This is a genomic window from Synergistota bacterium (genome assembly GCA_021159885.1).
Classification (GTDB): Bacteria; Synergistota; GBS-1; order GBS-1; family GBS-1; genus AUK310.
On record JAGHDO010000074.1, the window covers coordinates 1 to 42158 of the forward strand.

44 protein-coding genes and 2 tRNA genes are annotated in these 42158 nt (G+C 42.8%); 21 read left to right on the forward strand and 25 right to left on the reverse strand.

The window, feature by feature from the left end:
* The 9 genes from J7M13_07495 to J7M13_07535 all read right to left on the reverse strand — a co-directional run.
* The coding region (locus J7M13_07495; GenBank protein ID MCD6363820.1) for a bL21 family ribosomal protein at positions 1 to 141 on the reverse strand (141 nt) is incomplete at its 3' end.
* Complete coding sequence (locus J7M13_07500; GenBank protein ID MCD6363821.1) at positions 98 to 709, reverse strand: DUF501 domain-containing protein; 612 nt, start codon at positions 707 to 709, stop codon at positions 98 to 100. The genes J7M13_07495 and J7M13_07500, both read right to left, overlap by 44 nt.
* Positions 672 to 1205 (reverse strand): phospholipase D family protein, encoded by a 534-nt coding sequence (locus tag J7M13_07505; GenBank protein MCD6363822.1) that lies wholly within the window; start codon positions 1203 to 1205, stop codon positions 672 to 674. The genes J7M13_07500 and J7M13_07505 overlap by 38 nt, the downstream gene beginning before the upstream one ends.
* 4 nt (positions 1206 to 1209) lie before the next feature.
* A complete protein-coding gene (gene ispE / locus J7M13_07510) occupies positions 1210 to 2079 on the reverse strand; it encodes a 4-(cytidine 5'-diphospho)-2-C-methyl-D-erythritol kinase (protein MCD6363823.1) in 870 nt (289 codons plus the stop codon).
* Positions 2052 to 2297, reverse strand: a complete 246-nt coding sequence (locus J7M13_07515) for a Veg family protein (protein ID MCD6363824.1) — start codon at positions 2295 to 2297, stop codon at positions 2052 to 2054. The genes ispE and J7M13_07515 overlap by 28 nt, the downstream gene beginning before the upstream one ends.
* A gap of 23 nt (positions 2298 to 2320) precedes the next feature.
* On the reverse strand, positions 2321 to 2788 hold the full coding sequence (locus tag J7M13_07520; protein ID MCD6363825.1) for a DUF1850 domain-containing protein: 468 nt from the start codon (positions 2786 to 2788) through the stop codon (positions 2321 to 2323).
* Positions 2742 to 3677 (reverse strand): TAXI family TRAP transporter solute-binding subunit, encoded by a 936-nt coding sequence (locus tag J7M13_07525; protein ID MCD6363826.1) that lies wholly within the window; start codon positions 3675 to 3677, stop codon positions 2742 to 2744. The genes J7M13_07520 and J7M13_07525 overlap by 47 nt, the downstream gene beginning before the upstream one ends.
* 33 nt (positions 3678 to 3710) lie before the next feature.
* A complete protein-coding gene (locus J7M13_07530; protein ID MCD6363827.1) occupies positions 3711 to 4523 on the reverse strand; it encodes an MBL fold metallo-hydrolase in 813 nt (270 codons plus the stop codon).
* Entirely contained in the window at positions 4520 to 5023 is a 504-nt protein-coding gene (locus J7M13_07535) for an HDIG domain-containing protein (protein MCD6363828.1), read from the reverse strand. Before J7M13_07535 ends, J7M13_07530 begins: the two co-directional genes overlap by 4 nt.
* A gap of 199 nt (positions 5024 to 5222) precedes the next feature.
* Here J7M13_07535 and J7M13_07540 point away from each other — a divergent pair, with 199 nt between their 5' ends.
* The 4 genes from J7M13_07540 to J7M13_07555 are packed head-to-tail and all read left to right on the forward strand — an operon-like array spanning position 5223 to position 8892.
* Positions 5223 to 6389, forward strand: coding sequence for an aminotransferase class I/II-fold pyridoxal phosphate-dependent enzyme (locus J7M13_07540; GenBank protein MCD6363829.1), 1167 nt, complete (start codon positions 5223 to 5225; stop codon positions 6387 to 6389).
* Positions 6382 to 7263 (forward strand): DMT family transporter, encoded by an 882-nt coding sequence (locus tag J7M13_07545; GenBank protein MCD6363830.1) that lies wholly within the window; start codon positions 6382 to 6384, stop codon positions 7261 to 7263. The genes J7M13_07540 and J7M13_07545 overlap by 8 nt, the downstream gene beginning before the upstream one ends.
* Before the next feature lie 18 nt (positions 7264 to 7281).
* Complete coding sequence (locus J7M13_07550; protein MCD6363831.1) at positions 7282 to 8490, forward strand: threonine ammonia-lyase; 1209 nt, start codon at positions 7282 to 7284, stop codon at positions 8488 to 8490.
* Positions 8491 to 8505: 15 nt separating this feature from the next.
* Positions 8506 to 8892 carry a RidA family protein gene (locus tag J7M13_07555; GenBank protein MCD6363832.1) on the forward strand — a complete coding sequence of 129 codons (387 nt, stop codon included), beginning with the start codon at positions 8506 to 8508 and terminating at the stop codon, positions 8890 to 8892.
* Positions 8893 to 8905: 13 nt separating this feature from the next.
* Here J7M13_07555 and J7M13_07560 read toward each other — a convergent pair whose 3' ends face one another.
* Both J7M13_07560 and J7M13_07565 read right to left on the reverse strand, forming a co-directional pair.
* Complete coding sequence (locus tag J7M13_07560) at positions 8906 to 10237, reverse strand: glutamine synthetase (GenBank protein MCD6363833.1); 1332 nt, start codon at positions 10235 to 10237, stop codon at positions 8906 to 8908.
* A gap of 24 nt (positions 10238 to 10261) precedes the next feature.
* Positions 10262 to 11014 carry a hypothetical protein gene (locus J7M13_07565; protein MCD6363834.1) on the reverse strand — a complete coding sequence of 251 codons (753 nt, stop codon included), beginning with the start codon at positions 11012 to 11014 and terminating at the stop codon, positions 10262 to 10264.
* Between the two features lie 95 nt (positions 11015 to 11109).
* On the opposite strand from J7M13_07565, the gene J7M13_07570 reads away from it, so the two are divergent.
* From J7M13_07570 to polX, 3 genes are read left to right on the forward strand one after another with little or no spacing between them, the layout of a single operon-like run.
* Positions 11110 to 13233: a PBP1A family penicillin-binding protein gene (locus J7M13_07570; GenBank protein ID MCD6363835.1), complete on the forward strand. Its 2124-nt coding sequence runs from the start codon at positions 11110 to 11112 to the stop codon at positions 13231 to 13233.
* A gap of 19 nt (positions 13234 to 13252) precedes the next feature.
* Positions 13253 to 14047 carry an Mrp/NBP35 family ATP-binding protein gene (locus tag J7M13_07575; GenBank protein ID MCD6363836.1) on the forward strand — a complete coding sequence of 265 codons (795 nt, stop codon included), beginning with the start codon at positions 13253 to 13255 and terminating at the stop codon, positions 14045 to 14047.
* A gap of 7 nt (positions 14048 to 14054) precedes the next feature.
* The gene (gene polX, locus J7M13_07580) at positions 14055 to 15770 is read left to right on the forward strand and encodes a DNA polymerase/3'-5' exonuclease PolX (GenBank protein ID MCD6363837.1); all 1716 of its coding nucleotides are present in this window, start codon (positions 14055 to 14057) and stop codon (positions 15768 to 15770) included.
* Here polX and rlmB read toward each other — a convergent pair.
* The 12 genes from rlmB to J7M13_07640 all read right to left on the reverse strand — a co-directional run bounded on the left by rlmB (position 15750) and on the right by J7M13_07640 (position 27595).
* Positions 15750 to 16472 carry a 23S rRNA (guanosine(2251)-2'-O)-methyltransferase RlmB gene (rlmB, locus tag J7M13_07585; GenBank protein MCD6363838.1) on the reverse strand — a complete coding sequence of 241 codons (723 nt, stop codon included), beginning with the start codon at positions 16470 to 16472 and terminating at the stop codon, positions 15750 to 15752. The genes polX and rlmB overlap by 21 nt on opposite strands.
* A complete protein-coding gene (locus tag J7M13_07590) occupies positions 16451 to 17491 on the reverse strand; it encodes an HD domain-containing protein (GenBank protein MCD6363839.1) in 1041 nt (346 codons plus the stop codon). Before J7M13_07590 ends, rlmB begins: the two co-directional genes overlap by 22 nt.
* A complete protein-coding gene (uvrA, locus tag J7M13_07595; GenBank protein ID MCD6363840.1) occupies positions 17473 to 20313 on the reverse strand; it encodes an excinuclease ABC subunit UvrA in 2841 nt (946 codons plus the stop codon). The genes J7M13_07590 and uvrA overlap by 19 nt, the downstream gene beginning before the upstream one ends.
* Positions 20314 to 20324: 11 nt before the next feature.
* The gene (locus tag J7M13_07600) at positions 20325 to 20780 is read right to left on the reverse strand and encodes a YqhA family protein (protein MCD6363841.1); all 456 of its coding nucleotides are present in this window, start codon (positions 20778 to 20780) and stop codon (positions 20325 to 20327) included.
* On the reverse strand, positions 20752 to 22821 hold the full coding sequence (gene uvrB, locus J7M13_07605) for an excinuclease ABC subunit UvrB (GenBank protein MCD6363842.1): 2070 nt from the start codon (positions 22819 to 22821) through the stop codon (positions 20752 to 20754). The genes J7M13_07600 and uvrB overlap by 29 nt, the downstream gene beginning before the upstream one ends.
* Positions 22822 to 22829: 8 nt before the next feature.
* Positions 22830 to 23033: a hypothetical protein gene (locus tag J7M13_07610; GenBank protein MCD6363843.1), complete on the reverse strand. Its 204-nt coding sequence runs from the start codon at positions 23031 to 23033 to the stop codon at positions 22830 to 22832.
* A 100-nt stretch (positions 23034 to 23133) separates the two neighbouring features.
* On the reverse strand, positions 23134 to 23556 hold the full coding sequence (locus J7M13_07615) for a thioesterase family protein (protein ID MCD6363844.1): 423 nt from the start codon (positions 23554 to 23556) through the stop codon (positions 23134 to 23136).
* Between the two features lie 24 nt (positions 23557 to 23580).
* Complete coding sequence (gene ftsH / locus J7M13_07620; GenBank protein ID MCD6363845.1) at positions 23581 to 25473, reverse strand: ATP-dependent zinc metalloprotease FtsH; 1893 nt, start codon at positions 25471 to 25473, stop codon at positions 23581 to 23583.
* 44 nt (positions 25474 to 25517) lie between these two features.
* Positions 25518 to 26057, reverse strand: a complete 540-nt coding sequence (hpt, locus tag J7M13_07625) for a hypoxanthine phosphoribosyltransferase (GenBank protein MCD6363846.1) — start codon at positions 26055 to 26057, stop codon at positions 25518 to 25520.
* A complete protein-coding gene (gene tilS / locus J7M13_07630; protein ID MCD6363847.1) occupies positions 26054 to 27412 on the reverse strand; it encodes a tRNA lysidine(34) synthetase TilS in 1359 nt (452 codons plus the stop codon). The genes hpt and tilS overlap by 4 nt, the downstream gene beginning before the upstream one ends.
* Before the next feature lie 18 nt (positions 27413 to 27430).
* Positions 27431 to 27507: transfer RNA gene (locus tag J7M13_07635), tRNA-Met, on the reverse strand.
* Between the two features lie 12 nt (positions 27508 to 27519).
* Positions 27520 to 27595 (reverse strand) — tRNA-Met (locus J7M13_07640).
* A gap of 116 nt (positions 27596 to 27711) precedes the next feature.
* On the opposite strand from J7M13_07640, the gene J7M13_07645 reads away from it, so the two are divergent.
* Positions 27712 to 28134: an EamA family transporter gene (locus tag J7M13_07645; protein ID MCD6363848.1), complete on the forward strand. Its 423-nt coding sequence runs from the start codon at positions 27712 to 27714 to the stop codon at positions 28132 to 28134.
* On the opposite strand, the gene J7M13_07650 is transcribed toward J7M13_07645, so the two are convergent.
* Positions 28131 to 28994 (reverse strand): VIT1/CCC1 transporter family protein, encoded by an 864-nt coding sequence (locus J7M13_07650; GenBank protein MCD6363849.1) that lies wholly within the window; start codon positions 28992 to 28994, stop codon positions 28131 to 28133. The two genes, J7M13_07645 and J7M13_07650, sit on opposite strands and share 4 nt — an antisense overlap.
* Before the next feature lie 143 nt (positions 28995 to 29137).
* Here J7M13_07650 and J7M13_07655 point away from each other — a divergent pair, with 143 nt between their 5' ends.
* The 9 genes from J7M13_07655 to hisF are packed head-to-tail and all read left to right on the forward strand — an operon-like array spanning position 29138 to position 39219.
* Entirely contained in the window at positions 29138 to 32503 is a 3366-nt protein-coding gene (locus J7M13_07655; protein ID MCD6363850.1) for an SBBP repeat-containing protein, read from the forward strand.
* A gap of 56 nt (positions 32504 to 32559) precedes the next feature.
* Positions 32560 to 33741 (forward strand): ATP phosphoribosyltransferase regulatory subunit, encoded by a 1182-nt coding sequence (locus J7M13_07660; GenBank protein MCD6363851.1) that lies wholly within the window; start codon positions 32560 to 32562, stop codon positions 33739 to 33741.
* The gene (locus J7M13_07665; protein MCD6363852.1) at positions 33674 to 34318 is read left to right on the forward strand and encodes an ATP phosphoribosyltransferase; all 645 of its coding nucleotides are present in this window, start codon (positions 33674 to 33676) and stop codon (positions 34316 to 34318) included. The genes J7M13_07660 and J7M13_07665 overlap by 68 nt, the downstream gene beginning before the upstream one ends.
* Positions 34315 to 35643: a histidinol dehydrogenase gene (gene hisD, locus J7M13_07670; protein MCD6363853.1), complete on the forward strand. Its 1329-nt coding sequence runs from the start codon at positions 34315 to 34317 to the stop codon at positions 35641 to 35643. Before J7M13_07665 ends, hisD begins: the two co-directional genes overlap by 4 nt.
* The gene (gene hisC / locus J7M13_07675) at positions 35628 to 36626 is read left to right on the forward strand and encodes a histidinol-phosphate transaminase (GenBank protein MCD6363854.1); all 999 of its coding nucleotides are present in this window, start codon (positions 35628 to 35630) and stop codon (positions 36624 to 36626) included. The genes hisD and hisC overlap by 16 nt, the downstream gene beginning before the upstream one ends.
* Positions 36587 to 37162 carry an imidazoleglycerol-phosphate dehydratase HisB gene (gene hisB / locus J7M13_07680; GenBank protein ID MCD6363855.1) on the forward strand — a complete coding sequence of 192 codons (576 nt, stop codon included), beginning with the start codon at positions 36587 to 36589 and terminating at the stop codon, positions 37160 to 37162. Before hisC ends, hisB begins: the two co-directional genes overlap by 40 nt.
* The gene (gene hisH / locus J7M13_07685; protein ID MCD6363856.1) at positions 37159 to 37770 is read left to right on the forward strand and encodes an imidazole glycerol phosphate synthase subunit HisH; all 612 of its coding nucleotides are present in this window, start codon (positions 37159 to 37161) and stop codon (positions 37768 to 37770) included. Before hisB ends, hisH begins: the two co-directional genes overlap by 4 nt.
* Positions 37764 to 38465, forward strand: a complete 702-nt coding sequence (locus tag J7M13_07690; GenBank protein ID MCD6363857.1) for a 1-(5-phosphoribosyl)-5-[(5-phosphoribosylamino)methylideneamino] imidazole-4-carboxamide isomerase — start codon at positions 37764 to 37766, stop codon at positions 38463 to 38465. The genes hisH and J7M13_07690 overlap by 7 nt, the downstream gene beginning before the upstream one ends.
* Positions 38455 to 39219 carry an imidazole glycerol phosphate synthase subunit HisF gene (gene hisF, locus J7M13_07695; protein MCD6363858.1) on the forward strand — a complete coding sequence of 255 codons (765 nt, stop codon included), beginning with the start codon at positions 38455 to 38457 and terminating at the stop codon, positions 39217 to 39219. Before J7M13_07690 ends, hisF begins: the two co-directional genes overlap by 11 nt.
* Here the strand turns inward: hisF and J7M13_07700 are convergent.
* Positions 39203 to 40108: an ROK family protein gene (locus J7M13_07700; protein ID MCD6363859.1), complete on the reverse strand. Its 906-nt coding sequence runs from the start codon at positions 40106 to 40108 to the stop codon at positions 39203 to 39205. The two genes, hisF and J7M13_07700, sit on opposite strands and share 17 nt — an antisense overlap.
* Before the next feature lie 69 nt (positions 40109 to 40177).
* On the opposite strand from J7M13_07700, the gene J7M13_07705 reads away from it, so the two are divergent.
* From J7M13_07705 to J7M13_07720, 4 genes are all read left to right on the forward strand, one after another.
* Complete coding sequence (locus tag J7M13_07705) at positions 40178 to 40846, forward strand: bifunctional phosphoribosyl-AMP cyclohydrolase/phosphoribosyl-ATP diphosphatase HisIE (GenBank protein ID MCD6363860.1); 669 nt, start codon at positions 40178 to 40180, stop codon at positions 40844 to 40846.
* Complete coding sequence (locus J7M13_07710) at positions 40761 to 41147, forward strand: helix-turn-helix domain-containing protein (GenBank protein MCD6363861.1); 387 nt, start codon at positions 40761 to 40763, stop codon at positions 41145 to 41147. Before J7M13_07705 ends, J7M13_07710 begins: the two co-directional genes overlap by 86 nt.
* The gene (locus J7M13_07715) at positions 41092 to 41991 is read left to right on the forward strand and encodes an HAD-IA family hydrolase (GenBank protein MCD6363862.1); all 900 of its coding nucleotides are present in this window, start codon (positions 41092 to 41094) and stop codon (positions 41989 to 41991) included. Before J7M13_07710 ends, J7M13_07715 begins: the two co-directional genes overlap by 56 nt.
* The coding region (locus J7M13_07720) for a hypothetical protein (GenBank protein MCD6363863.1) at positions 41975 to 42158 on the forward strand (184 nt) is incomplete at its 3' end. The genes J7M13_07715 and J7M13_07720, both read left to right, overlap by 17 nt.

The window sequence follows — 42158 nt, forward strand, 5'->3', positions numbered from 1 at the left end:
AACCTTATCAATCTTTAACGTCTCCCCCTCCGGAACATCGACTTTTTCAATCTCGACTATGCTACCTCTTTCAACCGCGTATTGTTTCCCGCCCATCTCAATGATAGCGTAAACCATCTCTCCCCTTACCCCCTTTACCATTATACCGAGACTGCAAGCGGAATTCTATCATAGCACATTTCGGGCTGTCAAGGCATTCAAGGTTTCCCAAGCATTTTTCAACAAGTTTCCCTATCGGCGTTTCTCCTCCCGCAAGCCAATAAGCAAAATGTGCATGCAGACACTTTATGCCATTTGGCTTGCCTACCCCACCTATTCCACTTTCCCTTATCACCTGAATATATGAGGGCCATTTTTCACTCAAATAGCGTTTTATTCCTTTCCCTAACAAGGAAAATCTTTCCTCAGCATATCGCTTGTGCGCCAGCTTGAGAGCTCTCCTTAGCTCAAGATCTGAAAGCACAAGATTATGAAAATCTTCTATTTTACCGAGGCTCTCAAGCACACTAATGCCTTCCCTTAGAAAAGGGCATGTCAACCAGTAAAGCGTAGGAAAAGGCTTTCCACCGAGCATTGGAAAGCATTTTATAACCTGTGGATATCCCCACCTACATCTTTTAGCAACGCCTAAGAAACCGCTTATTTTCCTTTTAAGCTGATACCTGACTATTTCAAGATCCTTGAAGTAATCTTTTCCACCACGGCACATTAAGCTTGAGCAGGTACTCCATTCTCCTTTCAAAAATCCTGGCTATTTTCGAATCATGTATTATAACCAGGTTCTCTTGATTCCTTTTTTCAGCACTTGCAGTCCAGTTATAACTTCCCGTTATAACTATTTTGCTATCGATCACACAAAACTTGTTATGCATTAAACCTGGCATTCTATCATAAACAACGAAGATACCTCTCTTTGCGAGGTATCTTCCCTTTGAAAACCTCTCCTCTGCCTGATGCCTATCTAGGAGAACTCTAACCCTCACTCCCCTCTCATGCGCTCTGATGAGGGCTCTCGCGAGCTCGCGACTCGTAAAGGAAAACATCGCTACATCTATAAAACTCTTAGCGGAATCCAACAGACTTACTATCCTATCCGCACATCCACCATTAGGGCTAAAATAAACCTCTATGACTAAGGAATTAGCTGCTCCACAAAATAACAGGGAAAGGATAACCACTATAAGGAAAGCTCTCTTTATCTTCATAAGTTTAACTCGCCTCCCTGAAGGAGGTCAAAATAACTTTATATCCTCTACTATGCAGAGTTTTTATCAGATCAGGCCTCTCGCTCTTTCCCTCGAAGATTCCAAAAACGGTTGAACCGCTACCTGACATCGACGAAAAGAGTGCTCCTTTCTTTTCAAAAATATTCTTAACTTCCGCAAGATCCGGATAGCGCGAAAAAACCACTTTTTCAAGATCATTTCTTAAAATTCGCTTTAACAGACTCCAATTCCCTTCTTTAAAGGCAGAAAGTATCAGCCCTATATCTGGCATTTCTGAATAAGGAGGCTTAAACCACGAATATACATCTGCCGTTTTTAAACCATACCATGGAACTGCAAGAATAACCCGCACATCCGTATTCAGTGAAAAAGACAACCTCTCTATCCTCTCCCCACGCCCCATAACGAGAGAAAAGCCTCCTTTTATAAAAAAGGGGACATCGCTACCAACCCGCGAAGCTAACATTAAAATATCTCTCTCTTTAAGCGCAACATTATAAAGCTTAAGAACTCCTCTTATAACAGCAGCTGCATCTGAGCTTCCGCCTCCCAACCCTGCGGACAAAGGTATCCTCTTCTTCAGCAGAACTTTAACCCCACCTTCTATGCCCAAGCTCTGATTTAAAATCGAAATCGCCCGCTTAACGATATTTTCATCCTTAATTGATTCCCCAACAACGATTACATCGCTTTCCTTAGACATCCAGAGGACTATGTCATCGCTTAAAGATATCTCATGCATAAAAGTGACTATCTCATGATAACCATCTTTTCTTCTTCCAAGTACCCATAATCCAAGGTTTATCTTAGCAAATGCCTTCTCTTTTATAGCAGTTTCTGGCGCGTGGAACAGAGCTCGACCTCTACCTCCTTTGTCAGAAGCTCAGCATAACTATAGGAAACGATATGCCCAACACCGATAACTTTAACGGTAAAGAGGCAGGGGTATGTTTCTTTTATTATTCCATATCTTTCCTCAACTCGTCTCCTTCCTTTATTAGCCCTTACCTTCACCTCCTCCCCAAGATGAGCTTCTATTATCTTTCTTATGTCATTGAGAGATTTTTGCACCTCTCTCACCACCTGCCTTCTACCTACCACCCCATGTAAATCAAGCTAACCCTTATTACCCCATCTCCAAAAATCCCGGGAAGGTTATACACCTTCCCTTTAACCGATATAGCATTTTTATATCTACCACTCACTCTGATGTAAACGGGATCTGGAAGCTCTCGCCAAATATCATAAAAGATCATACGCCCTTTTCTATCAAGAACATATTTACCTTCATCTCCAGATGGATTTCCCGCTCCCCCTGTAAGAACACTTTCGCTAAAAAGGTAAAATTTTCCCCCTTTAAATACCCAGCAATCCTCAACGGGAAACAACGCATAAGAGTGAATATAAGAATAAAAAACCTTTTCTCCATCACTTAACGGGATAAGTACCCTTTTTTTTCCCGCGGAGAGAGAAAGGAAGGGTATTACAATTATTAGAAGATACAGTAGCGCCTTTCTACTTAACCATTCCTTTCTGCCGATAGTATTTCTTAGCTCCCTCATGAAGGGGTACGCTCACCCCATCAAGAGCACTATCGAGGGTTATAAGCTTGGCTTTCGAATGAACGTTATAAATTTCGCTTATGTGATCAAAAGCTCCCCTTACAACCTTATAAATGAGATCCGCGGGCACCCTTGAATCCGCTATCCACATAGCCATAACCGAAAGAGTAGGGACATCCATCCGCTGATTTCTGTAAGTCCCCGCTGGTATAACGCTTTTAGTAAACCATGGATATTTTTTCCTTACTCTTCTTATAAACTCATCACTAAAGGGAACTATAACCACATCCCTCGCAGTAGCAACATCGATTATGGCGCGCGCTGGACAACCCACCGTATAAAAAAAGGCATCTATTTGGCCATCTTTCATTCTCTGAGCTGCAGTCCCACTACCCACATAGCTAACCACCATATCTTTGTATGAAAGCCCCGCTTCTTTGAGGATCAATCTCACATCTATTTCAGTTCCACTACCAGGTTTTCCGACTGCAACCCTCTTACCTTTAAGATCATAAATGGCTTCTATTTGGGAGCTTTTTAGAGCCACAAGGTGTATCATCTCCGGATAAAGAGAAGCAATAGCTCTTATATTCGTTATAGGCTTTTTAAATAGATATTTACCCTCGTATGCCCAATTAGCTACATCATTTTGAGCGAAAGCCATCTCCGTCTCATGCCTGCCTATTAGATTACAGTTAGCTACGGATGCATTTCCCGTTTCAACTATTATCGTCACCTCAGAAACATATTTATTAACGAGATTAGCGATCGCCTCGCCTATAGGATAATATGTTCCCCCCGTACTTCCCGTTACTATCGACATATAGATTTTCCCCGCCAGTGCTTGCCCCGAAATTCCTCCTATTAAGAAGAAAGCAATCAAGAAAATTAAACACTTTTTGCGGAAAACAAAATCGCCTCCTTAAATCTTAAGTTCAAAGCTAAGATGGGTTCCCACCTTAGCGTCAACAAACCCTTTAAACTCAAATAGCCTGTATATGAGAGATCCAGAGCAATGACATGGAGCGAGAACGTCTATTTCCTCACGTGATAGATAATCTACCGTCTTTCTTATACTCTCCTCGGGCTGTCCTAAACCATGAAATCCTCCAATAAGCGCATGAACTTTTTCAACGCCCAATACCTTCTTGCCATGCTCGATGATATTTATGACTCCACTATGACCACACCCTGAAAGAACTATAAGTCCCTCTTTACCTTCTATGTACAGGGAAGTATCATCCGGAACGCTATCTATAACCATACCCTTATCATCCCTAACCGGATGTATCGGATTGCCTTCTAACCTTGGAATAGTTCCGGAAAACCAGATTCCCTCTCTAATCATAAAGGGGGAATCTTTCTTAATTAACTGAACCCCCATATCACTAAGGTCGTTCTCCGTTGAGTTCATCCTTATGGAAGCTTTCCTATCAAAAGCGAGAGGATGTATAACGATAGGGAACTCCTTTTCCCCTATAAACCGTAAGATTTGAATAAGATCATTCGCATGATCATAATGACCATGAGATATAACTATCGTGTTTATTTTTCTAATATCTTTTTTCAAGAGATAAGCATTGTGTAGAAGAGCATCAAAGCTTGGTCCAACATCATAAAGGATATTAAACCCGTCCTCCACTTCAAGGAACACAGATAATCCATGCCTTCCCACTACACCATATGGAGACTTACTTACCCTGTTTTCAATAAGAAAAGTCAATTCCACCCTCACAGCCCTAATTCCTCCGAGATAGCTTGCATAGCACTTAATCCAAGCTCTATAAAGTCTTCAAGCTCTACACCAAAATCCTGACAGCTTTTTATCTGATTCCTGTCAGCCCCAGCTGCAAACCTCTTTTCCTTAAATCTCTTCATGACAAACTTCACATCAATGGATGCCAACTTTTTCGTAGGGTGTATTAACGCCGACGCAACGATAAGCCCCGTTAGGGGATCTACCGCATATAGAGCCTTTTCAAGAAGGGTTTCTGGCATCGCTTCGGGATGACCAGCGTGAGCTATAATGGCTCTCGCCATATCATCTGGAAGATCATAACCCTCCTTCTTTATTATCTCAACGGTTCTATAACCGTGCCTGCTAAAGTTGTTCTTAGTTTCGAGGTAATCGATATCATGAAGCAATCCCGTTAAAGCCCATTTCTCCTTATCCTCACCAAGCTTTTCGGCAAGTGCCCTCATAACAGCTTCCGTCGCCAAAAGGTGCTTTTTCATATTAGCATCACGAACATACTTTTCTATGAGCTTAAGCGCATCCTCTCTTGATATTTTACCCACTTTTAAATCCCCCCTTTATAGTATATAATAGGTTGATAAATTCCTTTTGTCAAGCTCACAAGTAGAAGCTTTACATCCCTAAAGGCAAAGGTTATAATCATCCAAAAGCTAAAGTTCAGAAAAGGAGGTGCAAAGATTGCTTTTAGAAACTGAATCCATACTTTCAATTATTGAAGAATTTGAAAAAGGAAAACCTATAGTCATGCCTATTTATCCATCTGCGGTATATGAGTTCCTAAAAGAGGAAGAAGAACTAAACATAATCTGGAGGAAGGAAACCGGCTACAGATATGGCAGGTGGAGCAACCCTACCGTTAGAGCCCTCGAGAAGAAAATGGCACAGATGGAAAGATGCGAAGATGGGTTATGCTTCTCATCTGGTATGGGAGGCATAACAGCTACCCTTTTTGCTTTCCTAAGCGAAGGTGGAAAAATGCTTATAATAAAGGAAGTTTACGGCGATACACTGAGTTTTGTCAGAGAGTTCCTCCCGAGATGCGGAGTTGAAATATATGTGCACTCCATAGAGGAAAGAGATGAAATAGATAGAAGAATTGATGAAGGGTTAGACCTTCTATATCTTGAAAGTCCCACTAACCCCACTCTTAGAGTGATAGATATCAAAAACATAACGATGAAAGCTAAGGCGAAGGGTATAAAGGTGGTAGTCGACAACACGTTTGCAACGCCCATAAACCAGAAACCTCGCCTTTTTGGAGCCGATGTAATAGTTCACAGTGCTACGAAATACTTAGGTGGGCATAACGATACCATGGGAGGAATAGTCGTTGGGAGCAGAGAAGATATATCCAAGATATGGGTTATAAGGAGATTATTTGGCAATCTTATGAGTCCTTTCGATGCCTATCTCATTTTAAGAGGGATCAAGACCTTAGCCCTGAGAGTGGAGAAGCAAAATGAAAGCGCCATGAAATTAGCCAAATGGTTGGAGAAACACCCGAAAATAAGAAAGGTATTCTACCCAGGGCTTGAGTCCCATCCCGATTATGAGATAGCCAAAGCTCAGATGAGAGGCTTTGGGGGAATGATAGCCTTTGACATAGATACAAATGCAGATGGAGCAGCATACTTTATGGACTCGCTTAAGCTTATAAGAAAAGCACCAAGTTTAGGATCGGTTGAATCCATAGCCACGCGTCCCGCCTTTACCTCCCATCGAAATCTCTCGAAGGAGGAAAAGGAACGACTTGGAATAACTGAAACGCTTATAAGACTATCCGTTGGAATCGAAAATGTCGAAGATCTCAAGGAAGACATAGATAGAGCCCTTAAAGATGTTTAGCGAAGGCGTAATCTTAGGATTTGCTACTGCGGCCTTTTGGGGAGCTTCTCCTATACTCTATCGCTGGGGAGGAGAGAATCTATCCTCAGTTGAGATAAACTTCGTCAGAACTGTGGGAGCTTTCGCTTCCGTGATAATCGTTAATCTCATCATGAACTCCTGGAAACTTATAATAGTACAAGTTCCTTTTTGGGTATGGGGATTATTCTGTGTTTCCCTCTTATTCGGGCTATTTATAGGTGATAGTTTGTTTTTCAGCGGTATAAAGCTTATAGGCGTTGGAAGATGCACCGTAATAAGCTCCTCCTATCCCCTGACGACCATGCTATTTGCCTCGATATTTCTAAACGAGAAGATGAGCTTTAAGTTCTTAATAGCAGGATTAATAATAGTTTTGGGTGTCTATCTTCTATATGACGAGGAGAGCCCCACAGGAAATCCCAAAGACATGGCTATAAAAGGTTATATATTATCGTTAGGCGTTTCCTTATCATGGGGATTATCACTCGCTCTTATAAAGATTATTTCAGATTATTTTAGTCCAGTATCTTTCATGACCTGGAGAGTAGGCATACTCCTGATAATCACCCTCGTATCTATGGGCTTCAAGTTTAGAAAGCTCTCACCTGCCTTGAAAAAACCAAAGAATTGGTTTATCTTAGGAATGGCTGGTACTGTGGGAATAGGAGTCAGCTATCTTACCTTTGTTAGAGCTTTGCAGTTAGCTCCAGTCTCCCAGATAGGAATAATAACGGGAACAAGCCCACTTTTAACGACCCTTCTCGCTGCCCTCTTCTATCACGAAAAAATAACCCTAAGAAGCGGTCTTGGCAGCGGACTTATCATAGCCGGTGGGCTTCTGGCCTCGATATAAAAGGGGGTGAAAAACCTATTGATTTCGCTCAAAGATGTTAAGGAAGCACGGGAACGTATAGGGAAATTCGTACATAAAACCCCTATAGATTCTTCTAAAACGCTCAGTCTCCTTTCGGGATGCGATATCTATCTCAAGTTAGAAAACCTTCAGAAAACGGGTTCCTATAAGGTTAGAGGAGCATTTAACAAGGTGTTAAAGCTCAAAGAAAAGGGGATTAAGAACGGTGTAATAGCAGCTTCGGCAGGAAATCATGCTCAAGGTGTAGCTTATGCAGCCTCTAAGAGCAGATTACCATCGGTAATAGTTATGCCAGAAACCGCTCCGATATCAAAGATTTCTGCAACGAAAAGTTATGGAGCTGAAGTCGTCCTCTGGGGAGAAGATTTCGACTCATCTTATACCAAAGCTATCGAAATATCCAAGGAGCGACATTTAACCTTCATCCACGCTTTCGATGATCCAGATATTATAGCGGGGCAGGGAACCATAGCCTTGGAAATTATAGAGAGCTTGGATGACCTCGACCTTGTAATAGCACCTATCGGCGGTGGAGGATTAATTTCAGGTATAAGTTTAGCTATAAAGGAATCCAAACCAAACACGAGAGTAATAGGAGTCCAAGCCGAAGGAGCAGCTTCCATGTATCTCTCCATCAAAGAGGGAAAACCGATAAAAATAGAACGCGTTAATACCATAGCAGATGGAATAGCAGTTAGAAAACCTGGGGAAATCACCTTCAACATTATTCAAAAATACGTGGATGATATAGTGCTCGTATCCGACGAGGAAATAGCCTCTGCAATCCTCTTCCTTATAGAGAGGGCTAAGCTTATCGCTGAAGCTGCGGGAGCAGTAGGTGTGGCAGCAGCCATCAGCGGGAAAATCCCTTTGAAGGGAGCTAAAACACTCATAGTAATAAGCGGAGGAAACATAGATGTGAATATGATGGCACGTCTTATAGAGAGAGGTTTAATAAAAACAGGGAGACTCCTTAAGTTCTCCACCACCCTACCTGATAGACCTGGGGCTCTGGCAGGTTTACTCAACATAGTAGCAAGAGAGCGCGGTAATGTGATATCTATAAGCCACGACAGGATAAACTTGAGAGTTAGACCTGCTGAAGCAGAAGTAAGTGTAACGATAGAGACATCTGGAGAGGAGCACATAAGAAAGATATTAAAAAGCCTTAAAGATAACGGATATAAAATAAAGCTCGAGTGGTGAAAGGAGGGTTAAAGAGTGAGAAGAAGAATTTCAACAAACTTAGCTCCTCAAGCTATAGGGCCTTATAGCCAAGCAATAGCTTGTGGAGATTTCCTTTTCGTTTCCGAGCAAATAGCTATAGATCCTTCAAGCGGTAGACTTATCGAAGGAGATATAAAGGATCAGACAAGGAGGGTTCTGGAAAACATAAAAGCTATAGTTGAAGCGGCAGGCGGGAAGATGAGTGATATTGTGAAAACCACGTGCTTTCTCGCTAACTTAGAGGATTTCAAGGCGTTTAACGAAGCCTATGCTGAGTTCTTCAACGAAGATCCTCCCGCCCGCACAACAGTAGAAGTAAGCTCTCTACCAAAGGAAGCACTTATAGGGATAGATGCTATAGCCTATATTAGAGAAAAGTGAGACCTTTTAAGATTTAAAGTACCGGAAGATACCTCTCAAGCTCGTAGCTCGTAACGCGTATGCGATAGCTATTCCATTCCATCTTTTTATTAGCTATAAACTCTCTAAATACGTGCTCGCCGAGAGCCTCCCTGACGAGAGCACTGTTTTCCGCAAGCGTTATGGCTTCGTAAAGACTACCGGGGAGAGTTCTTATACCGCGTGCTTTTCTTTCCTCTTCCGTCATCTCATAAACGTTTTCCTCCACAGGATCAGGCGGAGTAAGTCCCTCTTTTATACCAGCCAATCCAGCAGCAAGCATAACAGAAAAGGCAAGATAGGGATTACAGGCAGGATCCGGAGAACGATACTCTATTCTCGTTGCTTCCTCTTTTCCAGGCTTGTAGCGAGGAACTCTTATAAGATCAGACCTGTTTTTCTGAGCCCATGTTATGTAAACCGGAGCCTCATATCCAGGAACCAACCTCTTATACGAGTTCACCCACTGACAGGTTATTGCAGTGATCTCGCGGGAATACTTTAAAAGCCCTGCTATAAAGCTCAAGGCGGTATCTGAAAGGTTATATAATCCCGTTGTTGAAAAGAAGGCGTTTTTGCCATCCTTGAACAACGACATATGAGTGTGCATTCCCGAGCCGTTAACTCCAAATATGGGCTTAGGCATGAAGGTGGCGTAAAGCCCATTTCTATAGGCTATCTCCTTAACGACAAATCTGTAGGTCATAACATGGTCTGCCATTGTTAAGGCATCCTTGTATCGAAGGTCTATCTCATGCTGGGAAGGGGCTACCTCATGATGAGCATACTCAACCTCTATACCCATTGCCTCAAGGGCAACAACAGTTTGCTTTCTCAACTCTATAGCTTCATCCCTGGGTATCATGTCAAAGTATCCCCCATAATCCAGAACATTCGTATCCTTGTTGTTTTTAAAATAGAAATACTCAAGTTCGGGTCCAACGAAGAACTCAAAGCCCATCTTCCCGGCTCTTTCCAAGTTCCTCTTAAGCACATACCTTGGATCACCTTCGAAAGGCTTCATATCCGGTGTGAGAATATCCGCAAACATTCTCGCAGTTCCATTCTCCTCAGGACTCCAGGGTAGCTTGGCAAAAGTTGAGGGATCAGGGAGGGCAAGCATATCACTTTCGTCAATTCTCGTAAAGCCCTTAATGGAAGAACCATCAAATCCCATTCCCTCTGTAAACGCTCTTTCAAGTTCCTCCTCAGTTATAGTGAATCCCTTAAGAAAGCCAAGTATGTCGGTGAACCATATCTCAATAAATCTTATTTTCTCATCCCTAACCCTCTTTAGAACAGCTTCTATTAGCTCATCCCTATTCACAAAGAAGCACCTCCCGTTTTTTTATTACTTATTATCCCTCCTCTGCGATAAAGCGAATCCCAGAGAAAGGAAGTTTTCCTTAAGAAGATCAAGGTAGCTCGAAACCTTTGGCGTCAATCTAATGAGCAACTTAACGAGCGTTAATCCCTTAGGCAGAGATACATCACATGGATTATCTGGATTATCGATTAGAACACCTTTTAAAGACTCGATTTTATCTAAGGAAACTCTCACTTCTTTCAAACCTATTTCCTTTAATAAATATGAGAAATGGGGGGAGAGAGTATACACCATTTTTCCCTTATGTCTTGCCATAGTCCATCGTCCATCCTTAAAGGTTCCCTCAATAGCAACTGTGTATCTTGCGAGATTTCTCTGATAATAGCTTTCTCCTTCCGGATCAAGCTTTTTTAGCATCCTAGAAACTCTGTATATGAAATTCTCTACAGCCAAGGCATCGAATATCTCATACGGGTTATCATCTATTCGAGGAATATAGCCTAAAAGATGCTCCTCAGGGAACCTTCGATCCCTTGAGATTATATATCTATAAACCTCTGGCTCAAGTTCTTTACCAAGCCAAAAAGCAACTTTTATCTCTCTCCACTTGGGAAAAAGTTCCACCTTAATTCTTCTACCTCCCACATTCTTAATGAGATCAGCCACAAGAGGAGAGGATGCTCCCACTGTAATGAGGGAAACACCCGAAAATGCTATAGACTGGAAGAAAAGCAAAAAAGTAAGAAAGCACAGAAAGACCCCTCCTAAAAATCTCATGGCCTCTTCTCTCTCACCTCCACGATAGAGAATTATACCCCTCTTAACTCTCGAGGTCAAAAGACTGTGGTATAATCTAAAAACGGTGGTAACAGATGAAAAAAGAAGGGGAAAAAAACGAAAGTAAAAAAGATAGGAACGAAAAAAACTCTCAGAGAAGTCTTCTTAGAATAATACTATTTGCTTTTCTAATATCTACCGGAATAGTCCTCGGAATAATAGGGGGAATCGTATATTCTTGGTATAGAACTCTTCCTGACATCTCAATACTTGAAAAGCACGAGCCAAGCTTTACAACACAAATATACGACTGCAAAGGTAGAGTCATCGCAAACCTCTTTGAGGAAAATAGAATATGGGTTCCTTTAAACAAAATACCTAAATATTTGATATACGCCGTATTAGCTGCTGAAGATAGCGACTTCTATTACCATCACGGTATAAACATCAAGGGGATTATAAGAGCTGCTTGGGCAAACCTTAAAAGTAGAAGAATAGTTGAGGGGGGAAGCACCATAACTCAGCAGCTTGCTAAAAATCTCTTTTTAACTCCCAGTAAAACCATGAGGAGAAAAATAAAAGAGATGATGCTCGCGCTTCAAATCGAAAATAGATATAGCAAAGATAAGATACTAGAACTCTATCTTAACGAGATCTACTTGGGACATGGAGCTTACGGGGTTCAAGCAGCGGCAAAAACCTATTTTGATAAAAATGTTTGGGAGCTAAATCTTGCTGAGTCTGCACTCATAGCCGCTTTAATAAAGGCACCGGAAAAATACTCTCCCTATAAAAACCTTAAAAGGGCATTAACACGGCAAAGATACGTTATAAGGAGAATGGAAAAGCTCGGCTACATAACACACGAAGAAGCTGAAAAGGCTTTAAAGGAACCCTTGATATTCCGAGGGATCAAGGAGATACGAGAGTGGAAAGCTCCATACTTCGTAGCGTATGTTTTGAAAAAACTCTTGAAGAAGTATGGCGCAAAGCAGGTTTACAGAGGAGGACTCAAGGTATATACCACTCTTGATCTCGACTTACAGAAACACGCTGAGGAAGCCTTTTCCAAAGCTCCATCTGAGGGAGCTCTCATAGCAGTTGATCCAAACACAGGATACATAAAGGCGATGGTGGGTGGGAAAAGCTTCAGAAAGAGCCAGTTCAATAGAGCAGTGCAAGCTCATAGACAGCCGGGGTCTGCCTTTAAAGCTTTCGTCTACACAGCAGCATTTGAAACTGGCTTTACAGAGAGCACCCTCGTTGAAGACTCTCCTATAGAGTTCCCCAACGGATGGAAACCAAGGAACTATGATGGCAAATACCACGGTTGGGTAACGATAAGAGAAGCATTTGAGCATTCCTACAATATTGTGGCAGTTAAGGTAGCACAAGAAGTAAAGCCCAGAAAAATTATAGAGTGCGCGAGAAAAATGGGAATTGAGAGCCCCCTTCCTAACGACCTTTCGATCGCTTTGGGGTCAGCAGATGTAACACCTCTTGAAATGGCAGCAGCCTACGCTTGTATTGCAAACGAGGGATATAAAATCAAACCTATAGCCATTCTCGAAGTAAGAGATCAAGATGGTAAGCTTCTCGAAAAGAACCTTCCCTCGAAGGAAAAAGTTCTCAGAAGCGACATAGCCTATCTCATGATAGACATGATGAGACATGTGGTCCGCAGAGGAACGGGCGTAAGAGCAAGATTAAATAGACCCTGCGCTGGAAAAACTGGCACTACTAATAACTTCAGCGATGCGTGGTTTATAGGATTTACACCTGATCTGGTTGCAGCAGTCTATCTTGGAAATGATGATCATACCCCTCTGGGTAAAAAGGGAGCTACGGGAGGAAGACTCGCTGCCCCTATTTGGAAAAGCTTTATGCAGAAAGCCCTTAAGAACGTCCCTCCCCGTGATTTTCCAATACCAGATGACATCGTTTTTGTAAAAGTTTGCGCCCAATCTGGTAAATTGCCGACACCTGCTTGCCCTAAAACTATAGAGGAAGCCTTTATAAAAGGAACTGAGCCAACGGAGTTCTGCGACATCCACGGCTCCCAAAGGGAAGAAATTCAAAGGGAAGAGCCAATCTATGTCCCGCCAGTTCAGAAGCCCTCTCCTCCACCGGAAAAGGAAGAAAAGCTAAATGAAAAGGAGATGGAAGAGATACAGCGAAAGTTTGAGGAACTTCTAAAAAAGTATGGTATCAAAAAATAAACGGGAGGCGAAATAGAGAATGATAAACGAGCTACAAAAAAAGATATCAGAAAATCTAAAGAACGTGAGGAAAAAGTTCGCGGTAATGAGCGGAAAAGGAGGTGTTGGAAAAAGCACGGTTTCAGCAAACCTTGCAGTAGGATTAGCTCTGGAAGGGAAAAAAGTAGGAATACTCGATCTCGACATCCATGGACCTAATATTCCTAAGCTACTCGGCTTGGAGGGAGCTCTTCTGAGCGTTGAGGGAGATAAGATAAAACCTGTTTCCTTCGGTGAGAATCTCAAGGTTGTTTCAATGGCCTTTCTGTTAAAGGATAAGGGTATGCCGGTTATATGGAGAGGTCCCCTTAAAATGAAAGCAATAGGCCAATTCTTAAGTGATGTAGATTGGGGTGAACTTGATTATCTCATAATAGACTTACCACCGGGAACCGGAGATGAACCGCTGAGCTTAGCCCAGCTTCTTGGCAAACTTGACGGTGCCATAATCGTTACAACTCCTCAAGAGGTAGCTCTCCTTGATGTGGAGAAAGCTGTCAACTTCGCGCGGGAGCTCAACATGCCTATTTTAGGAGTGGTGGAAAACATGAGCGGTTTTAAGTGCCCTCATTGTGGAAATGAGATAAACATCTTTGGTAAGGGAGGCGGAGAAAAGGCAGCGAGAGAATGGAACGTGCCCTTTCTTGGAAGAGTTCCCTTCGATCCGAGAGTCGTAGAATGGAGCGATTCGGGAAGGAGCTTCCTGAGAACAGCACCTGAAAGTGAAATATCAAAAGCCTTTTCCAAGGTAATAGAGAGAATCCTTAAGGAGTGATAGAATCCTGAGGAACGTGGAAATAGCAAGAATATTTAATGAAATAGCTGATATACTTGAAATAAAGGGAGATAATCCATTCAAAATAAGGGCATACAGAAAAGCCGCTCAGAACCTTGAAGCTATCAGCGAAAAAATCGAAGATCTTGCGAGAGAGGGAAAGCTGACAAAAATACCGGGAATAGGAAAAGATCTGGCCTCAAAAATAATTGAGTATATCGAAAGCGGAAAAATATCAGATTATGAGAAGCTCAAGGAGGAGGTTCCAGCAACCCTCCTTGAGCTTCTTTCCATTCCCGGCGTAGGTCCCAAAAAAGCAAAACTCTTCTATGAAAGACTCGGCATAAAAAGCATAAAAGAGCTTGAGGAAGCTGCTAAGAAAGGCATGCTCGCGGGACTACCCGGTGTGGGGGCTAAAACTGAGGAAAAAATTCTTAAGGGGATTCTGCTATGGAGAAAAAGCAGAGAGAGAAGACCTCTCGGAAAGATATTACCTATAGCGCAGGAAATAGTCAACGAGCTTAAGAAATGCCCGTCGGTTAAAAAGATAAGTCCAGCAGGTTCGCTTAGAAGAATGAAGGACACCGTCAAGGATTTAGATATACTCGTTGTCTCAAGCGAACCGATGGAGATTATGGAAAGATTCGTTTCTCTTCCATTCGTTATGGAAGTTCTTGGTATGGGACCAACTAAATCAAGCATATTAACTAAGGATGCTTTCCAGATAGATCTCAGGGTTGTGCCAGAGGAGAGTTTCGGTGCCGCCCTTCAGTACTTCACGGGTTCTAAAAACCATAACATACACTTAAGACAATTAGCCCTTAAGAGAAAGCTAAAGGTCAGTGAATATGGGGTATTCAATGCTGAAAATGATAGAAGAATAGCAGGGTATACAGAAGAAGAGGTTTATGAAGCATTGGGCTTGCCTTGGATACCACCAGAGCTAAGAGAAGACAGAGGGGAAATAGAAGCAGCCCTTGAAGAAAAGCTTCCCACCCTAATAGAGCTCAAGGACATAAGAGGGGACCTACACATGCACTCGAAGTGGAGCGATGGAGCCCACACAATAGAAGAACTCGTAAAAAGAGCAATTGAGAAAGGGTATGAATATATCGCGATAACGGATCACTCTAAATCTCTTGGCATAGCACGAGGGCTTGACGAAAGGAGAATACTTGAGCAGATAGAGGAGATAAAAGTCTTACAAGGGAAATATCCGCAGATAAGAATACTAAGCGGAATAGAAGTAGACATTCTGCAGGACGGTAGTTTGGATATAGAAGATGAAGTCTTAGCCAAGCTGGATATCGTAATAGCGTCTGTACACTCTGCATTTAATATGTCTCAGCGGGAAATGACCCATAGAATCTGTAAGGCAATTTCAAACCCTCATGTTGACATAATAGGGCATCCCACTGGTAGAATCATAGGGGAAAGGGAATCTTATCAGGTAGACATGATTCAGATAATAAGGAAAGCTCGCGAGGAAAACGTCGCTCTTGAGATAAACGCTTACCCTCAGAGACTGGATTTAAATGATATAAACGTTAGGATGGCAAAAGAGGCGGGAGTAAAACTCGCGATAAACACAGATGCTCATACCCTCGGACAGCTCGAATTCATGTATCTCGGCGTGGCAACCGCCCGCAGAGGATGGGCTGAAAGGAAAGACGTTATAAACACATGGAGTCTCAAGGAGCTTCTAAGCTGGCTTTGCTCTTAAACGCTTAACCATCTCGTAAAGTATTATACCAGCAGCTACTGAGACATTTAGTGACTGAACCTTACCATACATCGGAATATAAACCCTCATATCGCAGAGCTTTCTCGTGCTTCTATGGAGTCCCTTTCCCTCTCTACCAAGCACCAAAACGCTTGGAGAAGGGTAGTCTGTCTCATCGTATCTTTGACCCCCTTCTAAATCGGCACCTATTATCCAAAAACCGATATCCTTTAGGCGTAGAAGAGAGGAAACCATGCTGTTAACTCTAACTACCCTTAGTCGTGCTACCGCTCCACTTGATGTTTTAACTACAGCTGGAGTGATCCCTGCAGATCTTCGAGAAGGAAGTATAACGCTTTTAACTCCAACCGCCTCGGCTGTTCTCAAAATAGCCCCGAGGTTCCGGGGATCTTCTACCCCATCAAGTGCTACCACTATACTCTCAGAAGGAGAAATTTCATCTAATGAGGCGTAGCGAACGGGTGAAACTATAGCCAGCACTCCCTGGTGCTTAGCATTTCCACAAAGGACATTTATCTTACTTGGGGGGACCTTTTGAACAGGAATTCCTTTCTCCTTAAGCCATTTCTCGAGCTTCCCCCGCCCTGAGGACAGAAGAACCTTAACTACCCTCTCAGGTTGAGACATAGCAAGCTCCTCAACCGCATGAACACCATATACTATCTCTCTTTCTTCCCCCATTTAGACTCAAATATCCTCCTCTTAAGCATCTGAGAATAGAGATCCTCGCCAGTGGCTAATGAAAGCTGGGCAAGGACATGATCAAGCTTTGCACTTATATCATCAGCATAGTGAACAATAAAAGCCTCCGGTAAGGCTGGCTCAATTGGAGAACCCCACTCCCTTCTGCCATGGTGAGAGAGAATAATATGAACAACATCGTCAAGGAGCTCCCTCCAGTAATTCCTCCCATTTTCCTTCCTTATCAGATAAACTCCAATTCTATCAACGAGCATAGCCCCAAGAATGACATGCCCATGAAGCTCTCCCCTCCTCGTTCTTCTTATATAACTCTCAGAAAATTCATACTCCTCAATTTTCCCCACATCGTGAAGAATGGAACCAACCACTACGAGAGGAATAGAAACATGTATATTCTCGGATTTTTTCGCAAGCTCGAGCGCAGTTTCAACAACTCTAAGGGTGTGTTGAAGAAGCCCTCCAATAAAAGCATGGTGATAAATCATAGCTCCCGGGGCTTCCTTAAATAATTTCGCTCTATCTTTTTGAAAAACCAACGTATTCAAAAGGATTCTACCAAAAGCGCATTCATCACTTTCTTCCGAAAGGTTATCCTCAGCTATCTTTTTTAGTTTCATCCACATAAGCTCAATGCTTTCCGCTGGAAGGGAAAACACACCCGGAAAGCTCTCGTACTCACCACGATCAAGAGGTACCGCCCTGGTCAACCTCGCTTCAACCCTTCCCCCTTTCATCTCAACAAATCCAGATGCTAAGACCGCCCTGCCATCTCTTCTTGCACTCTCAAGCTTAGCACAGATATCGGCAAGCATAGTCTCATCATCACAAATGAGATTAGCCCTCAGAAAACCGGTCTTATCCCTAAGGATCATTGAAACAATGGGCTCGCCCGAGGTTCCTCTTCGCCATCTACTTAAGCTATGAATCATAAATAGGTCTTCAAAACTTCCAACAGAACCACTTAGGATATCACACACCATCAAGCGCTTTTTATACATAACTCTCTCTCCCCTAATACTCTTCTTAGAAACTTACCAGTATGAGATCTCTCACATAGAGCTACTTCTTCAGGCGTCCCAGCTGCGACCAAATATCCTCCCTTCTCGCCTCCTTCAGGACCGAGATCTATCACATAATCCGCAACCTTTATAACCTCGAGATTATGTTCTATAACAAGTACCGTATTTCCTGCCTCGACAAGCCTTTGAAGAACCTTTATGAGCTTTTCTATATCAGCGAAGTGCAATCCCGTAGTTGGCTCATCGAGTATATAAAGCGTTTTTCCAGTAGCCTTTTTGGAAAGCTCCGTTGCAAGCTTCACCCTTTGAGCTTCCCCACCCGATAGAGTAGGAGCTGGCTGACCAAGCTTTATATATCCGAGCCCAACATCGCTTAAAAGCTTTAACTTTCTCTTTATGGATGGAATATTAGAGAAGAATTCAAGAGCCTCATCAACGGTCATCTCAAGAACGTCGCTTATGTCTTTACCTTTGTACTTTATCTCAAGCGTCTCCCTATTATATCTCCTACCCTTACAAACATCGCAAGTTATATATACATCGGGCAAAAACTGCATCTCTATCTTTATGACTCCCTGTCCCTGACAAGCCTCACATCTGCCTCCACGAACGTTAAAGCTAAACCTTCCCGGAGTGTATCCTCTTATCTTAGCCTCAGGAAGAGACGCGAAAAATTCTCTTATAGGCGTAAAAGCACCCGTATAAGTAGCAGGATTCGAACGAGGTGTTCTTCCTATAGGACTTTGATCTATTACAACTACCTTATCTATGTGCTCTAAGCCCTCTATAGCATCATGTTCTCCTGGAAGCTCCGGAGAGCGATAAAGTTTTCTCGCAAGCGCTTTATAAAGTATCTCATAAACGAGTGTACTCTTACCTGCCCCTGAGACCCCAGTTATACATACAAAAAGCCCCAATGGTATAACCACATCTATGTTCTTAAGGTTGTACTGCCGTGCCCCTTTTATAACGAGCTTTCTCCTTCCTGGTCTCCTTCTGAAAGGGGGAATGGGTATCCTCTTTCTGCCCGATAGATATGAACCCGTTAGTGATTTCTCATTCTTCAGAAGATCGTTAATGGTGCCTTGCGCAACTACTTTCCCACCATGAACCCCAGCACCGGGACCGAGCTCTATTATGTGGTCTGCCCTTCTTATAGTTAACTCGTCGTGCTCAACAACTACCAGAGTATTTCCAATATCCCTGAGCTTTTCCAGCATATCAAGAAGTCTTTCGGTATCCCGAGGATGAAGACCTATAGTAGGTTCATCAAGAACATATAAAACACCCGTAAGTCCCGAGCCTATTTGCGTGGCAAGTCTTATCCTTTGAGCCTCTCCTCCAGAGAGGGTATAACCAGGTCTTGCAAGGGTCAAATAATCGACACCAACATTGAGAAGAAAATCAAGCCTTGAAACTATCTCCTTAACAGGTAGTTTAGCTATAAACCTGCTTCTTTCGTCAAGCTTAAGGTTCTCAAAGAATTCCTTAAGCTCCCGTACCGACATAAGAGTAAGCTCATAAATATTCTTCCCTGCTATCTTTATCGCAAGCGCTTCCTCCTTTAAGCGAGCCCCTTTACAAACCGGACATGGAGTAAAGCGCATAAATCTTTCAAGCTCCTCCTTGACTGCCTCAGACTCCGTTTCCCTATATCTCCTCTCAAGCTGGGGGATTATACCTTCGAAATGCCCTTCATACTCATAAACGCCCCTTCGAGTATAGTACTTAAAGGGGAGAACCTCATCTGAACCATAAAGTATAATTTTTTTCGCTTCATCAGATAGATCCCGGAAAGGAATATCCAGCGAGAAGCCATATCTTTGAGCTAAAATCTCCAGTTTTCTCATATAAAATTCCTCAAATCTGCTACCTCTCCAGGGTCTTATAGCGCCATCCTTAATAGAAAGTTCCTCATCTACAACGAGATCTGGAGCAAATTCTATCTTGACACCCAAGCCATCACAGGCTGGACATGCTCCATAAGGACTATTAAACGAGAAAAGACGAGGTTCTATCTCCGGAAGACTAATATCACAATAGGGACAAGCGAACCTCTCAGAAAGCAATATCTCTTCGCCTTTCTCCGTTAAAACGATAGCAAGCCCTTTAGATAACCTAAGAGCCTGCTCTAATGAATCGTATATTCTACTTTCATTTTCTCTCTTCACTAATAAGCGATCTACAATCACATCTATATCGTGTTTCTTAGCCTTATCGAGTTTTATTTCCTCCTCAAGCCACAGAATCAAGCCGTCCACTCTGACCCTTAGGAAACCTTCTTTTCTGAGTTCAAGAAATAGATTCTTAAACTCCCCCTTCCTTCCCCTCACAACAGGAGATAGTATCTGAACTTTCAAGCCTTCAGGAAGCGAAAGGATTTTATCTACCATTTGATCGACAGTTTGTCTTTCTATTCTTCTACCACATTTAGGACAGTGAGGTACGCCTATTCTCGCAAATAGAAGTCTAAGATAGTCGTATATCTCTGTAATCGTCCCAACAGTAGATCTCGGGTTCTTAGGAACTCCTCTCTGATCTATAGATATCGCAGGAGAAAGCCCCTCCACTGCATCAACATCGGGTTTTTCCATTCTACCCAAAAACTGACGTGCATACGCTGACAAAGATTCTACATACCTCCGCTGCCCCTCGGCATATATGGTATCGAAGGCTAAGGAGGACTTTCCGGAACCGGAAACACCCGTTATGACGACAAGCTTATACTTAGGTATCTCAAGATCTATGTTTTTCAAATTATGCTCTCTCGCTCCTTTTATGATTATCCTATCGTATGACAAAGCCTAAAAGCCTACCTCCTGTGAGTAAAATAATAAGACAGCGCTATCAAAAATATTCCTCCCGCAAAAAGAAAAAGGGAGGTCGGAGTTTTATAATCTATAGAAACCGCCTGTTTCAAAAAAGTAACGCTCAGCATTATTAATATATATCCTAAAAGTAAGCTTTTTAAATCTTCTACCGTTCTTATCCTCAGCCAGAACGGTCCACTGCTCGTTGTATCTCTCTCAACCTCACTTGATGCCTTGCATATGAAGAGGTCGTAAGTTCCGAAAGAAAAGATCAAAAGTAAACTACCGAAAAGAAACAGATCTATAGCGATCAAAAGATCTATAGTGACCGTTTTAGGCGATGGTAACCCTTTGGAGTTCCACGCCAGGGATATGACCTCGATGACGTATCTTGCTCCTATTATATAGACGAAAAAAGCGCCTATCGCGCTAAATACTATGGATACGACGGTTATCAATCTTATGTTTAGAAAAAGCTGCCATATTGTCCTTCTTATCTTTTTCGCCAGTAATATCCCCTCCTCCCCTCAGGGCGGAAATAAGATCTCTTATCTCCGCCGCTTTCTCAAAGTCGAGCCTCTCTACCGCTTTCCACATTTCTCTTTCCAGTGAGGAAATCAGAGCTTCTCTCTCCTCAGCGGGAAGATCATAAGGAGCAAGCTCCTCAGCTACCCTTTCATAACCTTTTTCCTTGACCTCTCTTCTGCTTACCTCAGGAAGATAATCCCTTACCTCTTTAACGATGGTCTTTGGGGTTATTCCATGTTTAACATTAAACTCCATCTGCACTCTTCTTCTCCTCTCAGTTTCTGCAACCGCCCTTCTAAGAGAATCTGTGATTTCATCAGCGTATAAAATCACCTTACCTCTGACATTTCGAGCAGCTCTGCCTATCATCTGTATGAGCGATCGCTCGCTTCTTAAGAAGCCCTGTCTATCCGCATCGAGAATAGCGACCAAGGTTACCTCAGGAAGATCAAGTCCCTCTCTTAAAAGATTGACGCCCACGAGCACATCGAACTCTCCCAGTCTCAACCCCTTAAGTATTTCCGCTCTTTCTATGGTATCTATTTCCGAATGCAAGTATTTAACTCTTACTCCAAGATCTGCAAGATACGAGGCAAGATCCTCCGCCATCTTCTTAGTAAGCGTGTTAACAAGCACTCTTTCCCCTCTCTCAACGGTTCTCGAAATCTCATCGAGAAGATCATCTATCTGATTCTTGGCCGGCCTTATCTCAACTTCCGGATCGACTATTCCCGTGGGGCGAACGAGCTGCTCCACAACCTGAGAGCTTATCTCAAGCTCATAGTCTCCGGGCGTTGCTGAGACGAAAATAACCCTTTTCATATACTCCTGAAACTCCTCCCATTTAAGAGGGCGGTTATCCAAGGCGGATGGAAGTCTAAAGCCAAACTCAACGAGGGTCTCCTTCCTGGATCTATCACCGTTATACATTCCCCGGATTTGGGGAACCGTCATGTGAGACTCATCTATAAACATCAAAAAATCATCAGGGAAGAAATCAAGCAACGTTCCTGGAGACTCACCAGGTGCTCTCCCACTCAGATATCTCGAGTAATTTTCTATTCCAGGGCAGTAACCAACCTCTTTCAAAAGCTCTATATCGTACTTTGTCCTGAGCTCGAGCCTCTCAGCTTCAAGAAGCTTTCCCCTTTCTTTAAACCAGTTAACTCTTTCCTCAAGCTCCATCTCTATGAGTTTAATAGCTCTTCTTATTATATCCTCAGATGTAACGAAGTGCTTAGCAGGATATATACAAACTTTTTCTTTTTCACATATAGTTTTACCGGTTATAAGATGGAACTCGGTTATTCTATCTATTTCATCCCCAAAGAGCTCAACCCTAACCCCTACTTCCTCATAGGCAGGGTATATTTCTATAAGATCTCCTCTTACGCGAAACTTACCCCTTTCAAGAACAAGGTCGTTTCTTTCATAATATAACTCTATCAATCTCTCTATTAGTCTTCTTCTTGTAATCTTCATCCCCTTCTCCAAGCAGAATATAACTCTCTCATACTCTTTTCTCGAACCTATACCGTATATACAGGAAACCGTTGCAACTACGATTACATCATCTCTCTCGAGAAGAGCTTTAGTTGTTGAAAGCCTAAGCTTTTCTATCTCCTCGTTAATGGAAGCATCTTTTTCTATATAGGTATCGGTCTCTGGAACGTAGGCTTCCGGTTGATAGTAATCGTAATAACTGACGAAATATCTAACCGCGTTATAGGGAAAGAACTCCCTAAATTCGCTATAAAGCTGAGCGGCGAGAGTCTTATTATGAGCTATAACCAAGGTAGGTAAACCGACCCTCTCTATCACATTTGCCATTGTGAATGTCTTACCAGAACCCGTAACGCCAAGAAGCGTTTGAAATCTATAACCCTTTTTAATACCATCTACGAGTTTCTCTATCGCCTGAGGCTGATCCCCTCGTGGGGGATATGGAGCCACAAGCCTGAACTTAGCCAAGCTCAAACTCACCTCTTATCATAAAGTGAAAGAAATCTTGATATCGACCTATCATAGGTTTTCTCCACCTCAGGTGGGAAGAAACACGCAGGTAGCTCCCCATTTCTCAAGTGATACCTCAAGCACTCACAGCATATTCCCTTCTTAGAGCACGGCTCATACGTGCAGGGACAGTTCCTCAAGTTTTCCTCTCTGTTCGGACACTCTTTCACTTCCTTTCACCTCCATTAGACGGCATCAGGAAAGGAAAGGGGATCCCCTTCCTGAGGATCCCCAAAGTATCGATGCATAAAAGCCTCCAGTGTATCGATATCAGTAAAGCCCGCCTCCTAAAAGCTCCTTTTTCCTTTCCTTCACCTTCTTCATAAATCTCTCTCTATCAACGATATATCTTTCCACTATGCCTTCTCCCACCTTTTCAACCTCGTCGTAAGCGCTTACCTTAAAGGTCAATTTATACCCTTCTGCCTTTTCAAGGATGGCTTCCGCAGTAACGCTCATTCCAACAGGGGTAGCAGCAAGGTGTCTCACGTTTACATAAGTACAAACGGTAGTGAATCCCTCGGGAAGACGGTCTTTAACTGCGTTAAAGGCAGCAAGATTCATAAGATTTATAAGAGCCGGTGTACCCAGAGACTCAACGGTCGGCTGAATAAACTCGGTAGCCAAGTGTTCCTCATCCACCACTATCTGAGCTACACCCTTAAGACCTTCCTCAAGTTTTATTTCGGGCAGAGCCATGATCCTACTTCACCCCCTTTAAGCGGGCTCGGGAAAAATAGTAGGACGTTTCAATATTTCTTTCTCAACCACCCTTTCTTCTCGCTTCGCTTCCTCTTTCTTCTCTTCAAGATCCCTACCCTCAAGTATGCGATCTATGTCATCTCCCTCAAGCACTTCCCTCTCAAGAAGCGTTTTAGCAAGCCTCTCAAGCTTGTCTCGGTGTTCAATGATTATCTTCTCAGCCATGGAATAGCACTTATCTATAAGCTGTCTTATCTCCTGATCTATAGCATAAGCAACTTCCTCGCTGTAGTTTCTATCTTCCACTATATCTTTTCCTAAGAATACCTGACGATGTTTTTTGCCAAGCGTTAAAGGCCCAAGACGCTCGCTCATACCATATTCACAAATCATTTCTCTCGCTATCGCAGTAGCTCTCTCCAAATCGTTTTGAGCGCCAGTGGTTATGTCCCCGAAAACGACTTTCTCAGCAACCCTTCCTCCCAAAAGAACTGCTATCTTATTCAGCAGCTCAGTCTTGGTAGTCAGATACCTATCCTCTGTAGGTAATTGCAATGTATAGCCCAAAGCTGCATGTCCCCTCGGAATTATCGATATTCTGTGGACAGGATCCGCTCCAGGAAGCATCTTAGCAACGAGAGCATGCCCTGCCTCATGATAGGCTATTACCTTCTTTTCCTTTTCACTTATCAAGCGAGACCTGCGCTCCGGACCAGCAAGAACCCTATCTATGGCCTCCTCAAATTCCTGCATAGTTATCTTATCCTTATTCCTGCGCGCCGCTAAAAGAGCCGCCTCATTTACGAGATTTGCCAAGTCAGCTCCAACGAATCCAGGTGTCCTTCTCGCTATAACCTTAAGATCTACATCTGGGGCGAGGGGTTTACCTCGAGCGTGAACTTTAAGTATCTCCTCTCTCCCTCTGAGGTCTGGTTTATCAACAACTATATGTCTGTCAAATCTTCCAGGCCTTAAGAGAGCAGGATCCAGTATATCAGGCCTATTCGTCGCTGCTATAAGTATTATTCCCTGATTCACATCAAAGCCATCCATTTCCACAAGAAGCTGGTTCAACGTCTGTTCCCTCTCATCATGCCCTCCACCTAAGCCAGCACCACGATGCCTACCAACAGCATCTATCTCATCGATAAAAACTATACACGGAGCATGTCTTCTTGCCTGCTCAAAGAGATCCCTAACTCTTGCAGCTCCAACACCAACGAACATTTCCACAAAGTCGGAACCGCTTATACAGAAAAATGGAACATCAGCTTCACCAGCAACAGCTCTCGCAAGAAGGGTCTTACCGGTTCCCGGGGGACCCAGAAGAAGAACTCCCTTGGGTATCCTTGCGCCCATTCTCTGATATTTCTTAGGGTTTTTAAGAAAGTCTATAACTTCCAATAGCTCCTCCTTTGCCTCATCCGCACCAGCTACATCTTTAAAGGTAACCCTCGGTCTATTATCAAGAAAAAGCTTGGCCCTGCTCTTGCCAAATGACATTACTTTGCCTCCGCCACCCTGCATGTGATAGAGAATAAATATCCACGCTCCTATAAGGAGAAGAGTCGGAAAGAGAGAAGAGAAGAACTGTGCCCACCAAGGCGTCTTAACGGGGGGCTCTACCTCTACCTTAATCCCCTTTTTCGCAAGCATCTGAGGGAGAGAAGGATCATTAACGACGTTAACGGTAAATACAGTTCCATCCTTCATAACACCTTTTACGATATTTTCCTTTATAACGACCTCTTTTATCTCCCCTTTATCAATCGCATTGAGAAAGCCGCTAAAACTCAACTTCTTAGCTATTTTGGTTCCTTCCTGAGGTGAAAAAAAGGTGTTAACCATCGAGATAACCAATACTATTAAAATTAAATACAAACCCAGATTCCTTAAAAGCCTATTCATCATCTATTTTCTACACACCTCCTCAAATGAATTATACCACATTCTTACTTTTTATACGCTTCCGACTTCAAAACACATATATCTGGAAGGTTCCTATATCTCTCTGCAAAATCCAATCCATACCCTACAACGAACTCAGGAGCTATATTGAAGCCAATATACGCAACCGGAACATCTATCTTACGCCTTGCAGGCTTATTAAGCAAGGTACACACCTGAAGGCTCGCGGGATTTCGCGAAGCAAGGATACCAAGAAGGTAGTGAAGCGTGAGCCCAGAATCTATGATGTCTTCCACAACGAGAACATGTCTACCCCTTATATCCATATCAAGATCTTTCACTATCTTCACTATTCCACTCGTCTCGGTTGAAGAACCGTAGCTTGAGACCGCCATGAAATCCACGACCACATGAAAAGGAATATTTTTCAGAAGATCGGACATAAACATAATTGCGCCCTTTAAAACGCCTATGAATACAGGCTCCTTTCCTTCATAATCCTCCGTGATAGCTTCGGCAAGTTCCTTTATTCTCCTTTGAATCTCATCGGAAGATATCAGAACTCTGTCTATAGCTGATCTCATTTCCATCCCTCCCTCTCGTAAACTAAATGAAGTACAACCCGCGTAGACGGCTCAACCTTCCCCTTCTCAGAAAGCCTTACTCCTCCCACCCAGATTATATCCCCTTCCGAATCAATAATGATAGGCACCTTATCCCTCTCTTCTAAGGGAACACCAGCCTCTGCCAAGAGTTTCTTAAGCTTTTTGCTTCCCCTCATTCCAAGCGGTTGGATTCTATCTCCCGCCCTTCTATTTCTTACAAAAAGGGGGAGCTTAACCTTTTCAGCATCTATAAAAGCTTCCCTCTCACTGGAAGGTCTTCTAAAAAAAGAAACATATTCTGCGACTATTTCCCCCGAGGGAATCTCAGTTATACCTGGAATTTTAAGCTTCTGAAACCAGTCTCTATCCTTAATAGATTTTCTTCTTAAAAAAACACACATCTTTTCCTTCCCATATTCTATTCTTATCCCCTTAGGAAGATCATAAGCTCCTTTACCCCTGTCCCAAACCGCATCGAGATCTTCCTTAGAAAAACCATATAGGCTTCCCTTAAGCCTTCGAATCGCCTCTCTCAGAACCTCAAGAAAGAGAAAGTGATCCTTCCTCAAAGCTTCTACTTTAAAGCAGTAAGAGCCATCACCCCGCAAAGCAACCCGCTCAAAAAACTCCTCTACCGTTCTATCAACAAAATCCCTCTCAAGCCACATTAACTCAGCAAGCCTGAATATGGCTTTTTTAACGGAAGGATTATATTCACTCAAAATCGGAAGAAGAACGTGCCTTATCTTGTTTCTGAGATAATGGGTATCATAATTCGTTATGTCCACTCTGTAGGAAAGCCCTTTCTGACGAACGTAGCTCTCTATCTCAGAGCGCCAAACCTTAATAATGGGTCTGACATAGGGAAAAGCATCGGGACGCATACCGCAGATACCTTTTGGTCCGGTTCCCCTCAAGATTCTCATCAAGACGGTTTCAACCTGATCATCAGCGTTATGAGCGAGGGCTATCTTATCAGCTCTTAGGGCTCTCAAGCAGCGGTTAAAGAAGGCATATCTAACCCTTCTTGCAGATTCCTCAAGGGACTCTCCCTTTTCTAAGAGCCTCGCGTCGTTTCTGCTTACAGTACAACCCAAACCATATTTAAGAGCCAGACGCTGAACAAACAGGGAATCCTCGTAGGAATCCTCCCCTCTGATCATGTGATCGAGGTGAACGACATGGAGGTAAATATCATAAACGGGGGACAGCTCAACCAGCACATCGAGCAAAACTACGGAATCTATTCCTCCAGAGACACCAACTAAAACCCTATCTCCCCTTTTAAAAAGCCCATACTCCTCTATTGTTTGTTTTACCTTTTCTATTAACATTCACACATAAATAAAAAATGGTGGCGGTGCAGGGGCTCGAACCCTGGACCCTACGGGTATGAACCGTATGCTCTCGCCAGCTGAGCTACACCGCCACTTAATAAAAATGGTTGCGGGGGCGGGACTCGAACCCGCGACCTTCGGGTTATGAGCCCGACGAGCTACCTTCTGCTCCACCCCGCGTTCCCGCTTAGTATTATATTGAGCTTACCCCAAAAAGTCAAGTTTTGCATAAATCAAGATGGTAGATAAATACTGATAAAATAAGCTTATCCAGAAGCAAAAGGAGGGTATAAAGCATGAACTGGTTTTTCTGGGCTTTCTTAGCGATGGTGTGCTGGGGATTGGGGCCTATCTTCGCCAAGCTGGGGTTAGCGAAAAGCGATCCTTTTAGCGCCCTTTTGGCTCGAACCTTAGGAGTTCTCATCACTCTTGGGATATGGGGAGCGATTACCTCATCCTTAACGAGCGTTAAAAGCTTAGATGCGAGAACATGGACTCTCCTAATAGCTGAGGGAATAGCAGCATCCGTTATAGGTCATTTCGCTTATTTTAAGGCACTGCAAGCCGGTAAGGTATCTCTCGTGGTCCCTATAGTTTCCTCATATCCATTAGTGGCAGTGATCCTCTCGATGCTTTTACTCAGTGAAAGGATTACCCTTACCCGAGGAATAGGAATGGGGCTGATAATACTTGGCGTGCTTTTAATAAAGAGAGGCTAAATATCAACTCCAAGGAATCTCCTAGCTATAATTCCTATTATAAAAGAAAGACCTGCAACGGAAAAGCTCAGTATGCTCATTTCAAGAAAGAGCCCCTTAAACGATTTTTCCTTGACCACAGACACGAAGAAGGTAAAAATCGCTATTATCACAAGTGCACTTAAAAGCGAAAACGCTAAGGCGATAAATATGCTAAATGTAAAGAAAGGAACAACGAGAAAGAAAACCGCAAGCATATAAGCTATTCCAGTATAAAACGCAGCGCTAAGAGGACTTTTACCTTCTTTAGATTCGGATTTCTGCGAAAGATATTCCGAAACGGACATAGAAAGCGCAGCAGCTATTCCCGTTATCATGGCAGCTATTCCCACTATACTCGAGTTCCGAAAGGCAAAGGTCATTCCCGCTATCGCACCAGTAAGTTCAACTATAGCGTCACTTACTCCCAATATCATTGAGCTTATGTACTTAAGCCTGTTTTCATCTATCATTTTCACCAGCGTTCTTTCGTGTCTTTTCTCATCCTCAAGCACTTCTTTGGCACTGGGTATAGCATCGAGAATTCTCTCATAATGTTCCTCTGCTTTCTCTTCCGCCTTTTCCATCATTTTAATAACGAAGGTCAAACCTAAAACCTTCTCTATCAGGATATACTTGAATATCTCCCAGCGGGACGGCTTAAGATCTCTCCCCGTGTATTCCTTCCACTTCTCATAGTGCTTCAGCTCATCGCGAGCTATGTTCTCAAGGATCCTCTTGTTAGCTCCTTTAAGTCTTTGAGCTATGCTCATGTAAACCGCGTACTGTGTTATCTCGCTCCTCTGCAGATCGAGAACTACACTTTTTAAATCCCTATCCATCAAAGCTTACCCCCTCTTTTAATCTCTATAGATAGGCTAAAACAGTCAGCCAGCATAGTCAAGCTCAGACAATAAACTTCTTTAAAGATTTAGCTTTTCAAGCAAGGGTAAAAGATATAAAATGGAAACGGAGGTGAAAAATCTTGATTAATTTATTACTTATCTCGGTGCTGCTTGTGTTAATCCACGTGGCGACGGCGTTTGCTACTCCCCTTAAGATACCTTTCATCAAAAATATCGGACAGCTTCCTCAAAACATCTCTTACTATGCCACGACTTTCTCCGAAAACGCGGTATATATCATGAAAAACGGGGAAATAGTCTATTCCCTGCCTAACGGAAAGTTCTTAATAGAACGCTTTGGTAACCTCCCAAGTAGTGTTATATGCGAACCATCTTCCACACGCGTCAGCTACTTCGTGGGAAAAGATCCGCGAAAATGGTATAGGAATATACCAACTTTCAAGAGTATCACTCTAAAAAACACCTATCCAGGAGTAAACCTGACTCTCGTAGCATATGATAAAAAGATCGAAAAGATCTTCACCGTTCTGCCAGGAAGTTCTCCAAACGTTATAAGCATTGAGTTTAAAGGAACTAATAAGCTGAAATTAGATTCAAAAGGAAATCTATGCATATCAAAAGATGTCTATTTCAGCAAGCCCATCGCTTATCAGATCTTAAGGGGAAAAAGAAGAGAAATAGCGATCTCTTACAGGCTTATATCGAAAAACCGTTATGGATTTAAAGTCGGAAATTATAATACGAATCTTCCGCTTTACATCGATCCTGTTCTAACGGTGAGATATCTGGGAGGAAGCAAAGGAGACAATACCTGGACGGAAAGCTTTGTCCTCAAGACGAGTTCTTCTGGAATATATATAGCAGGATATACCATATCAACTGGATTACCTGCTTCAGACGAGAGACCATATAACCCGCTTGGCAGAAGATACGGATTTATAGCCAAGCTAGGTCCGGATTTAAAGAGCATAGAGAAAAGTATATATGTGGGAGGTTCAGGCGATGATCGAATACGCGATTTACTGATAACTTCCTCGGGAGAGATATATGTCACGGGTGATACAAACTCCGTTGATTTTCCAAACGCTGTGAACCATATTTCCCAAAACTTCGATGCTTTCGTAGCCAAGATATCGCCAGACTTAGGCGGAGTGGAAAAGAGCATATACATCGGAGGGTATGTCGACGATATCGCGTATGGAATAGCTCTCTCACCCTCCGGAGATATCTATATAGCGGGAGAGTCATGCTCACAGAATCTACCAAACGCCTCAAATCACCTTCACGGAGTTAATTACGATGGATTTGTAGCTGAGATAGACGCTGACCTAAGTCAGATTAAAAAATCTATATTTGTGGGAGGAACAGGCAGTGATAGTGCCCTCGATATAACGATTGATTCGCATGGAAACATATATATAACCGGAGGAACTAATTCAAACGATTTTCCAAATTCGATAAACGAATACAAAGGAGGAGAAGCCGACGTTTTTATCGCCAATCTAAACCTCGACTTAACGGAAATAAATAAAACGATATATATCGGAGGAAGTGGAGAAGATATAGCCAGGAGCATTGAGATAAGCCATGATGGAAACATATACATAGCTGGAAGAACATCTTCTCACGATTTTCAAGGAGCTTTAAACGAATACTTCGGTGGAGACATGGATAGCTTCATAGCCGAGATATCCCCTGATCTTAGCGAAGTAGAAAAAGCACTTTACATAGGAGGAAGCGATTACGATGAAGCTCATCTTCTATACCAGGATGAAAGCTCTCAAAGGATACTAATTGGAGGGGAAACCGGATCTCAAGATTTTGAAAAGACGGTGAACTCATATTCAGGAAAAGGGGACGGATTCATTGCAATAATAGCACCAGATTTAAGTAAAATTGAAAAAAGCCTCTATTTCGGGGGAAGCGACTATGATGAGGTTAACGGCATTCTCGCTATGGCTGATGGAACGATACTCATATCTGGAACGACATCCTCAAGCGATATACCGAAGTCCTTAAACAGCTTTCAATGCGGGGAAAACAAAGCCTTTATTGCCACGATTTCCTCTGACCTAAGTGAGATAAGGAGCAGTTTCTATTTCGGAGGATATGGATGGGATGAAATTTACGCGCTAAAACCCTCGCCTTCCGGTGAAATATATGTCGCTGGGAAAACAGACTCTCTTGAGTTTAGCTCAGTGGCGGAAAACGCCCTTCACAACATGGAAGACGCCTTTATAGCAAAGCTTTCCTCCGATCTAAAAGAGGTTAAGGCAATGATATACATAGGAGGAAACAGCCACGACTACGCCTTAGCCCTATCATTCTCACCCTCGGGAGATATATACATAGCTGGGCACACTACTTCGAACGATCTTCCTAACGCGACCGGTGAGTTTAAGGGATACTCAAAGGGATTCGTAGCAAGGGTATCTCCGGATCTCGACGATGTGAAAAAGACAATATACATCGGAGGAAGCGCTTATGATGATGTGATCTCAATGGATATCTCCAACGATGGGTTCATATATGTAACCGGATACACATACTCAAGAGATCTCCCAAACGCATCAAATGAGCTGTTTGGAACCCAAGACGCTTTCGTAGCTAAAATTCCCCCTGATTTGAGCGAGATAGAACGAAGCATATATGTGGGAGGGAGCGAAGCAGACATAGGGACAGATCTTAAGATATCATCGAAGGGAGATATCTATATCTGCGGGCAAACGCTCTCTAACGATCTCTACAAAGCCTCTAACTCCAACCACGGTTTCTGGGATGCCTTCGTGGCTAAAATTTCTTCAGATCTCGCCGAGATAAAAGGAACCATATATGTTGGTGGAAGCAGTATAGATTCATCCCTCTCCATTCAGATCGCCGAAAATGGAAATATATATATAGCGGGAACGACCTACTCAGAAGACCTGTCAGGTAGCTTGAATGAAAAATCCGGTGAGGGAGATGCTTTTGTCGCACAGTTAGACGATAATTTAACGAAGGTTGAAAAGAGCCTATACATAGGCGGAGAAAAGAACGATATAGGAACGAAACTCTCGGTTCTCCCCGATGGAATTTATATATGCGGTTATAGCTCCTCCGAAAGGATACCCGGCTTTGTAAACGAAAACTCAGGAGAAATAGATAGTTTTCTGGCAAAGATAGACGACACCCTGAACGGAATTGAAATGGGATCATTTTTCGGGGGCAAGAATAGCGACATCGCACGAGCGCTTTATGTGAAATCCGACGACGACATAACGGTTGCAGGTTATACCTTTTCGACTGATCTTCCGGAAGCTGTAAACTCAAACTCGGGAGGAGAGGACGCATTCGTAGCGAGAATAAGCCTTGAGGGCGGAAGAAAATCGGGTGGAGGATGTTCTGCCACCAGAAAGCCCCAAAAGAATCTCTTATTCCCGATTATATACATCTTCCCGCTCTTATTGATTCTCTTAAGATGCCTTGACAAAAGAAAGATCGTATGATAGATTATAAGCGTTAATTATTCTAATTTATCGAGCTAAATCGATAGTTAAACAAAATGAAGCTGATTAAACCTAAAGGTTGTAAGGATTATCTTCCATCAGAAGCGAAAAGATTAAGAGAAATAGAGAAAAAGCTTTCCTCCCTCTTTGAAAGCTGGGGATATGAAGAAGTTATACCTCCAAGTTTTGAGTATTATGAGTTTCTCACCGAGGGATTAGGCAGAGATTACAAAAAAAGCGTCTACAAGCTAATAGATAGAGAGGGAGAAATTCTTTCCTTGAGACCTGAGCTTACTAAACCAACCGGAAGAATAGCCCTGACACATCTTTCAAGAGAGCCTTATCCCATAAAGGTATACTATAGAGGCATGGTTTTCTCACGGGAAGAGCCGATGGAATTTCCACAAATAGGCGTTGAGGTCTTCGGAGATTCCTCAATATGTGCAGACATAGAGGTTCTTAATATAGCGATAGAAAGCATGAAAGCCATAGGAATAGAAAGACCAATAGTAGATCTAAATCACGCTAACCTAATAAATGAAATATTAAACTCATTAACCGAAGATGAAGAATACAGAGAACTTCTGATAGCCTCTCTCGCTTCCAAAAATCTCGTGCTTTATAGAGAACTCATAGCGTTTATGAATATACCGGAGGATCAGAGAAGGTTTCTCGCTAAGCTTCCGCTAATTAGGGGAAAAAGAGAAATCTTAGAGAGGATCCATATACCCTTTGACTCACCAGCTATAGAAAATGCTCTTGGTGAGCTGAAGGAGATCACAGAAAATATAGAGTTTGAGGAAGTAATAATCGATCTGGGTATGGTAAGAAAATTCGACTATTATACCGGTATTATATTTGAGCTTAGTAATCCCCTTGAAGGAAAGGTATTTGGTGGAGGAGGAAGGTATGATAGGCTTTTCGGCATACCCGCGGTGGGCTTCGCTTTATCTCTTAGAACTCTCCCCTCTCCTATCGAGGACGGAAGGATTGATCTTCTAATAAAGATAACAGAGATAAGAAGAGATCTTAAAGAAGCGCTGAGAATAGCAAAAGCGGTAAGAGATAGAGGTTTTAAGGTATTAGTTATCCCTCCAAATGCCGATGAACAGCTCTTTCTGAAAAGAAAAAGACCTAACACCTTTTTAAAGCTGGAAGGGGAAGATATAGATGAAAGCAAACTTATCGATAGCCTTACCGACGGGAAGGCTTCTAAGGAAGATAATAGAGCTTTTTAACAAGATGGGAATGTTTAACGAGCCTTATGAGAGATTTTCCAAAAGCAGAAAGCTCATCATAGAGCTGAACGGATTTAAGTTTATCCTAGCAAAGCCATTTGATATACCGGTTTATGTTTCAAGAAGGGCAGCCGACCTTGGAATAGTTGGAAACGACGTAATCTGGGAGAGGAACGAGGAAGTTTACGAAATAGCTGATCTCGGAATAGGAAGATGCGAACTCGTAATAGCCTCCCCCCGCTCAAGCGGATTATCTTTTAAAAAAGAGCTCCTTTGGGGGAAAAGACTCGGGACCAAGTATCCTAAAATAGCAGAAGACTTTTTGAGTTATCAGGGTATCCAAATGGATATCGTTAAGCTCTATGGTTCTGTGGAACTCGCACCCCTCGTAAATCTGGTAGATGTTATTCTCGATCTTAAGGAAACGGGACGGACATTAAGAGAAAATGACCTTGTGATCATAAAAAGCGTTGCGCAGGTGAGTGCGAGACTGATAGTGAATCCCGTCTGCTATAAAACGAGAACAGACGAGATTCTTGAATTAGCGTCGATTTTAGAGGAGGGTGATAGGTCTTGAAAATCATAAGAGGGATCGAGGAAGCACTTAAGTTCATCGAGGAAATCGCCTCCGCGAGGGAACCTACCCATGGCGAGATAGAGGAAAGAGTAAAGGAGTTAATAGAGAAGGTTAAGCTCCTTGGAGACAAGGCTATTTTAGAAGACATAGAAAAGTTTCAAGGCGCTAAGCTGAGCGAGAGGGATATCATGGTAAGCGAAAAAGATATAAATGAATCAGCCAAGCTCGTTCCAACCGAGATAAAAAAAGCTATTAAGATAGCGATAGAAAGAATTTCCAAGTTTCACGAAAGGCAAAAGCCCCAATCCTGGGTGATGGAAGAGGAAAACGGAAACATCCTGGGACAAAAGGTCGTACCGATTGAAAACGTTGGTATCTACGTTCCGGGAGGAAGAGCTCCATATCCATCATCTCTGCTGATGGCCGCCGTTCCGGCCAAGATAGCCGGCGTCAAGAGGATTATAGTTTGCACACCTCCCTCATCTGACGGAAGCGTATCTCCTAGCATTCTCTTCTCCGCGAGAGAGCTCGGAATAAGTGAGATCTACAGAGCAGGAGGAGCCACGGCGATAGCGGCAATGGCACTTGGGACGGAAACTATCCCCAAGGTAGACAAAATAGTGGGACCCGGGAATATTTACGTAACTTCAGCGAAAAAGCTACTTATGGGAGAAGTAGGAATAGACTCCTTAGCCGGGCCGAGCGAGATATGCGTTCTCGCAGATGAGGAAGCAAATCCCTCATGGGTGGCAGCAGACTTAATCTCTCAGGCTGAGCATGATCCTCTATCCTCCTCAATTCTAATAACTGATTCAAACAAGCTTGCAGAAAGCGTGCACTGTATGATCTATCACTTAATAGAGGATCTTCCACGCAGGGAAATAGTAGAAGAGGCTTTGGGAACCTATGGGGGTATAGTAATCGTCCATAACATCGAAGATGGTATAAAGGTGGTAAACGCCATAGCACCTGAGCACCTCGAAATACAGGTCAAAGACGCTTTCTCGATACTGCCCAAGATTAAAAACGCGGGAACCATCTTTCTTGGAAATTACACTTCTGAAGTTATAGGAGACTACGTAGGAGGACCTAACCATATACTTCCTACTTCTGGAACTGCAAGATTCTCCTCTACACTATGCGTCGGGGATTTCACAAAGGTTATTAACTTTCTCTCCTTATCCGAAAGGGGTTTTGAGGAGCTATCGATGCCAGCTGTAATCCTCGCGGAAGCTGAGAAACTTCAAGGACATGCCTTATCCATAAAGATCAGGAAGGAAAGCAAAGGCGCAAAAGGGGAGGGACCACGATGGACGGGACACTGAGGCTTAATCTAAATGAGAATCCCTTCAATCCACTGGCTTCCTTTAAAGAAGAGCTAAAAGAACGCCTCTTAAAAGTAAACATTAACAGATATCCAGATCCAGAATACTCCCGATTAAAAAGAGCACTGGCTAACAAGTTCTCAATAAGCGAGAGGAACTTAACCATTGGAAACGGTTCCGATGAACTTATTCTCTATATATTCATCGCCTTTGGAAGAGAAGGCCTTCCAGTTGTCATACCTCACCCAACTTTTACTATGTATGAAACATTAGCTCCTCTTTTTAAGCTCAAAGTAATAAAGATTCCCCTCGTGGAGGAAACATGGGATCTTCCTATGAAAGAGATGAAGAAAGCTACCGCAGAAGGAGCAATTCTATTTTTAGCATATCCCAATAATCCAACCGGAAACCTATGGGAGGAGAAAAAGATAGAAAATCTCGTTGAAGCAAACCCAGGTATAACCATAATCGATGAAGCTTACTACGAGTTCTCCGGAAGAAGTTTGCTAAAGCTTCTTGAGAGGTTTAGCAACGTTATAATATTAAGAACCTTTTCAAAAGCATTCGGAATAGCAGGAGCGAGAGTAGGATATGCCATTTCGAATGAAAGCCTGATCTCAAGGCTTGAAGAAGTGAGACTTCCTTTCAACTTAAGTGCATTTTCAGAGGAAATCGCCCTTTTTCTCCTTGAGAAAGAAGAATGGGTTAAATCATGCATAGAGCACATCATTCAGGCAAGAGAGTGGCTTTATAACAAACTTCTCAATTCATCTCTATTGAAGGTATACCCATCGCAGGCAAACTTTTTACTATGTAAAATCCTCAGAAGCGATTTAAATATCGTTGAGCTTCTTGAGAAAAGAAACATAAAGATAAGAAAGCCAGATATAAGTGGAAACTATATCAGAATAAGCATAGGGAAAGGAGAGGAGGTTGAAAGGCTCTGGCTTTCATTGAAAGAGCTACAGGAGAAACTCACATAAGGGTAAACCTTAACATTAACGGAAGCGGACATGCGAAGATTAAAACGCCTATAGGGTTTCTTAACCACCTTCTAACCTCCCTATCCTTCCACGCTAAGTTCGACCTCGATATAGAAGCACAAGGGGATACAGAAGTTGACAACCACCACACGGTAGAGGACATAGGAATAGCGCTTGGAAAAGCTTTTCACGAAGAGCTTGGAGACAGGACCCAAATAAGGCGCTTTGGCTTTTTCCTAATGGTCATGGATGACGCTCTTGTAGAAGTAGCTCTTGACTTAGCGGAAAGAGCCTTTCTTCACTTTGAAGTTAACTTCGAAAGGGATAAGATCGGAGAGCTTGAAACTGAACTTATAGAGGAATTCTGGCGAGCTTTCGTCTCTAACTCATTTATAACGCTACATATCTCAAAGCGTAGAGGGAAAAACGCACATCATATAGCGGAGGCGATCTTCAAGGGAGTCGGAAGGGCGCTGAGAATGGCTCTCGAGAGAGATGAAGGGATTCCCTCAACGAAAGGAGCGATGAAGGTTTGATAGGAGTGATAGACTACGGAGCTGGAAATTTAAGAAGTCTTGCAAATGCGCTAAAGTTTCTCGAGAAGAAATTCAGGATACTTAACGTACCGGAAACGAAAGGCATATCCGTTTTGATTTTGCCCGGGGTAGGGGCGTTCGGAAGCGCGATGGAAAAGCTAAAGAAGGGAGGTTGGGTTGATCTCATCAAAGAATGGGCTGGAAACAAACCGTTATTGGGGATATGCTTAGGAATGCAGTTATTTTTTGATGAAAGCGAGGAAGAGGGAACGCACGCCGGCTTGGGAATTCTAAAGGGAAATGTTAGGAAACTTCCGGTGAAAGGATTATCGCTCCCTCATATGGGATGGAACGAGGTATCGTTAAAGCGCGAGAGCCCACTGCTTGAGGGTTTTCCCTTTCCCAAATACTTCTATTTCGCGCACTCATATTGCGTTCTTCCCGAGGAAAGCGAGGTAATAATAGGAGAAACCGAATACGGCGTGATATTCCCTTCTATAGTCGGAAGGGAAAACCTCTTGGGATTTCAATTTCATCCTGAAAAATCAGGAAACTGGGGATTAAGACTTATTGAAATCGCCTTAAAGAGGCTTGAGGAAAGATGCTGATAATACCGGCGATAGATCTAAAGGAAGGCTCATGTGTCAGGCTATATAAGGGGCTCTTTAACAGAGAGCTTTTTAAAAGAGATCCTATCGAAGTAGCAGAACGCTTTAAAGAAGCGGGAGCGAAAAGACTCCACATCGTAGATCTGGATGGAGCTAAGATCGGCCACCCTGTGAACCTTGAATTAGCTCTTAAAATCAAGAAAATCACAGAGTTAGAGATAGAATTCGGAGGAGGAATAAGAGATATACCTACCCTGAAAGAAATGCTCAAAACAGATATAGATTACATTATAATAGGTACCTTAGCGCTGTCTAATGAGATAGAGAAACTGGTAGAGGAAAGAGAAGGAATAATAGTATCTATAGATATAGACCAGAACGGCTTTGTTAAAAGCCACGGATGGGAAAAAAGAAGCAACTTCAAGGGATGGGAGCTAATGAAGAGGCTCCAGGAAATAGGATTCAATGATTTCATAATCACTCTAACCCACAGAGATGGAACGCTCGAGGGAATTGAAGAAAACCTCCTGAAAGAATTCAGTAGAGGTCCGAAAACGAGGATCATATTCGCAGGAGGCGTATCTACCCCGAGAGATATAGAAATTTTAAAAAAATCAGGCGCTTACGGGGTAATCATAGGAAGAGCGTTTTATGAGAGGAAATTACCCCTTGAGGTGATTAGAGATGCTTGCTAAAAGAATAATTCCCTGCCTCGATGTTAAAGGCGGAAGAGTGGTAAAAGGCATAAACTTCATTAACCTAAGGGACGCAGGAGACCCGGTAGAGTTAGCCAAGGTTTATAACGATGAAGGAGCAGATGAGCTGGTCTTTCTGGACATAACTGCCTCAATTGAAGGCAGAGAAACGATGCTCAGGGTTATAGAAAGAGTTTCCGAAAAACTTTTTATACCACTAACCGTTGGCGGAGGAATAAGATGCATAGAAGATGTTAGAAATGCCCTTCTCGCAGGAGCAGACAAAGTTTCTATAAATACCGCTGCAGTTTTGAACCCGGGTATAATAACTGAATCCGCCGTTCTATTCGGAAGACAGTGTACGGTGGTAGCTATAGATGCCAAAAAGACCGGCAAAACCGAAAGCGGATGGGAAGTCTTCATAAAAAGTGGAACACAGCCAACCGGAATAGATGCAGTAGAATGGGCTAAAAAAGTGGAAAGCCTGGGAGCCGGAGAGATACTTCTAACGAGCATGGATAGAGATGGAACTGAGGACGGCTACGACTTATCATTAACGCGCGCTATATCCGAAAGCGTTTCTATACCCGTGATAGCCTCTGGCGGAGCGGGGAAAAAGGAAGATTTCGTAAGGGTATTTTCAGATGGAAAGGCTGACGCCGCACTCGCCGCCACCCTGTTCCACTATGGGAAAATAAGAATTAAAAAACTCAAGTTATTCTTAAGGGAAAGCGGAATCAACGTTCGCCTTTAAGAGCCATTAAGGCTATTCCCAGAACTCCCGCCTCCTCATGAAGAGATGAAAATTTAATCTTAAAAGATCCTCTGAAGCTTGGCATGACTTTAGAATTAACTCTATCCTGAAGATCACAGAGAATTTCCCTCCACCCTTTAGACAGTCCTCCTCCGAAAACTATGAGCTTCGGGTTAAAGATATGAACAAAGCTTATAAGAGCACGCTCAAGATACTTCACGGCTTTTTCTACAACCTTTAGTGCTCCTAAATCCCCCTTACGATAAAGACGCAAAATCTCAATGGGAGTTCTCTGCTTCTCACTTAACCCCTCATCCTCAGCAAGCTTAGCTATACCGCTTGCCGAAGCGTAAGTTTCTAAACATCCTATATTTCCACATCCACAGACGGGACCCCTCTCACCAACGAGAATGTGTCCGAGTTCCGCTCCTATCCCCATGCTACCTCGCACAAATCTACCTCCTGAGAAGACCGCTCCACCAACACCCGTACCAAGAGTTAAAAGTATAAAATCATCCACCCCCTGAGCACACCCCACCTCTTTCTCCCCAAATGCAAAAGCGTTAGCATCGTTATCCACTGTTATTCTCATCCCAAGCTTTTCCCCAAGAACCTTTTTAAGTTCGACCATCTTCCAGGAAGGAAAGTTTGGAGAAAATATAACGGTGCCGTCAGCGGTAACGCTACCTGGCGAGGCTACTCCTATGCAATCGATAGGATGAGCCTTCTTCATCTCCCTAACCTGAAAAACTATAGCGCCGATAACATCACCAAATTCTCTTCCTTCAGGAGTTCTAACTTTCCTGAAATCCCTCAATTTCCCATTCTCGCAAACCACCCCGAACTTTATAAAGCTTCCACCAAGATCAACCCCTATGGCACATTTCATAATTTTTCACCTCCATTTATTTAAAACAGGGTAAAGAGGTGATATAATAGAGCAAAAAAGGAGGAAGAGATGTCAATGAACTTAAGCTTCAATGAACATGGATTGATACCAGTTATCACCCAAGATTATAAAACAAAAGAGGTGCTCATGCTCGCCTACATGAATGAAGAAGCGCTGAAGAAGACGCTCGAAACTGGGTATGCTCATTACTGGAGCAGGTCAAGAAAAAGGATTTGGAGAAAGGGAGAAACCTCGGGGAATACCCAAAAAGTCGTAAGAATTAGATATGACTGCGACGCTGATGCTCTGCTCTTAGAAGTGGAGCAAAAAGGAGTAGCATGCCATACTGGAAACTACTCATGCTTTTATAGGGTGATGTACGAGTCCGATGACGCTTCAGCCTCCGTATCCGCATTTATACTTGAGGAAATATACAAAGTCATAAAGGAACGGATTGAAGAGCTACCTGAAGGATCATACACTGCTTCTTTGATCAAAAAGGGAGAAGATGCAATTATTCGCAAGATTGGAGAAGAAGCTGTTGAAGTAATTCTGGCATTTAAGAATAAAAATAATAACGAGCTTATTGCAGAAAGTGCAGATTTATTGTATCATTTACTTGTAATTTTAGCTTATGAGGGGGTGAGGTTAAGTGAGGTCTGGAAGGAACTCAAAAAGAGGAGGAAGACCACGCAAGAAAAGGAGCTTAAAGGGAAACTGGGAAAAGTGGAGAAATGAGTTTACCGATCAGCTATGTGAGGCTCTTTTGTGTCTTGAAACGATAGAGGAATGCTATGCTTTTTTGGAGGACATAGCTACCATAGCGGAAATCAAAGCTCTTGCGCAGAGACTTGAAGTAGCTAAGTTACTCGCCGAGGGGTATACCTATGCAAAGGTAGCTGAGGAAACAGGTGCAAGTTCTGCAACTATAAGCAGAGTAAAAAGAGCCTTGGAATACGGAGCAGGAGGATACGCTTTGGTAATTGAAAGACTCAAGAAGAAAGATAAAGAAGGTGATAAAGAAGAAGAGGTTTCCTAAAGCCATTATATTTGATATCGATGGGACGCTGCTTGACGTAAGACCTTCCTTTTACTCAACGATAATCAAGGCCTCCGAAACGTGGTGGAAGCTTATTGAAAAAAAAGTCCCTCCATTTGAGCCAGATTTAAGTCTAATAGAGGAATTCAAGAGATTTCCTGGGTTTAATGACGACTGGGAAGTTGCTATTTCTATTATCCTCATTCAGAAATGGCTTTTGCGTGAGAGTTCCTCTTTTCGAATTCGCTCTCCACATAAGATGCTTCAGTTTCTTAATCCGCATGGCTTGGGAAACCTGGAGGAAAAAATAGGAAAACTTATCCCAGAGGATAAAAAGAAAGAAATAAAAAAGTTATGTATGGAGATCTATGCTGGAAAGGAATGCGAATCAATATATGGCTTTAAACCATCTCTATGGAAGGAAGAAGGGCTATGGAAAAAGGAGAAACCACTTATTGATCTATCTAATATAAAAAAGCGCTTTAAAATAGCCATATATACCGGGAGAAATTTAAAAGAAACCTCATTGGCGCTTAACATTCTTAAGTTAAACTTAAGCAGAGAGCATATAATAACCTCAGATGATTTTAGAAAACCGGATCCTCGGGGTTTATTCAAGTTAGTCTATAAACTCAAGATAGACCACGCTACCTTTGTGGGAGATTCTGAAGACGATAGAATAAGCGTATTAAACTACAGAAGTCTTTTTCGCTATCCTTTGATTGATTTCGTTAACATTAAAGACATTATCGAGACAAGGCTCTCCTCACCGCAGAGAGAATTACCTCCCTCGGAACCGCTCCCCGGAACTCGGCTGATTTCCTTCCTTGCTGATCAAAGATGATAGTATACGGAACTGCAAGCACCCCATAGGTATTAAAGTCGCAGGTCTATCCACCGAGGATATAGAGGGAAAGAGCTCTACCCCAACGGTAATGCTTGAGATACTCGCATTTATAGCGGGCCTATCCTCTATATTTATAGCCTTAGGTTATAGCGCCGGTGCTCTCG

Coding starts and splice junctions, on each gene's coding strand:
- J7M13_07500 (MCD6363821.1), bottom strand. CDS start 709: ATGTGCCGTGGTGGAAAAGATTACTTCAAGGATCTTGAAATAGTCAGG.
- J7M13_07505 (MCD6363822.1), bottom strand. CDS start 1,205: ATGAAGATAAAGAGAGCTTTCCTTATAGTGGTTATCCTTTCCCTGTTA.
- J7M13_07520 (MCD6363825.1), bottom strand. CDS start 2,788: ATGAGGGAGCTAAGAAATACTATCGGCAGAAAGGAATGGTTAAGTAGA.
- J7M13_07535 (MCD6363828.1), bottom strand. CDS start 5,023: ATGAAAAAGCACCTTTTGGCGACGGAAGCTGTTATGAGGGCACTTGCC.
- J7M13_07545 (MCD6363830.1), top strand. CDS start 6,382: ATGTTTAGCGAAGGCGTAATCTTAGGATTTGCTACTGCGGCCTTTTGG.
- J7M13_07565 (MCD6363834.1), bottom strand. CDS start 11,014: ATGAGATTTTTAGGAGGGGTCTTTCTGTGCTTTCTTACTTTTTTGCTT.
- J7M13_07570 (MCD6363835.1), top strand. CDS start 11,110: ATGAAAAAAGAAGGGGAAAAAAACGAAAGTAAAAAAGATAGGAACGAA.
- J7M13_07575 (MCD6363836.1), top strand. CDS start 13,253: ATGATAAACGAGCTACAAAAAAAGATATCAGAAAATCTAAAGAACGTG.
- rlmB (MCD6363838.1), bottom strand. CDS start 16,472: ATGGGGGAAGAAAGAGAGATAGTATATGGTGTTCATGCGGTTGAGGAG.
- J7M13_07590 (MCD6363839.1), bottom strand. CDS start 17,491: ATGTATAAAAAGCGCTTGATGGTGTGTGATATCCTAAGTGGTTCTGTT.
- ftsH (MCD6363845.1), bottom strand. CDS start 25,473: ATGAATAGGCTTTTAAGGAATCTGGGTTTGTATTTAATTTTAATAGTA.
- hpt (MCD6363846.1), bottom strand. CDS start 26,057: ATGAGATCAGCTATAGACAGAGTTCTGATATCTTCCGATGAGATTCAA.
- tilS (MCD6363847.1), bottom strand. CDS start 27,412: ATGTTAATAGAAAAGGTAAAACAAACAATAGAGGAGTATGGGCTTTTT.
- J7M13_07645 (MCD6363848.1), top strand. CDS start 27,712: ATGAACTGGTTTTTCTGGGCTTTCTTAGCGATGGTGTGCTGGGGATTG.
- J7M13_07650 (MCD6363849.1), bottom strand. CDS start 28,994: ATGGATAGGGATTTAAAAAGTGTAGTTCTCGATCTGCAGAGGAGCGAG.
- J7M13_07660 (MCD6363851.1), top strand. CDS start 32,560: ATGAAGCTGATTAAACCTAAAGGTTGTAAGGATTATCTTCCATCAGAA.
- J7M13_07665 (MCD6363852.1), top strand. CDS start 33,674: ATGAAAGCAAACTTATCGATAGCCTTACCGACGGGAAGGCTTCTAAGG.
- hisC (MCD6363854.1), top strand. CDS start 35,628: ATGGACGGGACACTGAGGCTTAATCTAAATGAGAATCCCTTCAATCCA.
- J7M13_07690 (MCD6363857.1), top strand. CDS start 37,764: ATGCTGATAATACCGGCGATAGATCTAAAGGAAGGCTCATGTGTCAGG.
- hisF (MCD6363858.1), top strand. CDS start 38,455: ATGCTTGCTAAAAGAATAATTCCCTGCCTCGATGTTAAAGGCGGAAGA.
- J7M13_07700 (MCD6363859.1), bottom strand. CDS start 40,108: ATGAAATGTGCCATAGGGGTTGATCTTGGTGGAAGCTTTATAAAGTTC.
- J7M13_07705 (MCD6363860.1), top strand. CDS start 40,178: ATGTCAATGAACTTAAGCTTCAATGAACATGGATTGATACCAGTTATC.